The sequence below is a fragment of the Kocuria nitroreducens genome (assembly GCF_042879195.1).
GTDB classification, from domain to species: Bacteria; Actinomycetota; Actinomycetes; order Actinomycetales; family Micrococcaceae; genus Kocuria; species Kocuria nitroreducens.
The window spans coordinates 1-56,120 of record NZ_JBHZTC010000022.1; the positions used below are offsets into that span (position 1 = coordinate 1).

A 56,120-nucleotide genomic window follows, 5' to 3' on the forward strand; every position below is an offset into this window, starting at 1 on the left:
GCCCGACGCCTTTTCCGCCAACTCAACGCCGCCGCGGCGGAATTGGGGGTTGACGGGATATAGAAGCTTCATAGGAGCGTCCGGACGACCCCGGAGACGAACGAGAGCGGCCCCACCGGAACCGGTGGGGCCGCTCTCGTCTGCGAAGTCTGCGGGGCGGATGTTGCACGGTAGGGGGCCGTCAGCCGAGGGGGTGCAAGGTGATCCAGGCCTTGCGCGGCCGCATCCCGGTCCAGGGGGGACTTTCCCGGGGCGGCCCCCTACCGTGAGCAGGTCGGTGGACCATCCGGTCCGGGCCTCGGCCACATGGGGGGTTGGGCCGGGTGCCGTGGGGATGTCTCTCACTCATCCACCGACTTCTCTTCTCTGCTCGCACTACTGATTCTGCCGTGTTTGCCAATGCAGAAGAATACACTTTCGTCTACACGTGGGCTGGACTTCCGTCCGGACCTGACACCTCGGGAGCGGGTCCGGCTCAGAGATCGCGCAGCTGCGGGTCCACGAGTCCGTTCTGGTACGCCTTGATCAGCGCCTGCACCCGGTCGCGGACGCCGAACTTCTCACAGACCCGGCCCAGATAGGCCTTCACGCTGCCCTCGGAGACGTGCATCTGCTCGGCGATCTCCCGGTTGCTCAGCCCCTGCGCCAGGAGCGTCACCGTCTCCATCTCCCGATCGGTCAGCAAGGAGCGCAGTCCGTCGTCCGCCGAGCGCGCCGGCTGCTGCTGGTCGGGCACGGAGATGACGTTGTCCGCGAGCGCACGGGCGATGGCCGGGGAGAGGGCGATCTCGTTGTTGAGCACCTGGTTCACGGCGTCGATGATCTCGTCGGGCCGGGCGTCCTTGACCAGGTAGCCGGCCGCTCCGGCGCGCAGGGCCGGCACCACGAACTCCAGCGTGGAGAACGTGGTGAGGGCCAGCACCTTGGACCGGGGACTGCGCGAGGTGATCTCCCGCGTGGCCTCGATGCCGTCCATCACGGGCATCTTCATGTCCATCAGCACCACGTCCGGGTCGATCGCCAGACATCGGTCGACGGCCTCACGCCCGTTGGAGGCCGTCCCGATGACCTCGAACCCGGGCTCGGCCGAGAAGAAGGACTTCAGGGCCTCCAGCATCAACGGCTGGTCGTCCACGACAAGCACTCTGCAATCAGTCACCCGCACAGTCTATTTTTCGATGTCCCCCAAAGTGCAACACGTCATATTCGACAAAAGTCACAAATGGTCTGGACAAAGGTCGATAGGCTCGTTCGGTTAACGTTGGCAAAATGGAATGTACCAGGGCAGCACACCCCCCTCGCGACCGGGAGATCTCTCCCCCCACCCCGGTCGTACCCCCCGATCCGGTGCTGCTCTCGTGATCCAAGGAGCCCCCCATGTCCAAGAAGAAGCTTGCCACCACCGTTGCCTCTGCCGCCCTCGCCGCGTCCTTCATCGTCGGTCCGGTGGCCCCCGCGAACGCCGGCGCCATCGTCGTGACGCCCCAGTTCACCCGTGGCGTCGTCTGCTCATATTTCTCCTTCTTCTGCCGATGAGATAAGTCTCTGGGTGTGACTGATGTAATTGCACCCATGCGGCACTCACCACGGACGTTCAGCAGCGCGTCGATCCTCGACGCCGAGCCGGTGGCTCGCTGGCTGTCCGTGGTGATCGTGCTTGCGGCGGTCGTGTGGTTCGCCGCCGACTTGCAAGAGCTGTACTCGGACTTCCAGAAGGGCGAACCTCTGGAGGGGCTCGCCGCTCTCAACGGTTTCCTGTCCTACGGGGCCTTGGCGCTGACCGCCTGGCGGTCGACCTGGGCGTCGTTGTTCTCCGTCACCTGCCTCACCACGTCTCTGATCCTGGGCGACTACGGCTCACTGGTGACCGGGTTCGCCGCCGTGACCATCGCGGTGGTGGCGACAGCATCGGCGCCGTTCGTCAAGGCGCACATGATCGTGTACGGCGCGTGGTGCATCCCCGCCTATCTGCGTCGTCCGGAAGAGCCCAACATCCTCATCGGTCTGACGGGACTGCTCCTGGTCTCCTTCGTGATCGGCTCCACCATCCGGCACTTCTCGCAACAACGACGTCGCAACGAGCAGCAGGTGCGGGACCTGGAGATCCTCAACGAGCGGCTCCGGGAGGACGAGCGGCAGGCGCTGGCGCGCGACCTGCACGACGTCGTCGCCCACGAGCTCACCCTCATCACGATGCAGACCATGAGCCGGCGCCGCTCCGGGGACGTCGGCGAACTGCACCAGGTCCTCGAGACCGTGGAGGGCGCCGCCCGCTCGGCCCTGCACGAGCTGCGGGTACTGCTGCGGCTGCTGCGCAACGAGAACGAAGGGGCACACCCCCGGGACGTCACGGGTGCCGGCCTCGCCATCGGGAGCCTGGAGCACGTGGTCACGTCCCTCGCGGCGAGCCTGCGGGACCTGCGCTTCGAGCCGGAGGTCGTGGTCACGGGCGACCTCGAGGCCATGCCGACGACCGTGCGCGGCACAGCCGCCCGCATCCTGCAGGAGGCGGTCACCAACATCATCAAGTACGCGCCGAACGAGTCCCGCTGCCGGATCGAGGTCACGGCGGACGACCACGAGCTGTGCCTGCGCGTGGCGAATCCTCTGCCGCGCAGCGCCCAGCGCACTGGCGCCCACTCCTCGGAGCTGTCCTCGGGGCTCGGCCTGCGGGGCATCGCCGAGCGCGTCTCCCTGCTGGGCGGTCACGCCGAGAGCGGTTCCGCGGACGGCCAGTGGGTCCTCGACGTGTGCCTCCCGGTGGACGGCCGGGACGCCCTGTGATCCGCCGGACCGAGCCGGACCCCGGCCTGGCGCGGCGCGTGGCGGGCGTCGTGGCCGCCATTCCCCCGGGCCGGGTGCTGTCCTACCGGGACGTCGCGGAGCTGGCGGAGTGCCGCTCCCCGCGCGCGGTGGGCACGGTCATGGCGCGCAGCCCCACCGGCGAGGAGCTTCCGTGGTGGCGCGTGGTCACGGTGCAGGGCACCCTTGCCGACCACCTCCAGGCCGAGGCCCGGGAACGGTACCGCGAGGAGGGCACGCCCCTGCGCGAGGACGACCGGCACCTCGTGCGCGTGGACATGGACCGCGCCCTGTGGACGCCCGACTCCCCCGGCGGCTGAGGCCGCTCAGCGCACCCGCTCACCGCACCCGCTCAGTGCTCCGGCTCCCCGATCCGGCTTCGCACTCGCACCCGGGATCCGGGCCCGGTGCCCGGGCTCAGTAGTCGAGCGGGCCCGCCACCTCGAAGAAGTTGCCGTCCGGGTCGAAGGTCCGGCCGGTGAGCCGCTCGAACGCCTCGACGTAGCGTTCGCGGGTCCGCTCCACCACCTGCTCCGGCAGCGGGGGCACCGGGCCGGCCCCGTTCCAGGCGGACTCGTCCGAGCGCAGCCAGTCCCGCACGTACTGTTTGTCGAACGAGGGTTGTGCCTTGCCCGGCTCGTAGGTCTCGGCGTCCCAGAACCGGGAGGAGTCCGGGGTGAGCACCTCGTCCCCGAGGGTGATCGCCCCGCGGTAGGAGTCGAGGCCGAACTCCACCTTGGTGTCCGCCACGATGATCCCGCGCTCGCGGGCGATCCTCTCGGCGGCGGTGTAGATCTCCAGGGTCAGCTCGCGCAGCCGGTCCGCCACCGCGTGGCCGACCCCGTCGGCCATCTCCTGGAAGGTGATAGGCAGGTCGTGCTCGCCCACCTCCGCCTTGCCGGTCGGGGTGAAGATCGGCTCGGCGAGCCGGGCGCCGTCCACGAGCCCCGGGGGCAGCTCGATCCCGCAGACCTCGCCGGTCTCCCGGTAGTCCTTGAGCCCGGAGCCGGTCAGGTAGCCGCGGGCGATGCACTCGACGGGGAACATCGACAGGTTCTTGCAGACGACGGCCCGCCCCCGGACGGACTCGTGCACGTCGGTCGACAGGACGTGGTTGGGCACGCCCGCGAGCTGCTCGAACCACCACAGGGACAGCTGGGTCAGGATCTTGCCCTTGTCCGGGATCTCGGTGGGGAGGATCTCGTCGAAGGCGCTGATCCGGTCCGTGGCCAGCACCAGGACCGAGCCGGCCCGGTACTCCGCGTCGTCGTAGATGGCCACGCCCGTCGCGCGCAGCCGCGACTCGTCGGGGACGTAGAGCTCCCGGACCTTGCCGGAGTAGATGTGCCTCCACCCGGGGATCTCGGGAGGAGTGGTGACGGTGCCCTGCTCGCTCATGCCTGCTCCTGACGGGGACGGGGATCGGAGGCCCCGGGGACGGTGACCAGTCCCCGGGCGGCCTTCAGCGCGATGTCGGTGCGGTGCTGCGAGCCCTCGATCGCCACGAGCCCCACACCCCGGTAGGCGCGCTCGCGGGCGTCGTCGAGGTCCGCCCCGAGGGCGACGACGGCGAGCACCCGCCCGCCGGCGGAGACGATGCACCCGGTGTGCTGGCCCTCGCGCGCCACCGCGGTGCCGGCGTGGACCACGTGCACGCCCTCGAGCGCTTCGGCGTCCTCCAGCCCGCCGATCGGGTCGCCCTTCCGGGGGCTGTCCGGGTAGTCCTGCGCGGCGACGACCACCGCGACGGCCGCCTCGGGCCGCCAGCGCAGCCGCTCGGCCTCGTCGAGGCGCCCGGCCGCGGCGTCGTGCAGCAGCCGCCCGAGCGGGGTGGCGAGCCGGGCGAGCACGGCCTGGGTCTCGGGGTCCCCGAAGCGGGCGTTGAACTCGATGACCCGCAGACCGCGGGTCGTCACGGCCAACCCGCAGTACAGCACGCCCACGAACGGGGTGCCCCGGCGGCGCATCTCGTCGACCGTGGGGCGGGCCACGCGCTCCACGACTTCGTCCACGAAGCCCTGCGGCAGCCACGGCAGCGGCGTGTAGGCGCCCATCCCGCCGGTGTTGGGGCCCTCGTCGTCGTCGTGGATCCGCTTGAAGTCCTGGGCGGGGCTCAGCGGGATCACGCGGGAGCCGTCGGTGAGCACGAACAGGGACACCTCGGGCCCGTCGAGGAACTCCTCGACCACCACGCTCCCGCCCGCGGCGAAGCACACGGCGGCGTGCCGGAGCGCGGCAGCGCGGTCGGCGGTGACGACCACGCCCTTGCCGGCGGCGAGACCGTCGTCCTTGACCACGTAGGGGGCGCCGAAGGTGTCGAGGGCGTCGGCGGCCTCCTCCTCGGTGGTCGCGACCCGCGCCATGGCGGTGGGCACCCCGGCGGAGGCCATGACCTCCTTGGCGAACGCCTTGGAGCCCTCGAGCCGTGCCGCGGCCCGCGAGGGGCCGAAGACGGGGAAGCCCGCCTCGCGCAGGGCGTCGGCCACGCCGGCCACCAGCGGGGCCTCGGGTCCGACGACGACGAGGTCCACCGCGAGCTCGCGCGCCAGCGCGGTGGCCGCGGCGGGGTCGTCGGCGTCCACGGCGTGCACCGGGACGAGCTGCGCGATCCCGGCGTTGCCCGGTGCGCAGTGCACCTGCTCGACCTCGGGATCTGCCAGCAGTGCGCGGACGATGGCGTGTTCACGGCCTCCGGGGCCCAGTACCAGAACCTTCACGCCCTCAGGCTAGACGATATGTAGTGACCGCCCGGGCACTCGGGGGTTGCGGGCCGGGGCCTCACTCACACAGATTCGTGGGTTACCGAGCAGGGGCCGCCTGCTCGGCCTGTCCGACATGTGTGGGAGGCCCCGGTGTTTACAGAGCGTACGAGCGTAGGCCTGGATGTGCACGCCCGATCGGTCGCAGCAGCAGCGATCGACGGGGTGACCGGCGAACTCGTCCAGGCGAGACTGACCCCGGATCACGGCCACATCCGGTCCTGGATCCAGGACCTGCCCGGTCCGGTGGCGGTGACCTATGAGGCCGGCCCGACCGGCTTCGGCCTGTCCCGGGCCCTGGGAGCCGACGGGACCCGGTGCGTGGTCGCGGCCCCGTCGAAGCTGCAGCGACCCTCGGGCGACCGGGTGAAGACCGATGCCCGGGATGCGGTGCACCTGGCGCGGTTGCTGCGCCTGGACGAGGTCACAGCAGTCGTCATGCCGTCCGTGGAGCAAGAAGCGGCCGAAGGACCTGGTGCGGGCGAGGGAGGACTGTCGCGGGGACCTGATGCGGGCCCGGCACCGGGTCTGAAAAGCTGCTGCTGCGCCACGGCATCGTCTACGACGGCGGGGCGGCGTGGACCGGGGCCCACCATGCGTGGCTGGCCCGCCAACACCTGGAGTCCCCGGCCACGCGGATGGCCTTCGACGCCGAGCACGAGGCCGTGCTGGCCACCCTGGCCCGCCGCGACCGGCTCGATGAAGCGATCACGGCGATGGCCGCCGACTCCCAGTTCACCCCGGTCGTGCACCGGGTTTGCTGCCTGCGCGGGATATCCACCCTGACCGGGTTCGGTCTGGCCGTCGAGATCGGTGACTGGTGCTACTTCACCGGCAACACCATCGGGGCGTTCGTCGGGCTGGTGCCTTCCGAGCACTCCTGCGGGACCACCCGGTCGCAGGGGCCGATCACCAAGACCGGCAACACCCATGCCCGCCGGCTGCTGGTCGAGGCCGCCTGGCACCACCGGCCCTCCTACCGGCCCGGGGTCACCATGCGCGGCCGGTGGGAGAAGGCCCCGGCCGCGGCCCGGGCCCGCGGGGACGCCGGCAACCGTCGACTGCACGAGCGCTGGGTGCGGATGCTCGAGCGCAAGAAGCGGCCCACCGTCGCCAACGTGGCCATTGCGCGTGAGCTGGCCGGGTGGTGCTGGTCGTTGGCGGTGATGGAGGACTGAGCCGCCGGCCCCTTCAAGCTGGTCCCTCGACGCTGACCCGCAGGCAGCGCGTGGAGCGATCCGCGATACAACTATGAGCAGCCCCGCAGCGTACTTGCCTGCGGTGCGACGCTCGACTCCAGACACGCGGTCCGCTCCAGCCGAACACCGTCCTGCGGTACCCAACCCGCGCATATCTCTAATGGGAGGTGGCTGGTCCGGGACCGGCTGGCAGACTGGTGCCGCTCCACCCGAGCGTGACTCGGCGTATATCTGGCCCACCCCGTGCGGTGGTGTCTTGAGACTGACTCGTCCGCTGGGCGGGAGCGGCGCTGGCCCTGCCCACTCCGATGGCTTGATAGAAGGTTGTCCGCCCCGCCCAGAAGCGGGACGTGACTCGTTAGAGATCCGTCTCGGCGTGACCCAATCCCGGGCTGGTGCCTGTTATCGGCCCGCACCCAGGAGAGCGTCATGAGCATCGTCGCTGAGCAGTACACCCACGTCGTCGGGGTCGACACCCACGCCCGAACCCACACCTACGCGGTGCTGCTTCCCGTCACCGGCCAGCTGGCCGACACTGCCACGTTCCCGGCCAGCCCACCGGGCATCACCCGGGCCCTGTCCTGGATCGGACGCCGTTGCCCGACCGGAAGGACGCTGGTGTCGGTCGAAGGCGCCAGCTCCTACGGCGCCGGACTGACCCGGGCCCTGCAGGCCGCCGGTGTCGAGGTCTGCGATGTGAGGCCTCCGCGGCGGCCCTCACGGGCCGGGGTCGGCAAGTCGGATCAGGTCGACGCGGCCGCAGCCGCTCGGGCCGTGGCCGGGATCGACACGACCATGCTGTTGCGCCCGAGGGCCGGTGGGGACCGCAACGCTCTGCGGATCCTGCTCAACGCCCGGCGCAGCATGGATCGTCAGCGCACCGCCGACCGGCACGCCCTCACCGCCCTGGCCCGCACGATGCAACTAGGCATCGACGCCCGCAAGGCCCTGACCCCGGCCCAAATCCGGGTGATGAGCTGCTGGCGTGAGCGGCCCAGCGATGCCCTGGAGGTTGCGGTGGCCCGCGCCGAGGCCCGACGGCTGGCCCGGGCCGTCACGGCGACGACCACCGAACTCGAGGCCAATCGGGCCGCTCTGGCGCGCATCGTGGAGACCATGGCACCCGGGCTGCTGGACGTGCCCGGGGTCGGGCCCGTGACGGCCGCCGCGCTGTTGGTGGCCTACTCCCACCACGGCCGGGTTCGTTCCGAGGCGGCCTTCGCGGCCCTGGCCGGGGTCAGCCCGATCCCGGCTTCCTCGGGCAACACCGTCCGTCACCGCCTCAACCGCCACGGAGACCGGCAGCTGAACCAGGCCCTGGACACCATCGCGCGCAGCCGCATGGCCTTCGACCCCGCCACCCACGACTACGTCGCCCGCCGCACCCAGGAAGGCAAGAGCCGCCGGGAGATCCGTCGTTGCCTCAAGCGGGTCATCGCCCGACAGCTCTTCCGTAAGATCCGTGCCCTCATGCCTTGACCGAACCCATAGAAGGGTCAGTCTGACCGCGCGTCGCCACCGACACGCTTGCCCGACCAGCGCCGAGACGGACCACAAAGAGGCGCCGCCCGGAAACCATCCGGACGGCGCCTCGCCCTGCCCTCTTGACAAGAATCCACTACATATCAGTTGTCGGCACCGGGAAGTGGCACATCGTTCCCGGCATGCGAGCACGGCCCCCGCCGGTTCCGGACGCCGCCGGACATTCCCGGCGCCACTGACATACTGGGGCGATGCAGACCTTCACCTCGGACCGCGCCGTGGACCTCGCCGTGCTCGAGCGCAGCGGCTTCGTCGAGTCCCGCCACCGCGGATCCGCCGTGGTCCTGGGCCCGGACGGGGCCGTGGCCGTGGAGCTGGGCGACATCGGCACCCCGGTCTTCCCCCGCTCCACGCTCAAGCCGTTCCAGACCATCGCCGCGATGAAGACCGGCGTCCCGCTGCGCGGGGCCCAGGTGGCCATCGCCTCCGCGTCCCACATCGGCTCCTTCGAGCAGCTCGACGCCGTGAGCTCGATCCTCGGTGCCGCCGGCCTGACGGAGGACGCGCTGCAGTGCCCGCCGGCCTGGCCCGAGGACGAGGAGGTCCGCACGGAGCTCGTCCGGGCCGGGCGCGGCAAGGCCCGGATCTGCATGAACTGCTCCGGCAAGCACGCCGCGTTCCTGTGGGCCTGCACCGAGAACGACTGGCCCACGGACAGCTACCTGGACCCGGAGCACCCCCTGCAGCGGACCGTGCTGGAGACCGTCGAGGAGTTCTCCGGCGAGCGCGTGGCCCACGTGGGAGTGGACGGGTGCGGTGCCCCTCTCGCGGCGATCTCCCTGACCGGCCTCGCCCGGGCGTACTCGACGCTGGGCCGGGCCGCGGGCAACCTCGACGCCGACGCCCGCGCCGCCACGGTCTCCCAGTGCATGCTCGACTACCCCGAGCTCGTGCACGGGCCGGGCAAGTACAACACCGTGGTCATGGAGGAGCTGGACGTCGTGGCGAAGCTCGGGGCGGAGGGCGTGCTCGCGCTCGGCACCCGCGCCGGGTGGTCGGTGGCGCTCAAGGTCCTCGACGGCGGCTCCCGCGCCAACGCGCTCATCGGCCTCGGCCTGCTCGCCCACGCCGGGGCCGTGCCCGCCCCGGCGGCCGCAGCGGTGATCGGGCGGGTGGTGCGGCCGGTCATGGGCGGGTCCCGCCCCGTCGGCCGGCTCCGCCTGGCGGAGCCTCTCCTGGAGCTGCTCGGGCCGGAGCTGGTCCGGGCGCTCGGGCAGGACTAGGCCGTGGCCCGGCGCCGCGTCGACCCCGCGGACGGGACCCTGGCCCTGGGCGCCTGGCGTGCGGACCCGGACGGGACCCCGCGGCGGACCGTGGCCACCGCCGTGCGCTACGCCCTCGAGGAGCTCGCCGAGCGGGTGCCCGGCAACAGCGTGGAGGTGCGTGTACCGCCCTTCGGCGTGACCCAGTGCGTGGCCGGGCCCCGGCACACCCGAGGGACCCCGCCCAACGTCGTCGAGACCGACGCCCGCACGTGGCTCGGCCTCGTCACGGGAAGTCTGACCTGGCCGGAGGCCGTCGCCTCGGGCGCCGCTGTGGCCTCGGGCACAAGGACCGATCTCGCGGACGCCCTGCCCCTGTTTCCCCGGTAGCCTTGGAGACATGAGCTCCACTTCCTCCTCCCCCTCCGCGCGCCCGTCTCCGCGGAAGGTCCCGCGCCGGCGCCGCCGGGATCGGACGGCCGTGCCGCTGGCCGCCTCGGGCAGCCAGCAGATGACCCTGCGCCGTGCCCCGAACATCTGGGCGTTCGTCCTGCTCGGCGGCGTCCTGGGCGCCGTCGTGGGCGTGCTCGTGGGGCTGACGGGCGGGGGCAGCGCCGAGTTCACCCAGGGGGCCGTGACCCTGTTCATGGTCTCCGTCTGCACGGTCCTGGGCCTGGCCGCCGGTGCCGTGCTGGCCCTCGTGCTGGATCGGGTCTCCGTGGCCCGGGCGCGGGCCGTCACCACCGAGGTCGTGGACGGGGACGGCGACGCCTCCTCCGGCGCGCCGGCGGACGCCCCCCGGCCCACCGACCCCCGAAGCTCGAGAGAAGGCTGATCGACGTGGTTCGCCCTGATGGACAGCTCAGCCACGACCTGCTCCCCGGAGAGAAGGGCCCCCAGGACGCGTGCGGCGTGTTCGGCGTGTGGGCCCCCGGCGAGGAGGTCGCGAAACTGGCCTACTACGGCCTCTACGCCCTGCAGCACCGCGGCCAGGAGTCCGCCGGCATCGCCGCGAGCGACGGCCACCGCATCGCGGTGTACAAGGACATGGGTCTCGTCTCGCAGGTCTTCGACGAGGCGACCCTCACCACCCTGACCGGGCACCTGGCCGTGGGCCACTGCCGGTACTCGACCACGGGCGGGTCCCACTGGGCCAACGCCCAGCCCACGCTGGGCGCCACCCCGCACGGGACCGTGGCGCTCGCGCACAACGGCAACCTCACCAACTCGGCCGAGCTGTACGAGCTGCTGATCGACAAGTCCGGTTTCCCCTCCCAGGGCGAGATGGCGCAGGGAAACACCACGGACACCGCGCTGGTCACCGCACTGCTGGCCGAGCACCCACACGGCTCCCTCGAGAACGCCGCCATGCACCTGCTCCCCCAGCTCGTGGGCTCCTTCTGCCTGGCCTTCATGGACGAGAACGCCCTCTACGCCGCCCGCGATCCGCAGGGCATCCGCCCGCTGGTCCTCGGCCGGCTCGAGCGCGGCTGGGTGGTGGCCTCCGAGACCGCCGCGCTGGACATCGTGGGCGCGTCCCTGGTCCGCGAGATCGAGCCCGGGGAGTTCGTGGTGATCGACGAGCACGGCCTGCGCTCCCAGCGCTTCGCCGAGACCCGCCGCGCCGCGTGCGTGTTCGAGTACGTCTACCTGGCCCGCCCGGACACCACCATCAACGGCCGCTCCGTGTACGAGTCCCGCGTGGAGATGGGCCGCCGGCTCGCCCGGGAGCACGGCATCGACGCGGACCTCGTCATGCCCACACCCGAGTCCGGGACCCCGGCCGCCATCGGCTACGCCGAGGAGTCCGGCATCCCGTTCGGCAACGGCCTGGTCAAGAACGCCTATGTGGGACGAACGTTCATCCAGCCCTCCGACACCATCCGCCAGCTCGGCATCCGGCTCAAGCTCAATCCGCTGAAGTCCGTGGTGGCGGGCAAACGGCTGGTGGTCATCGACGACTCGATCGTGCGCGGCAACACCCAGCGCGCCCTCATCCGGATGCTCCGGGAGGCCGGGGCCGCCGAGATCCACGTGCGGATCTCCTCCCCGCCCATCAAGTGGCCGTGCTTCTACGGCATCGACTTCGCCTCCCGCGCGGAGCTGATCGCCAACGGGCTCGGGGTCGAGGACATCAGGGCCTCGCTGGGGGCGGACTCCCTCGGCTACATCTCCGAGGACGGCATGATCGCCGCCACCCTGCAGGAGCGCGCCGAGCTGTGCACCGCGTGCTTCTCCGGGACGTACCCCACCCGCCTGCCGGACGCGGACAAGCTGGGCAAGAACGTCTTCGAGTCCCGCACGCCCGTGGACACCTCGCCCCGCCGGGCCCCGGGCGGGCCGTCCGTGGCGCAGCGGCCGGAGCACGCCTCCGCCGTGTCCATCGACACCCACCCCTCGGCCGCCGCCGGCCTCCCCCGCCGGCCCGCCGAGCGCACCAGCATTTCCGACGAGGACCCCGGCGTCCAGGAGACCTCCACCGGGTGCGACCCCGGGCCCGACGCCGACCTCGAGGAGCTGCTCCTGCCCGAGGACCGGGTCCCCGCCGGACCCACCGCCCGGCCGGCCACCGAGCCCACCGCCGGGGCCGGATCCCAGCACGCCGCCCAGCATGAGACCACGAAGGACGCCTGACATGGCCCAGCCCCCCTCCTCCACGAACCGCACCGTCACCTACGCCAGCGCGGGCGTGGACGTCGAGGCGGGAGATCGGGCCGTCGAGCTCATGAAGAGCGCGGTCCGGGCCACGCACACCCCCAACGTGGTCGGCGGGGTGGGCGGGTTCGCGGGGCTGTTCGACGTCTCGGAGCTGCTCGCCTACCGCAAGCCCTACCTCGCCACCTCGACCGACGGCGTGGGGACCAAGGTCGCGATCGCCCAGACCCTCGACGCGCACGACACGATCGGCTTCGACCTCGTGGGCATGGTCGTCGACGACATCGTCGTGGTGGGCGCCAAGCCCTTGTTCATGACCGACTACATCGCCACGGGCCGGGTGGTCCCCGAGCGGATCGCGGACATCGTGCGCGGCATCGCCGCGGCCTGCGAGCAGGCCGGCACCGCCCTGGTCGGAGGGGAGACCGCCGAGCACCCGGGGCTGCTCCGCCCGGACGAGTACGACGTGGCGGGGGCCGCCACCGGCGTGGTCGAGGCCGACGAGCTGCTGGGCCCGGACCGCGTGCGCGCCGGCGACGTGGTCATCGGCATGGCCTCCTCCGGGCTGCACTCCAACGGCTACTCCCTGGTCCGCAAGGTCATCAACGTGGCGGGGTGGTCGCTGGACCGGCAGGTCTCCGAGCTGGGCCGCACCCTGGGCGAAGAACTGCTGGAGCCCACCCGCGTCTACGCCGCCGACGTCCTCGACCTCGCCGCCGCCTTCCCCGTCAACGGACCGGACCGCACCACGGGCCGGGGTGTCCGCGGCTTCAGCCACGTGACCGGAGGCGGCCTGGCCGCGAACCTCGCCCGGGTGCTGCCCGCCGGGCTCGAGGCCACGGTGGACCGCAGCACCTGGGAGCTGCCCGCGATCTTCCAGCTGATCAGCCAGCTCGGCAACGTCCCCCTGGCCGATCTCGAGCGGACCCTCAACCTCGGCGTGGGCATGGTCGCGATCGTCGACCCGTCCGTGGCCGACGACGCCGTCGCCCACCTCACGTCCCGCGGCCTGCCCTCGTGGGTCATGGGCAGCGTCGGCGAGATCGACCCGGACGCCGACCACTGCGGACCCGACTGGGTGCAGGGCGCGAAGGGCGTGGACGGCGGCGCGGTCCGCATGGTCAACGCCTACACGGGCTGATCCGGCCCGGAGAGACCACCGGGGAAACAGTGAACGCCCCGCCGCCCGGCGGGGCGTTCACTGTTTCCGGGCACGCGAAGAAGGTGCTCGTCCTGGACGGGCACCTTGTTGCGTCATGCGGTGGAGACGAGCGGAGCTCCCGGTGGTTACCGGCGGAAGTCCTCGTCGTAGTCGTCGGCGTACTTGTCGACGTAGGCCGAGTAGTCGTCCTCGTCCTCCTCGACGGTCTCCTCGACCGGCTCCCGCAGCGGAGGCATCTGCTCGCTGCCGCGCAGTTCCCGCTGGAGTGCCGTGAGGTCGGTCTGCGGGCTGAAGTACTTAATCTCCCGCGCCTGCCGTGTCGCCTTCGCCTTTTGACGGCCGCGCCCCATGGCGTGACCCCCTCTGTCTCTTGGTCCGGACGGCGGCACTCAGGCACAGAGTACGGCCCCGGAAATGTCGTATGAATGGTTCGTGAGACCAGGGTACATGGTTTGCCAGCCCGTTGCGCCCGGCCCGGGACCGGCGCGGTGGACTGTCGGCCACCTCACGGGAGACGGTCGGAACGCGGTCCGGAACCGGCGGTGGCGGACCGCCACCGGGTCTCCCCGACGGCGGCCCGGCCGGCGGACGGGCCGCCCCCGCCGCTGCTCGCGGCGGGCTCCGGTGCCCAGCCGGCCGGGCCGCCCCAGCCTCAGTGCGCGGCGTGCGGCTGCTCCGACACGGCGGTGACGGTGAGCCCGTCCGCCACGACGTCGGCGTCGACGTCCACCCCGACCGTGTCGCCGTCCACGACCGCCCCGGAGAGGATCGCCCTGGCGAGCTTGTCCCCGATCTCCCGCTGCACGAGCCGGCGCAGCGGCCGGGCCCCGTAGGCCGGGTCGTAGCCGGTGAGGCCCAGCCACTCGGTGGCCGCGGGGGTGACCACCAGGCTGAGACGGCGCTGCCCCAGGCGCTCCGCCAGCTGGGCGACCTGGATGTCCACGATCTTCGACAGGTCGGACGTGGACAGCGGGTCGAACAGGATCACGTCGTCGAGCCGGTTGAGGAACTCGGGCTTGAACGAGGCGTTGACCACGTTCATCACCGCCTGCTTCTTCGTCTCCGGCTCGATGGTCTGGTCCACCAGGAACTGGCTGCCCAGGTTGGAGGTGAGGATCAGGATGACGTTGCGGAAGTCGACCGTGCGTCCCTGCCCGTCGGTGAGCCGTCCGTCGTCGAGCACCTGCAGCAGGATGTCGAAGACGTCCGGGTGGGCCTTCTCGATCTCGTCGAGCAGGACTACCGAGTAGGGGCGGCGCCGCACGGACTCGGTGAGCTGGCCACCCTCCTCGTAGCCGACGTAGCCCGGAGGGGCTCCGACCAGCCGGGAGACCGTGTGCTTCTCCCCGTACTCGGACATGTCGATCCGGACCAGCGCGCGCTCGTCGTCGAACTGGAACTCCGCCAGGGACTTCGCGAGCTCGGTCTTGCCCACTCCGGTGGGACCCAGGAACAGGAACGAGCCGATCGGCCGGTTCGGGTCGGAGATGCCGGCGCGCGAGCGGCGCACGGCGTCCGCGACGGCCTGCACGGCCCGGCGCTGGCCGATGAGCCGCTTCCCGAGCACGTCCTCCATGTGCAGCAGCTTCTCGGTCTCGCCCTGGAGCATGCGCCCGGCGGGGATGCCGGTCCAGGCCGAGATCACCTCGGCGACGTCGTCGGCCGTGACCTCCTCGGAGACCATGGTGTCGTGCGGGGCGGAGGTGTCCTCCTGCTCCTGGGCGACGTCGAGCTCCTTCTGCAGCGCCGGGATCTCCCCGTAGAGCAGCCGGGAGGCCTCGGCGAGGTCGCCCTGGCGCTGGGCCATCTCCGCCTGCGAGCGCAGGTTGTCGATCCGCTCCTTGAGGTCGCCGACGCGGTTCAGGCCGGCCTTCTCGGCCTCCCACCGGGCGTTGAGGGCGTCCAGGTCCGCCTTCCGGTCGGCCAGCTCCTGGCGCAGCGCGGCGAGGCGCTCGACGGACGCGGGGTCGGTCTCGCGCTCCAGCGCGAGCTCCTCCATGGTCAGGCGGTCGACGGCGCGGCGCAGCTGGTCGATCTCCTCCGGCGCGGAGTCGATCTCCATGCGCAGCCTCGAGGCGGCCTCGTCGACCAGGTCGATGGCCTTGTCCGGAAGCTGCCGGCCCGGGATGTACCGGTTGGACAGCGTGGCCGCCGCGACGAGCGCGGCGTCGGCGATCTGCACCTTGTGGTGGGCCTCGTAGCGCTCCTTGAGGCCGCGCAGGATCGCCACGGTGTCCTCCACGGAGGGCTCGCCGACGTAGACCTGCTGGAAGCGGCGCTCCAGGGCGGCGTCCTTCTCGATGTTCTCGCGGTACTCGTCCAGGGTGGTCGCGCCGATCAGGCGCAGCTCGCCGCGGGCCAGCATGGGCTTGAGCATGTTCCCGGCGTCCATCGAGCCCTCGGCGGCGCCGGCGCCGACCACGGTGTGGATCTCGTCGATGAAGGTGACGATCTGCCCCTCGGACTGCTTGATCTCCTCGAGCACGGCCTTGAGCCGCTCCTCGAACTCGCCGCGGTACTTGGCGCCGGCCACCATGGACCCCAGGTCCAGGGAGATCAGCGCCTTGCCGCGCAGCGACTCGGGGACGTCCCCGGCGACCATGCGCTGGGCGAGTCCCTCGACGACGGCGGTCTTGCCGACGCCGGGCTCACCGATCAGGACCGGGTTGTTCTTGGTGCGGCGCGACAGCACCTGCACCACGCGCCGGATCTCGGAGTCCCGCCCGATGACGGGGTCCAGCTTGCCCTCGCGAGCCATGGCGGTCAGGTCGGCGCCGAACTTCTCGAGCGCCTGGAACGTGCCCTCGGGGTTGGCGGTGGTCACCCGGCGGTCTCCTCTCACGGACGGGATGGCGGTCCTGAGCTGGTCTGGGCCGGCCCCTGCGCCCCGCAGGACGTCCCCCGCCTTCCCCTCGTGCTGGGCGAGGCCGTACAGGAGGTGCTCGGTGGAGATGTACTCGTCGCCGAGGGACTGGGCGAACTGCTCCGCGGCCTGGATGACCTGCAGCGCTCCCCGGTTGAACTGGGCCTGGGCCGTGGAGGACCCGGACGCGGAGGGCAGGGCCTTGATGGCGACGCTGGCCTGCGCGGAGACGGCGTCGACGTCGGCCCCGGTGGCCTTCAGGACGGCGACGGCCACGCCCTCCCGCTGGTCCATGAGGGCCTTGAGGAGATGGGCGGGCTCGACCTGCGGATTGCCCGCGGTCGAGGCGTTGGTCGAGGCGGCGGAGAGCGCCTCCTGGGACTTGGTGGTGAACTTGGTCTCCACTGCGGCTCCTTTGCGGCTCCTTGACGAGGGACGGTCCGGGGACGAACCGACCTGGCGCTGCTCTTCAGCGAGTGCGGCCGGGCAGTTCAGCTAACCTGAGTCTATCTCACTCAACCCTGGGCCGACAGCGTCTATTCCTGCCCGCTTCAGCATCCACGGCCACGGGAACGGCGCGGACCCCCGCCTGACGAGTCCTCTGAGGTGCTCGTCCGGCAGGGGTCCGCGGGGTGCAGGTCGTGCGGGCCCCGCTCCGGTCTAGCCGGTGCTGCGCCCCGTCAGCTTGTCCCGGAGGCGGTCGACCATGCCGACGCCGGGCCCGATGGTCTTGTGGAACAGCTCCGAGTGCGGCGCGTGGGGATGCGGCCGGGTCGGCGCCACCTTCTTGGCCTTCTGCACCTTCTCACCCAGCTCCACGAGGTCTTCGGCCGGGATGTGCGCCCGTAGCTTGGGGAACTGGTCGGACTCCTCGTCCTCGATGTGGTGGCGCAGCTGCGCCTGCATCTCGCGGATCAGTTCCATGAACGCCGGCTCGGAGGCGTCGACGCCCTCCACCTGCTTCATGACCTGGACGAGCTCGTCGTGCTCCTTCTTGTCGTGCGCGACCTCCTCGGCACCGTCGGGCAGGTGCTTCTCCATCACGGGGTAGACGTGCATCTCCTCCGCGACGGCGTGGCGCATGACCTCCGCGATCACGGTGTCGGCCAGGTCCCGGCGCTGGGCGGCGTCCGGCGTGCGCTCGATCCGGCCGAGCAGGTCGAGCATCTCCCGATGGTCGGCGGTGAGGATGTCGATGACATCCGTGCCCGGTCCCGCAGCGTGGGTGTCGGTCATGAGACGCGCCTCCTTGAAGTCGTGGTTCCGGTCCCGGTGGCGGCGGCACGAGCTCCCGGCGCCTGAGCACCGGCCGCACCCGCGCCGCCCTTCAGCAGTGCGCTGATCACTGGTGACTCTAGGCCACACGGACATCGGCCGACCAGGCCCCGCCCGCCGATGACGTGCCCCCGGCTCGGCGGCAGCCGGACGTCCCGGACCGGCCGCGCCCACCGGGAGTCGGCGCGATCCATATCACACGCACCCCCGATTTGTCCAAGATCACAGGTCCGAATCGTTGGATGTCCTCGACTTCCTCCGTAGCATCGGTGTTTCACCCCGTTCGGCCCGACGACGCGCCTTCCACACCCCCCTTTGTTCCACACGGAAGGAACTGCCATGTCCGCACCTCGCACTGCCGTGCTCCAGGTGATCAACGCCCCGGACCGCACCGGCACCCGCCTCGCCCTCCTCGCCCTCGCCCTCGGCGGCTTCGGCGTGGGCACCACCGAGTTCGCCTCGATGGGGCTGCTGCCGTTCATCGCCGAGGACCTCGACGCCTCGATCCCCGCCTCCGGGCACAGCATCGCGCTCTACGCGCTGGGCGTGGTGGTCGGCGCACCGCTCATCACGTCCCTGACCTCCCGGGTGGAGCGCAAGACGCTCCTGCTGGGGCTCATGGGCGCGTTCACCGTGGGCAACGTCCTGTCGGCGGCCGCCCCGACCCTCGAATGGCTGTACGTGGCGCGGTTCCTCTCCGGCCTGCCCCACGGCGCCTACTTCGGGGTCGCCGCGGTGGTGGCATCCTCGCTGGTGCCGCGCGAGCGGCGCGGAACGGCCGTGGCACGGGTGGCCCTCGGCCTGACGGTCGCCAACATCGTGGGCGTCCCCCTCGCTGCCGTGCTCGGCGGAACACTGGGCTGGAGGTCGGGCTACGGGCTCGTGGTGGCCATCGGTCTGCTCACCGTCGCCGCCCTCGCCCTGTGGGTGCCGCGCACCCGCAACGGCGGCGGGGTCTCCGTGGCCCAGGAGGTCCGCGCCCTGGGCCGCCCGCAGGTGACCCTGACCCTGCTGGCCGGGGCGGTCGGCTTCGGCGGGATGTTCGCCGTGTACACCTACATCTCCCCGATCCTGACCGAGCTCAGCGGCCTCGGCCTCTCGGCGGTGCCGTGGGTGCTGGCCGTATACGGGGTGGGCATGACCGCGGGCTCCCTGCTGGCGGGCCCCCTGCTGGACCGTTCCATCGAGAAGACCGCCCTGGGCGCGGGGGCCGTCTCCGGCGTGGCGCTGGCCTTCTTCGGCCTGTTCGCCCACTCCGCGGTCGCGGCCGTGCTCGGGGTGCTGTGGATCGGCGCCATGGGCGCCCTCTTCAGCACGGCGCTGCAGATGCGCCTGCTCCGCGAGGCCAAGGACGCCCCGTCCCTGACCGCCGCCATGAACCACGCGGCGTTCAACCTGGCCAACGCCATGGGCGCCTTCCTCGGCGGCACCGTCATCTCCGCCGGCTGGGGCTACCGCTCCCCCGCCTGGGTGGGCGTCGGCCTGGCCGTCGCCGGCCTGCTCGTCCTGGGCTACGCGACCCGCCTGCACCGGACGGGGGACGCACCCGCCTCCTCGCCCGTCCGCACCGGGCCCTCCTGGGCCTACCAGGCCGCCTCCGACCTGACCGTTCTGCTACCGGATCCCGTCCATCCGGGACCGGCCCTGGCGAACGGCGCCCGGATGACCAGCTGGGCCGATCTCGGCCGGTGACCTGTGACCGATGACCGATGACCGGTGGCCGCCGGCGCTCCCTGCCTGCTGGGCCGGAGGCGCCGGCGGAGCCGCGCCGCCGCCACGGCCAGGACCGCCTCCACCGGCCGCACGTGCCCGTTCCGCAGCCCGGGGTCCACAGTGGGAGGGTCCTGAGCGGCCCCGGGAGGGGATGGCACACTCGGTCCCATGCGTGAGCTCGTCGTCCTCGGCACCGCCTCCCAGGTCCCCACGCGGACCCGCAACCACAATGGGTACCTGCTGCACTGGGACGGCGAAGGCCTGCTCTTCGACCCGGGCGAGGGAACGCAGCGGCAGATGACCCGTGCGGGCGTCCCGGCCTCCCGGATCACGCGCATCTGCCTCACCCACGTCCACGGCGACCACTGCTACGGACTGCCCGGCGTGCTCTCGCGCCTGGCCCTCGACGGGATGCCCCACCCGGTCCATCTGCACTACCCGGCCTCCGGCGAGGACGTGGTCCGTGCGCTCGTGTCCCTCGCGACGCCGGGCACCGACCTGCGGCTGCACCCGCACGGGAGCGGCGGGACGGTGGCACCGAACGTGGAGGTGCGGCCGCTGCACCACCGTGTGGAGACCTACGGCTACCGGCTGGTCGAGCCCGACGGGCGCACGATGCTGCGGGACCGGCTCGCCGCGGCCGGGATCGCCGGCCCGGACATCGGACGGCTGCAGCGGGAGGGGCGGCTGGGCGGGGTGCGCCTCGAGGACGTGAGCGCGCGGCGAACGGGCCAGCGCTTCGCCCTCGTCATGGACACGGCGCCGTGCCCGGGGGCCGAGGAGCTCGCCGACGGAGTCGACCTGCTCGTGACCGAGTCCACGTTCGCCGACGAGGACGCCGCCCTCGCCGCGCGGCACCGCCACCTCACTGCCGGCCAGGCTGGCGCGCTGACCGGCACCGGAGGCCTCGGCACGCTCGTCCTCACCCACTTCTCGTCCCGGTACACCGACGTCTCCCGTCTCGCCGAGCAGGCCCGCGACCGTGCCGGCGGAGCGACCGTGCTGGCTGCGGAGGACCTCGACCGGATCCCGTTCCCGCGCAGGCGGTGATCTGTCGCCACCTCTCCGGATCCCTCGCCGGAGGGGGCCGTTCCGCGTCCGCGCCGCCCCGCGGTCCCCCGGCACCCTGACCCGACGTTAGAGTTGTTCCAGACTTCTCGGGGCCATCCGGCCCCGCACGCGGCCCCGGCTCGACAGGAACCGTCCGCACCACCTTGCTCCACCCCACCACGCACCCACGATGAAAGCGGAATCCTTTGACCAATTCCTCCCGCAAGCTCAAGTCCCCGCCCCCGCTGCCCTCCGGGGGCCTGCGGGTCACCCCACTGGGGGGTCTGGGCGAGATCGGACGGAACATGACCGTCTTCGAGCACGCCGGCAAGCTCCTCGTCGTCGACTGCGGCGTGCTGTTCCCCGAGGAGCACCAGCCGGGCATCGACGTGATCCTGCCCGACTTCACGTCCCTGCGCGACCGGCTGGGCGACGTGGTGGGGATCGTGCTCACGCACGGCCACGAGGACCACATCGGGGGCGTGCCGTACCTGCTCAAGGAGCGCCCGGACATCCCGGTGATCGGCTCCGAGCTGACCCTGGCGTTCATCACCGCCAAGCTCAAGGAGCACCGGATCACCCCGAAGGCCGTCCACGTCGAGGCCGGCGACCGGCACCAGGCGGGCCCCTTCGAGTGCGAGTTCGTCGCCGTCAACCACTCGATCCCGGACGGGCTCGCCGTGGCGATCCGCACCGACGCCGGACTGGTGCTGCACACCGGTGACTTCAAGATGGACCAGTTCCCGCTGGACGACCGGATCACCGACCTGCGCCACTTCGCGCGGCTGGGGGAGGAGGGCGTGGACCTGTTCCTCACCGACTCCACCAACGCCGAGGTCCCCGGTTTCACCACCTCCGAGCGCGAGCTCACCCCGGCGATCGACCAGGTCTTCGCCACCGCCCCGAAGCGGATCATCGTCTCCAGCTTCGCCAGCCACGTCCACCGGATCCAGCAGGTCCTGGACGCGGCCCACGCGCACGGGCGCAAGGTCGCCTTCGTGGGCCGGTCCATGGTCAAGAACATGGGCATCGCCCGCGACCTGGGCTACCTGAAGATCCCGCGCGGGCTGGTGGTCGACTTCAAGAAGCTGCAGTCCATGCCCGACGACAAGGTGGCGCTGGTGTGCACCGGGTCCCAGGGCGAGCCCCTGGCCGCGCTCTCGCGCATGGCCGGGGAGACACACCAGATCCAGCTCAACCAGGGCGACACCGTGCTGCTGGCCAGCTCACTGATCCCCGGCAACGAGAACGCGATCTACGGGATCATCAACAAGCTCACGGACCTCGGGGTGAAGGTGGTGCACAAGGGCAACGCCAAGGTCCACGTCTCGGGCCACGCCTCGGCCGGGGAACTGGTCTACTGCTACAACATCGTCAAGCCGACCCACGTGATGCCCGTGCACGGGGAGTCCAAGCACCTGCACGCCAACGGCGAACTGGCCGCCCGCACCGGGGTGGATCCCGAGCGCATCCTCATCGCCCGTGACGGCACCACCGTGGACCTCGTCGACGGCCGGGCACGGATCTCCGGCCAGGTGGAGGCCGGGCTGGTCTACGTGGACGGCCACACCGTGGGCAAGGTCACCGAAGAGACCCTCGTCGAGCGCCGGCTGCTGCAGGAGGGCGGCGTGGTCACGGTCGTGGCCATCGTCGACGCCGACACCAACGCGCTCGCCGAGCCCCTGGAGTTCCTCGCGAAGGGCTTCGTGCACGACGAGCACATCTTCGACGGGGCCGCCGACAAGGTGAAGAACGCCCTGGCGCGCCCGGCCACGTCCAAGGTCGCCGACCTCGACAAGCTCGAGTCGATCATCGCCGACACCGTCAGCCGCCACCTGGAGCGCGCCTACCGGCGGGCCCCGCTGGTGACGGTCGTCGTCGTCGACGCCTGAGCCGCTCGATCCGCGCGGCCCCGGCCCCGGGGCCGCGCGGCGCACGGCGCCTGCCCCGAGGCCGGGATCCTGCGCTTGGTAGACTCGGGGTCCCCTGATCTCTGGAGGTCGTTCGATGCCGCAGCGCGTCCGTGGAGCCACCGTGCAGATCGGCGAGCTCGCCGAGCGGACCGAGCTGTCCCTGCGCACCATCCGCCACTACGACGAGGTGGGTCTGCTGCCGGCCTCGCGCACCGAGGGCGGGTTCCGCGTGTACACGGAGCGGGACGTGGAACGGCTCACCCACATCAAGCGGATGAAGCCGCTCGGCTTCTCCCTGGAGGAGATGGCCGAGCTGCTCGAGCTGCTCGGCTCCGGCGAGCCCGCCGAGGACCGGCTGGCCGACTTCCTCGCACGGGCCCACCCGGAGCGGGACCGGCTGGCCAGGAAGCTGGCCCAGGCGGACGAGTTCATCGCGATGCTGGAGCAACGGCTCCAGCGATGAGCGGTCGCTCCGCGGGCTGCGGCGCCGCGCGCGGAGCGGCCCGCTGCAGCCCGTCCACGCAGGAGACCTCCAGGCTGTCGTGATCGACTGCTGGGACATGCATCCGAGGGACGCCTCCTCCGGTGCCGCCCGGCCCCGGAGGGCGACGCGCCTGCTCCTCGCGGCAGCGACGTGCCCGTCGCCGAACCCCACCAGGCCGCCCGCCACCGACCCGTACAGGCACCGCATCCATGACGTTCCCCAGCCTGACCGCCCCGGTGCCTCCGGACACCGGACCGCACGCTTCCGTCCCGCGTGCCCGGCACCGTCCGGATCTGCAGGGGCTGCGCGGGGTGGCGGTGCTGCTGGTGGTGGTCTTCCACGTGTGGACCGACCGGGTCTCGGGCGGGGTGGACGTGTTCTTCGTGCTCTCGGCGTTCCTGCTCACCGGTTCCTTCGTGCGCCGGATCGAGCACGGGCGAGCCCTGGGGCTGCCGGCCTACTGGACCCGGACCTTCGCCCGGCTGCTGGGCCCGGTGGCGGTGATGCTGCTGGCCGTGCTCGCGGCGATGTTCGTCCTCTTCCCGCCCAGCCGGTGGGCGGAGCTGCTGGCCCAGGCCTGGGGGTCGCTGTTCTACACGGTGAACTGGGTGCTTGCCGGTCAGGCCGTGGACTACTACGCCGGCAACAGTGCCGCCACCACCCCGTTGCAGCACATGTGGTCGCTGTCGGTGCAGGGCCAGGTGTTCCTGGTCTGGCCGATGCTGCTGGCCGGTTGCGCGCTGGTGGCCCGGCGGACGGCCCTGCGGTTCCGCCCGGTGGCCTGGGCCGTGTTCGGCGCCGTGTTCGCCGGGTCCCTGGTCTGGTCGGTGGTCGCCACGTCCGCCGGACCCGAGGCCGCCTACTTCAGCACGCTGCCCCGCCTGTGGGAGTTCGCCCTCGGCTCGATGGCCGCCCTGGCTGACACCCCTGCCTCCCGCCCTCGGGCCGCCGCGACCCGAGCAGAAGCCCGGCGGCTGGGCGTGGAGCCGGGGGTGGTCCTGGGCTGGACGGGGCTGGCCGCGATCGTCGCCACCCCGTTCCTGATCGGGCCCGAGACCCGCTTCCCCGGCACCGCGGCCCTGGCACCGACGCTGGGGGCGGCCGCGATCCTGCTCGCCGGAGCGCTGGCCCCGGACGCACCCCTCGGGGTGGGCCGGGTGCTCGGACTCGGCCCGCTGCAGTGGTTCGGTGACCGGGCCTACGGGATCTATCTGTGGCACTGGCCGCTGCTGATCACCTATCTGCTGGTCGCGGCCCGCGACACCGTCCCGGTGTCGGCGGGGCTGGGGATCCTCGCCGCCTCGGTGGTGCTGACCCGGGGCAGCGCGCTGCTGCTGACGGGGTGGCGGGCGCTGCCCGGAGTTCGTGCGGGCAGCGGGATCCGGTTGGTCGCCACCGCCCTGCTGGTGGCGGTCCCGCTGACCGGGGCCCACCAGTACACGCTGCTGCGTGATCCCCCCGCCGGGGTGGAGCGCACCGCGCAGAACTATCCCGGGGCCGCGGTGCTGCGCGGCGAGGCGACCGAGGTCCCGGACGTGCCGATCATCCCCACGTACGACGAACGCGGACAGGAGTGGGGCGACACCGGAGAACCCTGCGCCCCCGAGCGGACACCGCCAGGCATCGAGGAGCTGGGCGGCCAGTGCTGGATCATCACCCCCGACACCGGCACGAGCGAAGACAGCGCTGCGGCCCCCGACACCGGTACGAGCGACGGCCCCTCCGGCGGCACGGGGCGGACCCTGGTGGTGCTCGGTGACTCCCACGCCCGGCAGCTGCTCACCCCGATCCACCGGGTCGCCGACGCCCAGGGCTGGACGGTGGTCTCCTATCTGCGGATGGCCTGCCGCTACACCGCCGAGTCGGAGAACTACCAGGCCGAGTGCAACGACTTCAACACCGCCGCCCGGAAGGCGACCCTGGAGGTCGACCCCGATGCGGTGCTGACCGTCGGCACCCTGAGCCTTTCCGAGGCCCCGCACGAGAAGCTCGTCGAAGGCTACGAGGCCGGCGTCGAGCCCTTCCTGGACGCCGGCATCCCGGTGGTGGCCTTCCGGGACAACCCGCGCTTCTCCTACGACATGTTCGAGTGCGTGGAGACCTACGGCCCCGACCGCGACCGCTGCAACGTGCCCCGCTCCGAGTCGCTGCTGCCGGTCAATCCGCTGGAGGAGCTGGCCGCCCGGCACGAGGACCTGCACAGCATCGATCTCACCGACCGGCTGTGCACCGAGACCACCTGTCCCGGCGTCATCGGCAACATCCAGGTCTACATGGACCTGGACCACGTGACCTCCACCTACGGCGAGACACTGGTCCCCGACGTCGAGGCGCGCCTGCTGGAGGCCTTGGGACCGGCATGAGATGCGTCTCCTTCGCGCCGTGACCGAGGACCCTACCCTGACGCCAGGGTAAAGTTGGGGCGCGGCCTCCACCGGCGCGCCTCCGCGCCCGGACACCGCACCTCTCGGGCGACGCCGCGCCCACCCGTACGCACGCCCTCGCCGGGGTGCCCCAGCTCGTCCGCGCGGCCCTCCTCACCCGTCCTCCTCCTCTGCGAACGGAGCCTCCTTGGCCACCACGACAGCCGGCCCCGCGGCCGACCTCACCCCCGAGCAGCGCCAGTCGGTGCGTCGGACCCTCCGGTCCCCCCGCCACCTCAAGACCGAGATCCTGGCCGGGCTCGTCGTGGCCCTGGCGCTCATCCCGGAGGCGATCGCCTTCTCGATCATCGCCGGGGTGGATCCCCGCCTGGGCCTGTTCGCGTCCTTCACCATGGCCGTGACCACGGCCGTGCTGGGCGGCCGGCCAGCGATGGTCTCCGCGGCCACCGGCGCGGTGGCCCTGGTGATCGCGCCGCTGGTGGCCTCCCACGGTCTGGACCACTTCATCGCCGCGGTGATCCTGGCCGGGGTGTTCCAGGTGGGCCTGGCCCTGATCGGCGCGGCACGGCTGATGCGCTTCATCCCGCGCTCCGTCATGGTGGGCTTCGTCAACGCTCTGGCCATCCTGATCTTCAGCTCTCAGATCCCCGAGCTGATCGGGGTGCCTTGGGCCGTCTACCCGCTCACGGTCCTGGGCCTGGCCATCGTCTTCCTGTTCCCCAGGCTCACCGGCGTGGTCCCGGCCCCTCTGGTGGCCATCGTCGTGATCACCGCGATCGTGGTCCCGATGGGCATGGACGTGCCCAGCGTCGGCGACAAGGGCGAGCTGCCCGACTCCCTGCCCTCGCTCTTCTTCCCCGACGTCCCGCTGGACCTGGAGACCTTCCGCATCATCGCCCCGTTCGCACTGACCATGGCGCTGGTCGGCCTGCTGGAGTCGCTGATGACGGCCAAGCTCGTCGACGACATCACCGACACGCACTCGAACAAGACCCGCGAGTCCTGGGCGCAGGGCGCGGCCAACATCGTGACGGGCTTCTTCGGCGGAATGGGCGGCTGCGCCATGATCGGCCAGACCATGATCAACGTGCGCGCCTCCGGGGCCCGCACCCGCATCTCCACCTTCCTGGCCGGCGTCTTCCTGTTGCTCCTCGTCGTCACCCTCGGCGAGGTCGTCGCGGTCATCCCGATGGCCGCGCTGGTGGCGATCATGATCTTCGTCTCCTGGGCGACCTTCGACTGGCACTCGGTCCGCCCCCCGACCCTGTCGCGGATGCCGGTCCCGGAGACCCTGGTGATGCTGTCCACCGTGGCCGTGACCGTGTGGACGCACAACCTCGCGCTCGGCGTCATCGTGGGGGTGCTCGTGGCGATGGTCGCCTTCGCCCGCCGGGTGGCCCACTTCGTCACCGTCGACCGTGCGCTGGAGCGGCGCGACGGCCGGGAGACGGCGGTCTACACCGTGCACGGGGAGCTGTTCTTCGCCTCCTCCAACGACCTCTACACCATGTTCGACTACGCCGGGGACCCGCAGCGGGTGGTCGTCGACTTCTCCGACTCGCATCTGTGGGACGCCTCCACCGTGGCGGCGCTGGACTCGGTGACCGACAAGTACGCCCACTACGGCAAGGACGTGGCGATCGTGGGGCTGAACCAGGCCAGCCGCCGGATGCGGGTGCGCCTGGGCGGGATGCTCAACTCCGAGCACTGACCTGGTGCACCGACCCGTCGGTTCGCAGGCCGGATCAGTGCATTTGCGATCACAATCCTTTGTTTCTGCATGTGAACTGAGTCACATGGGACGTCTTGCCGATCGCCGGGGAAGGGAGGATCCTTGCTTGTCACCAGGGGATTCTGTGGTCCGATAAGGATCATCCCCCGGCTCCCGCACCGTCGACCGACAGCGCGCAGCCTCCCGACTCCGGGGGCGTGCCGAGCACCCGGTCAGGGCGCGGGAGTAGTAGGGAGCGGGGCCGGCTGGGGGGCCGCCCCGCTCCCCTTCTGCGCGTCAGCATTGCCCGGCAACCCTGATCCCCGCCTCGGCGGACGAACGGCCCTGACCGCCGTGACGGCTGTGAGGGCTGCCACCTCTGAGACCGCTGAGCCCCTGCGACCACCGGGACCGCCGGCCCGTCAGGGCCCGGGCGTCCGGAGGAAGCACCGACGAGCCGGGAAACGCACGCGTCCGCGCGTCGGATGGTGACCCCGCGGTCGACCCGGGACCATGATGGGGGCGGCGGCGCCACCGCACCGCCACGGACGGCCCCGGAGCGCTGCGCAGCGTCGCGCCCGCTCCGGGACCGTCCCCGGACCGCAGCACCACAGTGGGGAGGACCGTGGACGACGACAGGATCGGAGCCGTGCAGGCGCGCCTCGCCCGGCACGCCGTCGAGCGCGCCGGCCTGGACCCGACCCGGCTGTGGTGGCACTACTTCCAGCTCGGCGGTGAGGCCGGGATCCTGGAGGTGGACGCGTACCTGCACGGGTGCCTGCGCCTGCCAGTCGCCCACCGAGACCTGCTCGCACGAGCGGTCAACGCACTCCACCTGGGCGCACCCGACGCTCGGGCCCCCTTCTCCTGGGAGATCGCGGGCTCCCCGGACGGAACCGGGCCACAGGACCGCGGCAGCAGGCCCAGTACCGGGCCGCGCGCCTGAGCCGGCGCTTCCACCGCAAGGAGTCCTCCGGAGCGCCTCCCCGACAGCGCCTTCTGAGCGGCGCCTCCGGTGCCGTGCCACGCGCCCAGCGCCGTTTCCACGGCTGCCGAGGACGCGATGGCAGAATGGTCCGGGGCGCCGGCCCCGACGACGGCCCGCACCCGGTCGGGGGCGTCGAGCCGGCCGCAGCGCGCCCGTCGTCGTCCCCGCGCTTCCCTCCTCGACCCTAGGATGTCGGATGGCCCACCCCTCGCCTCGCACCGTACCGCCCCCCGCGCCGACCGGCTGGTCGACCCTGCACCGGCACCACATGGGGGTGGACGTCGGCGGCACCCTGATCATGTACGCGGCCGTGGACATGGCCGACGGCGAGCTGACCACCCCGGTCCTCCAGCGCCCCACTCCCAGCCCCGCCACGCCCGAGGCCCTCGCGGAGCAGCTCGTGCTCGTCGTGCAGGAGCTCTCCGCGGGCCCGGAGGCCCCCCACCCGGAGGCGAGCGTCGGAGTGGCGCTCCCCGCGATCATCCGTCACGGCGTGGCGCGCTCCGCCGCGAACATCGACGACGCGTGGATCGGGCTGGACGTGCACCGGTTCCTCACCGAGCGGCTGGGACGCACCGTCCACGTCCTCAACGACGCCGACGCCGCGGGCCTCGCCGAGCTCCGCTACGGCGCCGGGCGCGGGAGCAGCGGCACCGTCCTGGTCATCACCCTGGGCACCGGCATCGGGTCAGCGCTCTTCGTGGACGGGAAGCTCGTGCCCAACCTCGAACTGGGTCACCTGGAGCTCGACGGGGTCGACGCCGAAGTGCGTGCCTCCGCAGCGGCCAGGGAGCGGGAGGGGCTGGACTGGCCGGACTACGCCGAGCGTCTCCAGCAGTACTTCACGCACCTGGAGTTCCTCTTCTCGCCGGACCTGATCGTGGTCGGCGGCGGGATCTCCGCCCGGCACGAGGACTTCCTGCCCCGTCTGCGCCTGGACACACGCCTCGTCCCGGCGGAGCTGCGCAACGCGGCGGGCATCATCGGCGCCGCCCGGCACACCTACCTCGCCGTGCCGCCGGCGGTGGCCTGACCCCGGAGGAGGGCCTGCCGGAAGTACTGCACGCCCGCCAGGACGTGCAGGACCGCCGCCGCCTGGACCATGACGCGGCCGACGTCCGTCACCTCGGAGCTGGACCAGGCGGGCCCCGCCAGGACGAGCACGGTCCCCACCATGAGCAGAGCCGTCTTCGCCTTGCCGACCGTCGTGACCCGCAGCGTGCCGAGGGACCGCCGGACCAGGGTGGCGATCCCCACCACGACATCGACGACCGCGATGACGATCAGCACCCACCAGGGGAACAGCCCGACGATGCTCGCGGCCACGGCGATCGCCACGGTCCCCAGCCGGTCGGCGAGGGGGTCCATGAGCTCGCCGACCCGGCTGCGCTGCTTCAGCGCCCGGGCCAGGAGGCCGTCGACCCAGTCCGTCAGGGAGAAGAGGGCGACGAGGACCAGCGCGCGCACCGGTCGCTCGTCGATGTCGAGGACGGCCAGCACGGCCGGGACGATGAGCGCGAAGCGCACCACCGAGACGACGTTGGGCACCGTGAGCACGCGGTCGTAGTACGGCGACTCCGCCGGCTCGAGCGCGTCCTGGCGCTGCTGTGCCATGTGCTCGTCACCTCCTCCGGCGCTCCGGGCGAGCGGCGCGCGCCCGCTCCTGTTGCCATCGAGACTATCCGGTCGGTGCCGACGCCCCGGCAGATGACGTCGCCCGGCACGTGGACCTGGACCTCGTGGACCGCACGGACCGGCTCCGCACGGCGGACCCGTGCCCCCCCTCGGAGGCCGGCGTGCTCGTCGTCCGCCGAAACCTCGACCACGTCACCCACCGGGAGCGCCACGCCGACCCCTGACGACGGGGAGCGGCGGACGTCTACGCTGGACCGGTGACGGCGGGACCGCCCCCGCCTCGGACCTCAGGAGGCCGCTGTGGACCCGCGCATGCACTTTCTCACCCTGTCCACCCCGGACCTCGACGCCGCCCGGGAGTTCTACGTGCGCGGTCTCGGCTGGGAGCCGCTGCTCGACGTCCCCGGCGAGATCCTCTTCTTCCGGATCGCCCCCGGGACGGTGCTGGGTCTGTTCGACGCCGGGAAGTTCGCCGAGGACCTCGGCCTCCCGGCGGCGTCCCCGGCGCAGGGCCTGACGCTCGCGCACAACGTGGACAGCGAGGCCGCGGTGCGCACGAGCGTCGACGCGATGAGAGCCGCGGGCGGCACCGTGCTCACGAGCCCGCGGCCGGGCGCCTTCGGAGGGATCTTCCACGCGCACGTCGCCGATCCCAACGGCGTGGTGTGGGAGATCGCGCACAACCCGGGATGGCGGGTCGACGACGACGGGACCGTGCACCTCGGCTGATCAGCCCGGCCCGTCCTGTCCGCGCCGGGAAACCGCCCTGCGGCCGGGTCAGGCGCGGACGTCAAAGCCCAGGTGGTGCTCGACGTCGTGCAGGAAGTACGCCGCGAAACCCGCCACGGTGAAGTCCTTGCCGTCCCCGCGCCGGCCGATCCGGGTCCACTGCTCCTCGGTCACGGTGTCGAAGGCGTCCGCGGTGGCGCGGACCTCCTGGGCGAGCTCCCCGGACACCTCGTAGGGGTCCTGCAGGTTGTACCGCTCCTCGACCGCGGCGGCGTCCTGGTCCCAGTCCGCGAAGATCGGGTCCTCCTCGTCGAGCATGAGCCGGAGGCGTTCGCGGAAGACCCGGCAGAGGTCCCGGACATGGCACGCGTACTCCAGCGGGGACCACGTCCCCGGGCGGGGCCGGTCCGTCATGCCGGGCCGGTCGAGGACCTCCGTCCAGCGCTCGACCGTGGCCCGCGCACGCTCCCCCGTGGTCGTGACGTCGTAGTCCGGGTCGAACCCGCAGTCGGGGCAGCCCTGCTCGAGCACGACGGTCCAGTCCTTGGTCTCCGGAGGGACCGGCGAGGTGTCGGGGGTGCCTGGGCGCTCGGTGGTCATGCGGTCAATGTACCCGGGCCCACCGGGCGCGGCGAGGCCCGGCGACGGACCCGGTCGCCTGCCGGGCGGTTCACAGCCCCTGCCCGTCGAGGATCTCGTCCTCGCCGACCGGCTCCCCACGCCGGATCCGGCGCAGGTCTGTCGCGGTGGGCACCGTCGGCGAGGACCGCAGGGACGCCCCGGCCGGGACGTGGGCGCGGGCGCCCCGGTAGGCTGGAGCGCATGCCCTCCCCCGGATTTCCGCACGCCGTCCTCTTCGACCACGACGGGACCCTCGTCGACACCGAGCCGCTGTGGGACCGGGCCAAGCAGAACCTCGCCGCCGAGCACGGACTGCTCTGGACCGCCGAGGACTCGCTCGCGACCCTGGGCCGGCCGGTCGCCGCGACGATCGACCGCATGCAGCAGGTCGGCGTGCCCCTCGGCGAGGACGCGCTGTTCCGGGTCGTCTTCGAGCACAGCGTCCGCGTCCTGGAGGACACGGAGCTGACGTTCATCGACGGGATCGAGGAGCTGCTCCAGGAGCTCTCGGCAGCGGGGATCCCCGCTGCGATCGTCACCAACGCGAGCTCGGCGATGGGCCGCCACACCGCAACCACGGCACCGGAGGACCTGTTCCGGGTCATCATCGGCACGGACGAGTACGCGCAGGGAGTCCGCCCCAAGCCGGACCCGGACGCCTACCTCACGGCGGCGCGCCGCCTCGGGGTGGACCCCGCCCGCTGTGTCGTGGTCGAGGACTCCCCCGCCGGGGCCGCCGCGGGCGTCGCGGCCGGCATCCCCACGGTGGTCGTCCCCGGCGAGGTAGAGGTCGAGCGCGGCCCCGGGCTGCTGCACGTGGGGTCCCACCGGGACCTGAGCCTGGAGCTGCTGCGCTCGCTGGACCCGCAGTCCCCGTCGTCGCCCTTCCACCCCGTCCAGGAGACCTGCCCGTGAACTCGCCCGACTTCCCCGCCGCCGTCCTGTTCGACCACGACGGCACCCTGGTGAACTCCGAACCGCAGTGGGCTGTGGCCAAGCGGGCGGTGGCCGGCCGGTACGGCATCGGCTGGAGCACCGAGGACGACCTCGCCACGCTGGGGAGGACGGTGCCCACGTCGGCGCGGCTGATGGTCGAGCGCGGCGCCGAGGGGACCGTCGAGGCCATCACGGCCGAGCTCGGGCGGGAGGTCGCGGCCTCGCTCGCGGGGGAGGTCCCGTTCCTGCCCGGCATGCGCGCTCTGCTGACCGAGCTCGAACGGGCCGGCATCCCCGGCGCCGTTGTGACGAACGCCCTGACCGTGGTCGCGGAGGGCACCGCGTCCGGGGCGCCCGAGGTGCTGCGGGTGGTCGTCTCCCAGGAGGACGTGGAGCACGCCAAGCCGCATCCGGAGCCCTACCTGCTCGCGGCGCGGCGGCTGGGCGTGGACCCGGCACGGTGCGTGGCGGTCGAGGACTCGCAGACCGGGGCGTCGAGCGCGGCGGCCGCCGGGATGCCGGTGGTGGTGGTCCCCGGTGAGCTGCCGGTGGATCCTGCGCCCGGCTTCGTGCTCGTCGACGCCCACACGGACGTCACCCTGGAGTTCCTGCGCGGGCTGGCCCCGTCCGCCTGACGACCACGAGGGCCCGTTCGCTGCCGGTCCGCGGGAAGCGGGACGGCAGGGAACGGGCCCTCGTGGCAGGTGCCGGAGCTCAGCGGGTCGCGGTGCCCTGGGGGGACGACGCGCGGCGCGGGCTCCGGGTGCGGCGACGGGCCGCGGCCTGCGTGGCGCGGTCCGGTGCGGACTCGGTCGAGTACGCGGGTGCCGCGGAGCGGGTGGGCGCCGCGGAGCGCGCCGGTGCCGCCGAGCGGGAGGCCGAGCCGTTGCCGGGGCGGGAACCGCCGCGGTTGCCGGTCTCGGTGCGCTGGTCGCGGGAGGCGTTGCGCGGCTGCTCGGAACGGTTCTGTCCACCGCGGCCGCGGTTGCCGCCGGAGCCCCCACGGCCGCCGGAACGGCCGGCGCCGGAGCGCTGACCGCTGGCCGGGCGGCCCTGGACCTGAACGGGCTGGGGCACGTAGGCGACCTTCTCGGCGAGCTCGCCCACGAGCTGCGCGACGGCCGGGGAGCCGACGGTCACGGTGTCGAAGTTCGCGGTGACGCCTGCGGCCTTCATGAGCTGCGTGACCTCGCGGCGCTCCTCCTTGGTGGCCACCGTGACCACGGAGCCGGAGGCGCCGGCGCGGGCCGTGCGCCCGGAGCGGTGCAGGTAGGACTTGTGCTCGGTGGGCGGGTCGATGTGCACGACCAGCTCGACCTCGTCCACGTGCACGCCGCGGGCGGCGACGTCGGTGGCCACGAGCACGCGCACGTCACCGGCGGAGAACTGGGCCAGGTTGCGGTCGCGGGCGTTCTGGGACAGGTTGCCGTGCAGGTCCACGGCGGGGATGCCCATCTGGCTGAGCTTGCGCGCCATCTTCTTGGCGCGGTGCTTGGTGCGCGTGAACATCACGCGACGCCCCGTGCCGGAGGCCAGGGCCTCGATGAGCTCCTGTTTCTCGTCCGCGTCCACGACGAGCACGTGGTGGTCCATGGTGGACACGGACGCCTGCGGGGCGTCCACGGAGTGCTTGACGGGGTTTGACAGGAACTGCTTGACGAGCTTGTCCACGCCGCCGTCGAGCGTCGCGGAGAACAGCAGCCGCTGGCCGCCCTGGGGGGTGCGCTTGAGGATGCGGGTCACGACGGGCAGGAAGCCCATGTCGGCCATGTGGTCGGCCTCGTCGATGACCGTCACGCGGACGTCGTCGAGCGTGAGGACGTTCTGCTTCAGCAGGTCCTCGAGCCGGCCGGGGCAGGCGATGACGATGTCGGCGCCCTTGGCGAGCGCCTTTTCCTGGTTGCGCTGGGAGACCCCGCCGAAGATGACGGTGGTCGTCTGCCCGGCGGCCTCGGCCAGCGGGGCGATCGCGCGGTCGATCTGGGTGGCCAGCTCACGGGTGGGGGCCAGCACCAGCCCGGTGGGCCGGTTGGCCCGCCGCGCGGCGCGGGCGCCGTTGCCGGTCAGCCCTGCGAGCCGGGACACGAGCGGCAGCGCGAACGCCACGGTCTTGCCCGAGCCGGTCTTGCCGCGGCCGAGCACGTCGCGGCCGGCCAGCGAGTCGGGGAGAGTTTTCTCCTGGATGGGGAACGCCTGCTCGATGCCCTGCTGGGCGAGGACGGCGGAAAGGGCCTTGGGCACGCCAAGGTCGGTGAAAGTAGCCAAAACTGGGGATACGTCTTTCGATCGGATGTCCCGGCAAGGGGGTAGCGCGCCGGGTTGCGCCGAATGACTCCTGGAGCCCCTGCGAGCGGGCTGAAACCGTCTGGAACGGTGCCACGCTGGAAGAAGAACGGGGTGCTCGACGCCTGCCTGCTCACCCGGAAGGGGAGCAGTGCCATGTGCAATACCGTTCACCCTACAGCACACGGGGCCCGGCGGCGCCGGGATGTGGTGCAGAGCACGGCTGCGCCCGCCCGCATCCCACCGCACCCGCCGCGCCGAACGCACCGCGCTGCGCCGAACCCGGCGAGTCGGGGCTGGACCCGGCGACCAATGCCCTCATCCCGCACCGGTGCGGTGGGTCCGCGGACGCGGCCGCGCCGAGATGGCTACAGCGCGGTGTATCCGCCGTCGACCAGGTAGTACCCGCCCGTCATGAACGAGGCCCTGTCCGAGAGCAGGAACGTGGTCAGGGCGGCCACCTCCTCGGCGCGGCCCAGCCTGCCGAGCGGGTGCTGGGCGGCGAGTCCCTCGAGGATGGCCGCCGGCGCGGTCCTGAGGAACGGGGTGTCGATGTAGGCGGGGCCGACGGCGTTGATCCGCACCCCGCGCTGCCCGTACTCCACCCCGGCCTGCTTGGTGAGCCCGACGACACCGTGCTTGGCGGCGGTGTAGGCGCTGTTGCCCGCAGCAGTGGCCACGGTGCCGTGGACCGAGGCCATGTTGACGATCGCGCCGCCGCCGGCCTGCTCGATGGCGGGCAGCTGGTAGCGCATGCCGAACATGACGGAGTGCAGGTCGATCTGCACGGTGCGCACCCACGCGTCGGGGTCCGACTCGCCCACGGCGTCCGCGGCACCACCGATCCCGGCGTTGTTCACCGCCAGATGCAGGGCGCCGTAGGTCTGCTGGGCGAACTCGACCGCGGCCTCGCAGTCCTCCGGCTTCGCCACGTCCTGCCGGAACCCGGCGGCGTCGCCCCCGGCGGCCATGATCGCCTGGACGACGTCGTCGATCCGCCGGGTGGCGATGTCCGTGACGACGACCTTGGCGCCCTGCGCCGCGAGGTCCTTGGCGCAGGCCTCGCCGATGCCGGAGGCGGCGCCGGTGACGAGCGCGACCTTGTCCTTGAGGTCAGCCATGTGGTTCTCCTGCCGTGGGTCCGCTGGGCCGGACCGGGCGGCCCGACGCTCCCAGTCTGTCCGGAAACGCCGGGGCCCGCGAGGAGCGCGCGGGTGTGTCCGTCCGCGCGCTCCTCGCGCCCCGGCCGGGGCTCAGTCCTCGTCGTCCTCGGCCTTCTCGGCGTCGTGCGCCCGGCGCAGCGCGGCGGAGTCCGCCTCCTGGGCAGCCTTCTGCTCGCGCACCACCTCGGTCAGGAGCTTGGTCATCTCCTTGGCCACGCCGGCGGCGGACTGCGGGTTCTGCCCGGTGACGAGACGGTCGTCCACGACGACGTTCTCGGTCCAGTTCGGCGCCGTCCGCACGTCCGCGCCCTGCTCGACGAGCTTGTCCTCGAGCAGGAACGGGACGACGTCCGACTTGCCGACCTCGTCCTCCTCGGCGTTGGTGAACGCGGCCACCCTGCGTCCCTCGACGATGCGCAGTCCGGTGGAGAGCTCGACGTCGACGAGCCCGGCCGGTCCGTGGCAGACGGCGCCGACGACTCCCCCGGCGTCGTGCACGGAGGCCACGAGCGACTTCAGGTCGGCGTTGCCGGCGAAGTCCCACATGGTGCCGTGCCCGCCCACGAGGTAGACGGCGTCGTACTGGGCCGGGTCGACCACGCTGATCCGCGGGGTGTTGTACAGGGAGGCCCGCACGGTCTCGTCCTCGAGGTACTGCCGCTGGACCGCGTCCTCCTCGTCCTTGCCGTCCTGCGGGGGCTGCCCGCCGGCGATCGAGGCGAAGTCGACGAAGTACCCGGCGTCCCGGAAGACCTTCCACGGGTGGGCCGCCTCGCCGACGAAGTAGCCGGTGGGTTCCCCGGTGTCGCCGAGGGTGTCGTGGCTGGTGAGAACGAGCAGAACCTTCTTCATGGTCTCGATGTCCATGTCTGTCCTTCCGTCGGGTGGCGGGACGCGGAGGGCGTCCCGGGGGCCGGTGGCCAGCCTAGGCGCCGCGAGCCGCCCCCGGAGCGGGTGTTCGCTCCCGGCCCCTCCCGCGCGGAGGGCGGGAGATCTCCCCCTGATAGGGTCGTTGACGACTCAATGACCCTGTTCCCTCTCCTGAAAGGACCGACCATGAGCCTCTCCAACGCGATCCTGCGCGGCGTCTCCGGCGCCTACCTGCTGCAGTCCGGCTACGGCAAGAAGGATCTCCCCACGGAGGCCGCCGCGGGTCTCCAGCAGTTCGCCGCCACGGGCGTCCCCCAGTTCGAGGAATGGGACGCCGACGCCTTCGGCAAGTTCGTGGCGTACTCGGAGATGGGCATCGGCGCCGCCCTGCTGACCCCGTTCGTCAACAAGCGCCTCGCGGGCCTGGCCCTCGGCGCGTTCTCCGCCGGGCTGCTCGCGATGTACTTCCGCAACCCGGCAATGACCCAGGAGGACGGCGTCCGCCCGTCCGAGGCCGGCACGGGCCTCTCGAAGGACGCCTTCCTGGCCGCGATCGCCGCGGCCCTGGTGGTCTCCAAGTAGGCACGACCCCTGAAGGGCCCCACGGGTGCCGCTCGTCCGCACGGACGGGCGGCACCCGTTCGTCGTCCTGCCTGTCCGCACACGCACCCGCCCGGGGGGCCGGAGCCCTTAGGACGTCCGAGGCGGCCGGGAGAATGAGCCCATGACGACGACGGCGCACCGCCGGGCCCGTCCTGCTGCGGGTCCGCACCGAGCTGCTCCCGCCGGGGAGCGGGTGCTGGACGCCGGCGTTCGGGCCGAGGTGCGGACGGTCGTCGGGGAGCTCGTGGACTCGGCCGCCGCGCAGGCGCGGGAGGCAGGGCGCCAGCTGCGCTGCATCCACAGGCTGTGGTTGCTGGCCTGGGAGGACCGCGAGATCGACTGGGTCTCCTCGGCGGAACAGATGCCGTACGAGGCCGACGAGCTCGTGTGCTCCCTGCTGGAGACCGAGGACCAGATGGTGCGCGACATCGCCGACGAGATCGGCCCGGCGCTCCACCTGCCGGCGAGCACGGCCCTCGAGCGCGTCCGCGAGGCCCTGGTGCTCGGATTCCACCTGCCCGAGACCCTCGAGGCGCTGGAGGCGGGCCGTTTCAGCGCCCGCCACGCCTCGGTGATCGCCGACCAGTGGCGCGAGCTGGTCGAGGACTCCCCGGCGGGCCACGAGGCGCCCCGCGCCGTCGTGCATCGGCTCGCCGCCGAGCTGGTGGAGCGGGCTCCGCACTGCACGGTGGCGCAGCTGCGCGCGTGGGCCCGGCGCCGGCGCGCTGCCCTGCTGGCCGAGACGCAGGAGTCGAGGCACCGGGCGGCTCGTGCCGGGCGCTGTGTCTGGATCGAGCACGGCGAGGACGGCATGGCGTGGTTGCACGCCCTGCTGGACGCGCCCACCGCGCTCGCGGTCCAGGACCGGCTCGACGCGCTCGTGGCGCTCCTCGGGCCCGCGGAGGCGGCGGCCGTCGCGGGGGCGGACCGTGTCCCGGAGGAGTCCGAGACGGCGGGGGCACCGGGGTCCGTGGCCGTCCGGACTGAGGCGCAGCGGCGGGCCGACGTCCTCGCCGACCTGCTGCTGGCCGGGGAGGTCGCCGACGATCCCACGTTCCCGCGCGGTGTGCGGGGCCAGGTCTGCGTGACGGTTCCCGTGCTCACGCTGCTGGGGTGCCACCCCGGTGGCCTGGCCGCCGGCGTGCCCGCGGATGCCCCGGTGCTCGCGGGACACGGCCCGATCAGCGTGGAGGCCGCGCGGGAGCTGGCCGCGGGTGCGGCCTCGTGGCAGCGGGTGCTGACGCATCCCGTCACCGGAGCCGTTCTCGACCACGACCGCACCACTTATGCCGTGCCCGCCGCTCTGCGCCGCCGGTTGCGAGTCCGCGACGGGACCTGTCGTTTCCCGGGGTGCCGCCGACGGGCCGAGCGCTGCGACCTCGACCACACGGTGGCATGGCAGGACGGAGGTCGGACCGCCGCGGACAATCTGGCCCACCTGTGCCGCCACCACCACCTCGTCAAGCACCGCAACGGGGCACTCGGCCGCTGGTCGGTGCGGCAGCTCGGTCCGGCGCCCTCCGGCGGAGTGCTTGAGTGGACGTCACCGGCCGGCCGGACGTACCGGACCGTGCCGGACCCCTCGGCCGGGACCACGTCCGGCGGACCGATCTGGAACACCTGGGTCCTGGACCACGGGGTGCCGGGCCGAGGCGTGCCGGACCACGGGGTGCCCGGCCAAGCCGTGCCGGACCACGGGGTGCCCGGCCAAGCCGTGCCGGACCACGGGGTGCCCGGCCCAACCGTGCCGGACGGGCCCACCACGGAGGATGCCGACCCTCCCCCGTTCTGACCGCCGGACGGCGCATGCGGGCGAGGCGGGGTGTACGACATCGAGGTCAGTGCTGCGGAGCGCGTGCGCCGGCCCAGCCCTCCGACGGTGCTGACCGTCGCCCGGTCCTGACCGTCGCCCGGTCCTGACCGTCGCCCGGTCCTGACCGTCGCCCGGTCCTGACCGTCGCCCGGTCCTGACCGTCGCCCGGTCCTGACCGTCGCCCGGTCCTGACCGTCGCCCGGTCCTGACCGTCGCCCGGTGCTGACCGTCGCCCGGTCCTGAGCGTCAGGCGGGAGGCCGGCCCGGGTCCTCCGCCGTGGTCTCCACGGACAGCCGGTAGCCCATGCTGTGCGTCTCCCCCGGCTCCAGGTGCACGGCGTCGGCGTGGGTGTTGGCCCCCTCCACGCACACGAAGTCCGTCCAGCCGTCCGCTCCCACGTCGGACATGGCGGCGGCCAGCTCCGCCCACGGGTTCCACACCACGGTGGTGCCGGAGTTCTTCTTCCGGATCCGCAGCACCCGCCCCAGCACGGGGTCCACGACGGCCACGTCCCCGGTCGAGCGGTACACCCGGTCGGTCTCGCCGTCGAACCGGAGGTCCCCCTCCTGCACGCAGTCCTCCCGGTCCAGGACCTTGTCGCGGTAGGAGGCGCCGGCCAGGCCCTCGACCCGGATCTTCCGCACGTCCCCCACCACCAGGTATGCGTGCAGGGCCTCCTCGAAGTCGAACGGGTGCTCCCCGGTGTTCGTGACGCTCAGCTCGAGGGACAGCTCGGCGCCGAAGCGCACCACGCAGTACGCCTCGAACCGGTACGGGAACTGTTCCCGGTGCGCGGGATCGGTGACGTCCACGTCCGAGAGCCGGTAGACGACCACTGCCTCGTGGTCCGAGGACTCGCGCGACTCGACGTGCCATCGGAGCGTGCGGGCGAAACCGTGCTTGGGCTCGCGCCCGCCCTCCGCCCCGTCCGCGAACCACGGGAAGCAGATCGGGACACCCCCGCGCACGGGTCTGCCCGTCTCGAGGGCGGTGCTCGGGGACAGCCACAGCACCGGGGCGTGGCCCGTGGGGATCCATTCGGTCACGTGCGCGCCCTGGTCGTAGACGGCACCGGTGGCGTCCGCGCAGGAGAAGGGGCGGGGCTCGGGGAGTTGGCTCATGCCCCTCAGGCTAGACGGAGGACCCGGTCACCGTCAGGAGGCCGGGCCCTCGTGCGCCGACGGCTGTCAGACGCCGGTGCGCTCGTACGAGTCGATCGCTCCGGGGTGGCCCTCCATGAACTCCTCGACCTGCCGGCGGTCCGCCCGCAGCCTGGGGTCGTGGTGCAGGTAGTGCTTCGTCTCGCGGACGATCAGCCCGGAGAGGAGCAGCAGCCCGAGGAGGTTGGGCAGCGCCATGAGGCCGTTCATCACGTCGGCGAAGTTCCACACCACGGCCAGCGGCACGGTGCAGCCCACGAACACGATCAGGGAGAACACGACCCGGTAGGGCATCACGGCCGGCCTGCCGAAGAGCCGCTCCATGCAGCGCTCGCCGTAGTAGGCCCACCCGAGGATCGTCGAGTAGGCGAACATCACGAGCCCGATCGTGACCACGTAGTGGCCCCACTGCCCCGGCAGGCCCCGGCTGAAGGCATCGCCGGTCATGGTCGCGGCGAAGTCCGCTCCCTGCTCCCAGACCCCGGTGGTGATGAGCACGAGTCCCGTGCAGGTCACCACGATGATGGTGTCGATAAAGGTCTGGGTCATGGAGACCAGGCCCTGGCGGACCGGGTGCGTGGTCTGGGCCGCGGCCGCGGCGATCGCGGCCGAACCCATGCCGGACTCGTTGGAGAAGATGCCGCGGGCCACGCCCATCTGCACGGCGAGCATGATGGCCGATCCGGCGAACCCGCCGACCGCCGCGGAGCCGGAGAAGGCGTCGGTGAAGATGAGGACGATGGCCTGCGGGATGGCTGCGACGTTGACGATGAGGATGAACAGGGCGCCCAGGACGTAGCAGAGGATCATGACGGGGACGAAGCTCGCCGTGACCTTCCCGATGGACTTGATGCCGCCCACGAGCACGGCGAGCGTCAGCACGGCGAGCACGACGCCGGTGATCCAGGTGGGGACGCTGAAGGAGTTCTCCAGGTTGGAGGCGATGGAGTTGCCCTGGGTCATGTTGCCGATGCCGAACGCGGCCAGCGCCGCGGCAATGGCGAAGAAGATCGCCAGGAACTTCCCGAACCCGTTGCGGATGCCGCGCTCGAGGTAGTACTGCGGGCCGCCGGAGATCTCGCCCTTGGCGTCCGTGGTGCGGAACCGCACGGCCAGGAACGCCTCGGAGTACTTGGAGGCCATGCCCAGCAGACCGGTGACCCACATCCAGAACAGGGCGCCGGGCCCGCCGATGGAGACCGCCGTGGCCACGCCGACGATGTTGCCGGTGCCCACGGTGGCCGCGAGTGCCGTGGTCAGCGCCTGGAACTGGGAGACGTCACCGCCGCGGGCGTCAGCGTCCTTGCGGTCGAACAGGGCCAGTCGCAGGGCGGGGCCCAGCTTCTGGACCTGCAGGCCGCCCAGCCGGATGGTCAGGTAGAGGCCGGTGAGCAGCAGCAGCGGGATGAGGACGTACGGCCCCCAGATGATGCCGCCCAGCTCGCCGAGGGCAGTCTCGATGATTTGGAGCATGTGTTCTCCCGTGGGTGTCGGGTGGATCGGGAATCGCGCCGGAACGGGACTGTGACCTCGGCCTCGGCAGAAGGCATCTAATCACAGGTCCGCCGGTCCTTCCGTCAGGGACGGACGACTCGGCCACGGTGTGGCCCCGGCCCGTTCCCGTCCGATCACGGCCCGAGCCGGGCGGCGGGGTCCTCCGGCGCCCGCCGCGAGAGCCGGCGCGCGAGCAGCACCGCGCCCGTGGCGAGCAGTGAGCACACCGCCATGGACATGGCCATCGGCACCGCGGTGTGCTGACCGGCCAGCCCGGTCAGCGGGCTCACGAGCCCTCCCAGGAGGAACTGGACGAGCCCCAGCACCGCCGACCCGGCTCCGGCCCGGCCCGGGACCCGGCCCTGGGCAAGGGCCACGGCGTTGCCCATGACGAAGCCGATGCAGGTCTGGCTCACGAAGAGGTGCGCCAGGGTGGTCCACCCGGTGACCCCGGCCAGCACCAGGCCCAGGCCCACCGCGTTGACGGTGGCCATGACCACGATCGCGGTCCGGAGGATCGTGCCGGGCTCGACCCGGTCGACGAGGCGGGTGTTGACGACCGCGCCCAGGATCGAGCCGCCCGCGTTGACGGCGAAGACCACGGAGTAGCCGAGCGCCGAGTAGCCGAGCACGTTCTGGACCACGAAGGAGGAGGCGGAGATGTACGAGAACAGGGCGCCGAACGCGAGGCCGAACGCCAGCGCGTAGGCCATGAAGGACGGGGTGCGCAGCACCCGCCAGGAGCCGGTGACGACCGCGCCGACCCCGCCGCGGTGCCGCCGGTGCGAGGGCAGCGTCTCGGGGACCACGAGCACGGAGCACGCCAGCATCAGCAGCCCGAACGCCGCGAGCGCCCAGAACACCGTCTGCCACGGGGCCACGGTGGCGATCACCCCGCCCAGCAGCGGGGCCACCACCGGGGCGAGGGAGGTGATGGTCGCGAGGATCGAGAACAGCTTGGCGGCCCCGCGGCCGGAGGCGATGTCCGAGACCACGGCGCGGGCGATCACCACGCCCGCCGCCCCGGCGAGGCCCTGGACCGCCCGCAGGACCAGCACCGTCCCGATGGTCGGGGCCAGGACCACGGCGACGGAGGTGAGCAGGAACAGCGCGTTGCCGGCCACCATGAGCCGGTGTCGGCCCAGCACGTCGGAGACCGGCCCGAGCAGGAACTGCCCCACCGCCATGCCGATCATGTACGTGGTCAGCGTCAGCTGCACCGCGGAGGCTGACGCGCCGAAGTGCCCGGCCATGGCCGGCATCGAGGCCAGGTACATGTCCGTGGCCATCGGGCTCACCGCGCTGAGGATCCCCAGGGCCGCCACGAGCACCACCCGGTCCTTGCCGCCGGAGAGACGCAGGCGGGAGCGCACGGGGTCGTCGGGCGGCGGTGGGCTCACGGGAGGTCCTTCGGCAGGGGTCTGCGGGGCGGGCGCGGGGCGCGTCTCATGCTATCGACGCCGCGGCAGTGGCCACGACGGCGACAGCCACCACCACAGCCACCGCCACGACCACCACGACAACGACGCGGACGGTGACCGTGACGAGGACGGCGACGACCATGGCCGCGACCACGACGGCGACAATGGTCCCATGAGACTCGCCGTGTACACCGGGGCCTCCCTCGGCTCCGACCCCCTGTTCGCCGAGGCTGCCCGGGCCTTCGCCACCACCCTCGCCCGCCGCGGCGTGGGCATCGTCTACGGCGGCGGCCACGTGGGACTGATGGGCGTCGTCGCCGACGCCGCCCTGGCCGCCGGGGGCGAGGTGGTCGGAGTCATGCCGCAGTCCCTCGTCGACGACGAGACGGCCCACACGGGGCTGACCGAGCTGCGCATCGTCCGGACGATGCACGAGCGCAAGGCGGAGATGGCCGCGCTCGCCGACGGCTTCGTGGCCCTGCCTGGCGGCCTGGGCACCCTCGAGGAGATCTTCGAGGCCTGGACCTGGCTGCAGGTGGGGGTGCACGCCAAGCCGGTCGGCTTCCTCGACGTGGCCGGCTGCTGGAGGCCCATGCTGGACGCGGTGGCCTCCATGTCTGCCGCCGGTCTCGTGCGCCCCGAGTACCGGGACGCCGCCGTGGTCGCCCAGGACGCCGACGAGCTGCTCGCCCGGTTCGCGGCGTGGGAGGCGCCGCGCCGGCGCTGGTCCCGGCCGACCGGTCCCGGGGCCGAGGCGCCTGTGGCCCGCCCTGCCCCTAGGATGTGAGGCGATGAGCGAGCACACCCCTTCCCCCGCCGAGGGCTCCGCGCAGGGCCCCGTCCCCGAGGCGTTCCACCGCCGGCCGTACTCCTTCGTGCGCCGCGGCGACCGCCTCACCGCCCGCCGCCAGAAGGCCTGGGACGACTGGGCGCCGACCCGGGTGCTCGACGTCCCGCGCGTGCGCACGGACACCTCCGTCCACCCGGACCACGAGTTCGACGCGGCCGAGGCCTTCGGGCGCGAGGCGCCCCTGGTCGTGGAGGTCGGCTCCGGGCTCGGGGAGGCGGTCGTGCACGCCGCCGCCCAGGACCCCGCGCGGAACTTCCTCGCCGTCGAGGTGTACAAGCCCGGGATCGCTGATCTGCTGCTCAAGGCGGGCCAGGCCGGCGTGCACAACGTCCGCGTGGTGCAGGCCAACGCTCCCGAGGTCCTGGAGCACATGCTCGCCCCGGCCTCGGTCGACGAGCTGTGGGTGTTCTTCCCGGACCCCTGGCACAAGACCCGTCACCACAAGCGGCGCCTGGTCTCCCCCGCGTTCGCCGAGCTCGCCGCCCGGGTGCTCGTGCCGGGCGGGCTGTGGCGGCTCGCCACGGACTGGCAGGAGTACGCCCTGGTGATGCGTGAGGTCCTCGACGCGTCCCCGCACTTCGAGAACGTCCACCCGGGCCCGCTCGCCGACGACGAGCACCCGGACACGGGCTGGGCCCCCCGCTGGGAGGGTCGGGTCCTCACGAGCTTCGAGCGCAAGGCGCAGGAGGCCGGCCGCGTCCCGCGCGACCTCGTCTACCGCCGGACGGCGTGAGCGCAGTCCCCGGTCCGGAGCGGGACGGCTTCGTCGTCGTGCTCCCGGGCGATCCCCGCACGCACCCGCTGCTCGAGGGGCTGCACCTCGAGTACGTGGAGCGCTACGGGCCCGCGATCGGGGCGGAGGAGATGACGCACCACCCCGTCGCCGACTTCACCGCCTCCGCCGGGGGGCTCCTGCTCCTCCTCGAGGGCGGCGCGACGGTGGGCGGCGGGGCGTTCCGCCGGCACGACGACGCCACGGCCGAGCTCAAGCGGGTGTGGACCGCACCGGCGCACCACCGGCGCGGGATCTCGCGCCGCGTCCTGGCCGAGCTCGAGCGGCTCGCCGCCGCGGGGGGCTACCGCCGCATCCACCTCACCACGGGCAACCGCCAGCCCAAGGCGTTCGCCCTGTACCGCAGCAGCGGCTACGTCCCGCTGCCAGGCGCCGCCCGGGTCTACCCGGGCGGCGTCCACGACGTGGGCTTCGAGAAGGTCCTGCGCTGAGGTCGCACCGGTCCGGGGACCGGTGCGGCCTCAGCGCTCCTGCTGGCGCGGGGGCCGGTACAGCACCACGGCCTGCGAGATCTTGCGGGCCCGGGGGCGGGCGCCGCGGGCCATGCGCACCACGTCCCCGCCGACACCGGCGGCGAAGATCCGCGAGGACTCCTCGACCCGGTCCCGGGCCTCTTCGAGCTCCTGGGACAGCTCCGCCACCCTCGACCGCAGGAGCGCGACCTGGTTCTCCAGCTGGAGGATGCGCCGGATGCCCTCGAGGGACACGCCCTGCTGGGACAGCACCTGGATCTGCTGCAGCTTCTCGATGTCGCGCTGGGAGTAGCGGCGGGCCCGGCCGGGGGCGCGGGACGGCTTGACGAGGCCGAGCCGGTCGTACTGGCGCAGTGTCTGCGGATGCATCTCCGCGATCTCCGCGGCCACGGAGATCACGAACAGCGGCTGATCGGCGTCCAGCGCCATCTCAGACCCGTGCCTTCTCGGCGAGCCCGAGGCGGGGATCCTCGCCCCCGGTCGCCTCGGCGAACGCGCGAACGGCCGCCTGCGCCTGCTCGTCGAGCTGGGCCGGCACGTGCACCTCGACCGTCACGATGAGGTTGCCCGCGCCCTTGGCCGTGCTGAACCCGCGCCCCTTGACGCGGAAGCGCCGGCCCGAGGACGTCCCGGCGGGCACCTTCACGCGCACGGTGCCGCCGTCCAGCACGGGCACCTCGATCGTGGCGCCCAGGGCCGCCTCGGGGAACGTGATCGGCACGGTGACCTCGACGTCGTCCGTGCCCTCCCCACGCGTGAAGAAGGGGTGCGGTGTCACGTGGACGGTGACGTAGAGGTCACCGGCGCCGCCCGGACCCGAGTGGCCCTTGCCGGCGAGCTTGAGCCTCTGCCCGTCGCGCACGCCGCTCGGGATCCGCACCGTGGTCTCCTGGCCGTTGCCGCGGCGCAGCTTGATCGTGGTGCCGTGCACCGAGGAGCGGAACGGGATGGTCGTCTCCGTCCGGATGTCCTCCCCGCGGGCCGGCGGGGCCTGGTAGCCGCCGTATCCGCCCGGCGCCCCGTACCCGGTCTGGCCGCCGAACTGCGCGAACAGGTCCTCGAACCCGCCCGGGCCACCCGACCCGCCCGTGGAGTAGGTCGTGCGGCGTCGGCGACCGCCGCCGCCTCCGCCGAAGATGTCGCCGAAGAGGTCCTCGAAGTTCGCCGAGCCGCCGGCGCCGCCCGGTCCGCCGGCGGTGAAGCGCGCACCGGAGCCCATGGCGCGGATCGCGTCGTACTGCTTGCGCTCCTCGGGGTCGGAGAGCACGGAGTTCGCCTCCGTGATGTCCTTGAACCGCTGCTCGGCCTCCGCGTCGCCCGGGTTCTGGTCCGGGTGGTACTGGCGGGCGAGCTTGCGGTAGGCCTTCTTGACGTCGGCTTCGGACGCGTCCTTGGAGACGCCGAGAATGCTGTAGAAGTCCTTGTCGATCCAGTCCTGGCTGGCCATGACGCCTCCTTTCTGTGGGGCCGGTCGGGGGCCTGCGGAGCAGGGCCCGGTGGTGGTCCTGGGGTCGTCCCCGGCGCCGCGGCGCCGGGGACCGGTGGACGGGTCAGGGGAGGCCCGCGGGACGGACCTCCCCTGCCGTCGCCGGGATCAGGCCGGGACCGGCCTCACTCGGCGACCGCGACGGCGACCTGGGCCGGCCGCACCACGCGCTCGCCGATCCGGAAGCCGGAGCGCAGAACCATCGAGACCTGGTCCGGCTCGACCTCGTTCGTGGGCTGCTGCAGCACCGCCTCGTGGACGTTCGGGTCGAACCTCTCGCCGACCGCCCCGATCCGGGTCAGCCCCTGGCGGACGAGGGTCTCCTCGAGCTTGTTCGCGATCGCCGCGAACGGGCCGTCGGTGAGGTCCCCGGCCTGGCGGGCCGCGTCGATGTCGTCGAACACCGGCAGCAGCGTCTGGAGGAGGTCTCCCGTCACGAAGGTCCGGAGCTGCTCCTTCTCGCGCGCAGTGCGGTGCTTGAAGTTCACGAACTCCGCCTGCAGCCGGCGCAGCTCCTCGAGCCGCTCCTCGGCGAGGGCCGCCGCCGGGGAGTCCTCCCCCGCGGTCGCCGGCGCGGCGTCCCCGGCCTCCGCGTCGGTCGACTGGGGCGTCGAGAGGATGTCGTCCACCGTCAGGCCCTCCGGCGCGGCCTCCTCGCGGGGGCTGTCACCGGAGTCCTGCGCGCCCTGCTCGCCGTGGTGGGCGGCGGGCCCGCCGGGAGCGTCCCCGGCGCCGTGGCCGTCCGCGTTCTCGTCGGGTCCTGGTGTCGGGTCGGGCATGCTCACTTCTTCTCGTCCTCGTCGTCGACGACCTCGGCGTCGACGATGTCCTCGTCACCGGTGGCACCGGTGGCGCCCGCACCCGGGCCGCCCTCGGCGCCCTCGGTCTGCGACTGCGCATAGAGGGCCTCGCCGAGCTTGGTCTGGGACTGCTGCAGCTTGTCGTAGGCCGTCTTCACGGCGTCGTCGTCCTCGCCCTCGAGCGCCTGCTTCAGGGCGTCGACGTCCGCCTGCACCTCGGACTTGACGTCCGCGGGCAGCTTCTCGTCGTTGTCCTTCAGGAGCTTGTCGACGGAGTACGCCTGCTGCTCCGCATTGTTGCGCAGGTCGGCCGCCTCGCGGCGCACCCGATCCGCCTCGGCGTTGGCCTCGGCGTCCTTGACCATGCGGTCGATGTCCTCCTTGGAGAGGGAGGACCCACCGGTGATGGTCATCGACTGCTCGGTGCCGGTGCCCTTGTCCTTCGCGGAGACGTGCACGATGCCGTTGGCGTCGATGTCGAAGGTGACCTCGATCTGCGGCATGCCGCGCGGCGCGGGGGCGATGCCGGTCAGCTCGAAGGTGCCCAGGTTCTTGTTGTCGCGCGTGAACTGGCGCTCGCCCTGGAAGACCTGGATGGACACGGAGGGCTGGTTGTCCTCGGCTGTGGTGAAGGTCTCGGACCGCTTGGTGGGGATCGCCGTGTTGCGCTCGATGAGCTTGGTCATCACGCCGCCCTTGGTCTCGATGCCCAGCGACAGCGGGGTCACGTCGATCAGCAGCACGTCCTTGCGGTCGCCCTTGAGCACGCCGGCCTGGATCGCGGCGCCGACGGCCACGACCTCGTCCGGGTTCACGCCCTTGTTGGGCTCCTTGCCGGCCAGGCGCTGGACGGTCTCCGCGACGGCGGGCATGCGGGTCGAGCCGCCGACGAGGATCACGTGGTCGATGTCGGACACGGAGATGCCGGCCTCGGCGATGACGTCCTTGAACGGCTTCTCGGTGCGCTCGAGCAGGTCCCGGGTGAGCTCCTCGAACTTGGCGCGGGTGAGGCGCTCGTCCAGGTGCACGGGACCCTCCGGGGTCACGGACAGGTACTGCAGGGAGATGTTGGAGCTGGTGGCGGAGGACAGCTCCTTCTTGGCCTGCTCCGCGGTCTCCTTGAGGCGCTGCAGGGCGATCTTGTCCTTGGACAGGTCGGCGCCGGTCTTCGACTTCACCTGCGCCAGCAGCCAGTCGACGATCCGCTGGTCCCAGTCGTCGCCGCCGAGCCGGTTGTCGCCGGCGGTCGACCGGACCTGGATGGTGGAGAAGTCGTCCTCGTCCTTGCCGACCTCCAGCAGGGAGACGTCGAAGGTGCCGCCGCCGAGGTCGAAGACCAGGATGAGCTCGTCCTCCTTGCCCTTCTCCAGGCCGTAGGCGAGCGCCGCGGCGGTGGGCTCGTTGACGATGCGCAGCACGTTCATGCCGGCGATCTCACCGGCCTCCTTGGTGGCCTGGCGCTCGGCGTCGTTGAAGTACGCCGGGACGGTGATCACGGCGTCGGTGACCTTGTCGCCGAGGTAGGACTCGGCGTCGGTCTTGAGCTTCATCAGGATGCGCGCCGAGATCTCCTGCGGCGTGTACTTCTTGCCGTCGATGTCCGTGGACCACCCGGTGCCCATGTGGCGCTTCACCGAGGCGATCGTGCGGTCCACGTTGGTGACGGCCTGCCGCTTGGCGATGTCGCCGACCAGGGTCTCGCCGTCCTTCGAGAAGGCCACGACGGACGGGGTGGTCCGGTTGCCCTCGGCGTTGGCAATGACGGTGGGCTCGCCGCCCTCCAGCACGGACACCACGGAGTTGGTGGTGCCGAGGTCGATTCCTACTGCACGAGACATGGGCGTGTTCTCCTTCGGGTCGAGCTGAACCGGGTGGGCCGCAACGGCCCGGTTGGGGTCCCGGAGGTCTCAAGTTCTTGAGTTTTCCTGGCTCAAGTCTGCCACGTGAGCCGCCGATGTCAACTTAACTTGAGCCATGTTGACTCAACTCAGGAGCGACGGCGGGTGTGAGAAGCCCCGCACTCCCTGCCCCAGCGACAGGGCGTCGGCTACGCTGGGCTGTTTGTGCCCGGTCTCGCGGGCCACCGACGACACTTCCGGGTCCGCCCCGCACGCCACCGCACGCACCGACACGCCACCGCACGCACCCGACACCTCAGGAGCCTTCGTGAGCAGCACGCCACCCCATTCGCCGCAGCCGCCCAGCGCGGCCGAGTCCTCCCGCCGGCCGAAGCCCCGGGAGGTGCTGCGTGAGATCAACTACCCGCACGGCATCCATCCCGCCCTGGTCCCCGGCATCGCCGTCGAGGACCAGAAGCTGCGCTACGGCACGGACAAGGTCGTCTTCCTCGTCACGGCCGCGCTGATCGTGGCGTTCATCGCCTGGGGCGTGCTTTCCACCGAGTCCCTGACGGCCGCCTCCACCGCGGCCCTGGGCTGGGTCACCGGCAACGCCGGGTGGTTCTTCACCGCCCTGTCCACGGCCGCGGTGCTGTTCATGCTCGTGGTCGGCTTCAGCCGGACCGGCCGCATCCCGCTGGGCATGGACGACGAGAAGCCGGAGTACTCCTTCTTCTCGTGGCTCGCCATGCTCTTCGCCGCCGGGATGGGCATCGGCCTGATGTTCTACGGCGCCTCCGAGCCCCTGAGCCACTTCGGCGCCGGCGTTCCCGGCTTCGGGGCGGAGTCCGGCTCCGAGGAGATGACCGTCTACGCCCTCGTCCAGACGGCCTTCCACTGGGGCCTCAACCCCTGGGCCATGTACGCGGTGGTCGGCGCGGCCGTCGCCTACGGCGCGTACCGCCGCGGGCGCCCCCCGCTCATCAGCCGGATCTTCGTGCCGCTGATCGGCCAGCGGCGCGCCGAGGGCGGCCTGGGCCGGCTCATCGACGTGTTCGCCATCTTCGCGACCCTCTTCGGCACCGCGGCCTCCCTGGGCATCGGCGCGCTGCAGATCTCCCGGGGCCTCGAGATCGTCGCCGGCTGGGGGCCGCTCGGCAACGGCGGCCTCATCGCCATCATCGCCGTCCTCACGGCCGCCTTCGTGGTCTCGGCCGTCTCCGGTGTGGCCCGCGGCATCCGCTACCTCTCCAACACCAACCTTCTGCTGGCCTTCCTGCTGGCCCTGTTCGTGTTCGTGGCCGGGCCCACCGTCCTGATCCTGGACCTGGTCCCCGCGGTGTTCAGCACCTACCTGCAGGAGTACCTCTGGATGACCGGGCAGACCGGCGGCTGGGGCGAGGACGTCACCGCCTTCGCGGGCGGCTGGACCGTCTTCTACTGGGCCTGGTGGCTGTCCTGGTCCCCGTTCGTCGGGATGTTCATCGCCAAGATCTCCCGCGGCCGCACGCTGCGCCAGTTCGTGACCGTGGTGCTCGTGGTCCCGTCCTCGATGTGCGTGCTCTGGTTCGTCGTCATCGGCGGCACGTCCATGTACCTGCAGCGCACCGGCACCGACCTGGCCGCCGCGGGCGGCCAGGAGGCCGCACTGTTCGGCATGCTCGACGCGCTGCCCCTGGGCGCGGTCACCTCGGTGCTGGCCATGGTCATCATCGCCATCTTCTTCGTGACCAGCGCGGACTCCGCGTCCATCGTCATGGGCACGCTCTCCCAGCGGGGCCGGCCCGAGCCCAGCCGGACGATCGTCGTGTTCTGGGGCCTGTGCCTCGGCGGCATCGCGGCCGTCATGATGCTCGTGGGCGGTGACGACGCCCTGACCGGCATGCAGAACCTCGTGACCGTCTCGGCCCTGCCCTTCGCCGTGATCGTCGCCTTCCTGATGGTCTCCTTCTACAAGGACCTGCGCAGCGACCCGGCCACGATCCGCCACGCGTTCGCCCTCACGGCCGTGCGCAAGGCAGTGATCCACGGCATCGAGGAGCACGGCGACGACTTCGCCCTCCAGGTGGAGCACGCCCCCGGCGCCCGCGCCGCCGGTGAGACGTTCGACTCCCACGACCCGGCCGTCACCGACTGGTACCGGCGGGTCGACGAGAACGGCGAGGAGATCGACCTCTCCGCCGGTTCCACCCCGGCCCGGGGCCCTGAGCAGGACCCCGAGCAGGAGCCCGAGCGCGCGCTCGACCGGGCCGGTGACCGGGCCTGACGTCCCGGAGCCGAGTGCGGCCGTCGCCCCGGGCGGCGGCCGCACTTCTCGTGCCGGGACCGGACGGCCTAGACTTCCCGCTATGTATTCGATCGTGACCGTGTGCACCGGCAACATCTGCCGCTCGCCCATGGCGGAGTTCGTCCTGCGCCGCGCCTTCGAGGCCGCAGGACTGGCGGAGCGCGTGCGGATCGACTCGGCGGGCGTCAGCGACGAGGAGCTCGGCAACCCCGTGGACCCCCGCGCGGACGACCTTCTGCGCCGCGAGGGGCTCGACGCCTCCCGGCACGCGGCCCAGGTCTTCGACCCCATCCGCTTCGACGACCGGGACCTCGTGCTCGCCCTGGACGTCGTGCACTGGCGCCGCCTGCGGGAGCTCGCCCCGGACGGGTCCGCAGCCGCCAAGGTGCGGCTGCTGCGGGAGTTCGACCCCGCCATCGAGGACCTCGAGCACGACGACCTGGGGATCTACGACCCCTGGTACGGCGGCCCGGAGGACTTCGAGACGACCTTCGGCATGATCACCGCCGCCGTCCCGGGCGTCGTCCGCGCCGTCGCCCGGGAGCTCGGTGCCGACCGGGACTCCGCGCGCGTCCCCGCGCAGGACGCCGGACGCGCGTGATCGACATCGAGCTCGAGCTGGACCCGTCGCTCGCCGCGGCCCACCCCGCCGGCACCAACCTGGCGCGGCTGCTCCCCTCGCCCACCCGCCGCCCGTACCTCATCGGCATCGACGGGCGCTCCGGCGCCGGCAAGACCAGCCTCGCCGAGCAGCTCGCCGCGGTGCTGCGCCCGGTGCGGGACGTGACGCTCTTCCACCTCGAGGACCTCTACCCGGGCTGGGACGGGCTCGGACCCGGCCGGCGGACCTACGTGCAGCAGGTCCTCGCACCTCTCGACCAGGGCAGGGACGCGGAGTGGAGCGCCTGGGACTGGGTCACCGGCTCCCCGGGCACACCGCGGCTGACCCGCGTGGCGGAGGTCGTGATCCTGGAGGGCGTCGGAGCGTGCAGCGCCGAGGCCCGGGCACTGCTGGACGTCTCCGTGTGGGTCGAGCTGCCCACCGCCCTGCGCTACGACCGCGCACTGAGCCGTGACGGCTCGTACTACGCCGAGCACTGGGACCGCTGGGCGGCCCAGGAGGACGCCTACCTGGCGGAGGACCACGTCTGGGAGCAGGTGGACATCCTGCATCCCGGCCCCGTCTGCTGAACGCTCCGGCCGCACCGACAGGAGGATCCGTGACCAGCACCGTCGTCGTCCTCGACGCCGCCCACCCGGCGGGCGTCCTCGCCGATCCGTCCGTCCCGCTCGTGCGGATCGACGACCAGGGGCTCACCCGCGGGGACGGCGTCTTCGAGACCATGCGCGCCGTGGACGGGTTCGTGCAGAAGTTCGAGGCCCACCACCAGCGGCTGTCGGCCTCCGCGCGGCTGGCGCAGCTGCCCGTGCCGTCGGCGCGGGACCTGCGCGGTGCGGTGGAGCTGGCGCTGGCCCATGCCGCGCCCGGCGGGAACGGCGGCCTGGGCCCCGAGCACGCCGTCAAGGTCGTGGTCAGCCGCGGCACCCCGGCGGACGGCCCGTGGTCCTGGATCGCGGTGAGCCCCGTGCCGGAGACCACGTTCCGTCAGCGGCGGGAAGGCGTGACCGCGGTGCTGCTGCCGCGCGGCCACGACCCCGCCCAGGACGCCGGCTACCCGTGGCTGCTCCCGGGGGCCAAGACGCTCTCCTACGCGATCAACATGGCCGCCCTGCGCCACGCCCGCTCCCTCGGCGCGGACGAGGCGGTCTTCACCACGGAGGGCCGCAGGGTCCTCGAGGGTGCGACGTCCTCCGTGGTCTGCGCCCGCGTGCGCGCCGGCCGCGGCACCCTGCTGACGCCGGAGCCCTCGCACGGGATCCTGCCGGGCACCACGCAGGCCAAAATCTTCGCCGCCGCCCGCCGGGACGGCTGGGAGCTCGGCTACGGGCCGCTGTACCCGGCGGACCTCATGGCGGCCGACGCCGTGTGGCTGGTCTCCAGCGTCCGGCTCGCGGTGCCGGTGCGCCGGCTCGACCACCAGCCGCTGCCGGTCGACCCGGATCTGACGCGCCTCGTCACGGGCTGGGTCTCGCAGGCCTGATCCGGGCTCAGGCCCAGATGAAGCGGTGCGTCCCGAGCAGGACGGACACCGCCGGACCCGCCGCGGCGGCCGCCGCGCAGCCCGCGAGCACCGCGGCGTCCCGCCAGGAGTACCCCGGGACGCGGGCCCACGTGCGCGGACCCGCGCCGAAGCCGCGGGCCTCCATGGTGACCGACAGCCGGGTGGCCCGGCGCAGGGACTGCACCAGCAGCGTGAACGCCTGGCCGCCGAACTCCCGCAGCGCGCCCGCCGGCCCGTGCCCGGACCCCGTGCCGCGCGCCCGCCGAGCCATCGCGAGGGTGGCCCACTCGGAGGCCATCACGCCCACCAGCCGCAGCGCGGCCAGGGACGCGAGCACGAAACGGGCCGGGAGGCGCAGCGTCTGGGCGAGGCCGTCGGCGAGGTCCGTGGGGTCCGTGGTCAGCACCAGCATCAGCCCGGGCAGCGCCAGCGCCAGTCCGCGCAGGGCGATCGCCGCGCCCGCGGCCACCGAACCGGCCGAGATCACGGTGACCCCCAGGTCGAGCAGCACCGGCCCCGAGTCCTCGGCGAGCAGCGCCGTGCCCCACCCGCTCACGAGGGCCGCCACGACCACCGGCCATGCCCGGCGCAGCAGTGCGAGCGGGCGCTGACCGGCCAGCGCCAGGAGCAGCACCTCGCCCAGCAGCACGGTCCCCGACGTCACGGGGTCCGCGCTGAGCAGCAGCACCACGGTGAGCAGCAGCGCCCCGGACAGCTTGACCACGGCGTTCGTCCGTCCCAGCAGGGAGGTCCGCGCCGACGGCGCGATCGCGGGAGCGCTCATCGGACGGGCTCCCGCCGGGCCGGGACGGCCCGCGCGGGGGCAGCGGCCGGAGCCGCTGGAGCGGCCGGAGTGGCTGACGCAGGGGCGGCGGCCGGAGCTGCGGCTGCCACCGGTGGTGCCGGTGCGGTGGCGGCCGCAGGTGCTGCCGGGGCCTGCCGCCCGGCCCGTGCCGCGTGAGTGGCTCGGTCCCCTTCGGGAGGCGCACCCAGTGCCAGCACCTCGGCGCCGAGCGCCCGCACGAAGTCCTCGTCGTGGGTCACGGCCAGGACCGACGTGCCGGCGTCGACGAGCTCCACCAGCAGGTCCACGAGCTCCGCCCACGTCAGGGCGTCCTGGCCGAACGTGGGTTCGTCGAGCACCAGCACGTCCGGGTCCGTGGCGAGCACCGTGGCCACGGACAGCCGCCGCTTCTCGCCGCCGGAGAGGGTGAACGGGTTCGCGTCCGCCAGGTGGGAGAGCCGCAGCCGGCGGAGCAGCTCGTCCGTGCGACGCTCCCGCTCGGCCCCCGGCGTGCCCGCCAGCCGGGGGCCGAGCTCGAGCTCCGCGCGCACGGTGGCGCGCAGGAACTGGTGCTCGGGCTCCTGGAAGACCGTCCCCACACGGGCCACGAGCTCCCGTCCGCTCCACTCCAGCGGGTCGGGGCCCGCGCCGCGGTCGAGGCGCGGGTGGGCCCGCACGGTGCCGCGCACGGGGGCCAGCAGACCCGCCAGCGTCAGGGCGAGCGTGGACTTGCCGGCGCCGTTGGGCCCGGTGAGCGCGAGCGCGCGGCCCCGGCGCAGGCCCAGCTCCACGTCGTCCACCGCCGTGGGGAGGTCGCGGCCCGTGACGGTGTCGTCCACCGGGCGGCCGCGGCGCCGGGCCCGCCGCCGGGCGCGCAGCTGCCGTGCCGAGGGCTGGGTGCGCGAGACGCCCAGACCGGTGGCGCTGAGCAGCGGTTCGCCGTCCGCCCCGGGGCCGTCGGCCACGGACGGGCTCACGGCAGGACCTCCGGCAGAGTCCGCGGACGGGCGCGTGGCCGGCACCCGTCCGGGAACCCACACCCCCGCCCCGCTGAGCTCGTCGGCCGCCGCGCCGAGCACCTGCCCCGGGGCCCCGTCGTGGGTGATCCCCCCGTCGCGGCCGAGCACGACGACGCGGTCCACGACCTCGGCCCACACGGCGACGCGGTGCTCCACGACCACGAGCGTGGCCCCGCTGCCGTCGAGGCAGGACACCACGGCGTCGCGGACCTGACGCACGCCGGAGGGGTCCAGGTTGGCGGTCGGCTCGTCGAGCAGCAGCAGGCCCGGGCTCATCGCCACGGCGCCCGCGAGCGCCAGGCGCTGCTTCTGTCCGCCGGACAGGGCCGCGGTGGAGTGGTCGAGCGGGAGGTCCAGGCCCACGTCGTCGAGGGCCGCGCGCACCCGCGGCCAGATCTGCTCGCGGGGCACCGCGAGGTTCTCCAGGCCGAACGCGGTGTCGTCGCCGATCCGGGACAGCACCACCTGGGACTCGGGGTCCTGCTGCACGAGCCCGGCGCGGCCGCGCGCCTGCTCCGGGAGCGCGCCGTCGATGAGCAGCTCGCCGGAGACGGACTGCCCGTCCTCGTCGTGGAGGACTCCTGCCAGAGCGTGCAGGAGCGTGGACTTGCCGGCCCCGCTGGGACCCAGCAGGAGCACCCGCTCCCCCGGTTCCACCACGAGGTCGAGACCGCGCAGCGCCGCCGTCTCCCGCCCGGGGTGGTGCCAGCCGAAGCCGCGGGCCTCGACGCGCGCCCCGCGGGCCGTGGGAGCCGTCATCGCCGCACGGCCCGCCCCGAGGCGAGGCCCTGCAGGACACCGGTGGCCGCGAGGGCCCGCACCACGGCCTGCATGAGCAGGCCGGCGAGCACCGCCCCCGAGACGGCGGCCAGGACCACGTAGACCACCTGGTGGCCCAGCACCCACTCGTAGTTGTAGACGATGTTCTCGTGGACGCCGAGGAAGATCCCGCTCACGGCGCCCGCGACGGCCGCCGTGAGGGCATCGAACCGGCGGTAGCGGAAGGCGGCGAAGGCCAGTTCCGCGCCGATGCCCTGGACGAGGCCGGAGAGGATGACCAGCAGGCCGAAGTGGGTGCCCAGGAAGCTCTCGATCACGGCGGCGAGCAGCTCGCAGAACAGGGCGGCACCGGGCTTGCGGATGATCAGCCCGCCGAGCACGCCGGCCACGAGCCAGCCGCCGGCGATCAGGCCCACGGCGGGCGGATAGGCGACCGCGGCCGTGCCGACCACGGGG

General features: G+C 72.6%; 51 protein-coding genes and 1 pseudogene (1 of these 52 running past the window's edge). 31 read left to right on the top strand and 21 right to left on the bottom strand.

The window, feature by feature from the left end; genetic code table 11:
- Positions 1 to 475: 475 nt before the first annotated feature.
- The gene (locus ACFYE1_RS14415; RefSeq protein WP_387744201.1) at positions 476 to 1,159 is read right to left on the bottom strand and encodes a response regulator; all 684 of its coding nucleotides are present in this window, start codon (positions 1,157 to 1,159) and stop codon (positions 476 to 478) included.
- 218 nt (positions 1,160 to 1,377) lie between these two features.
- On the opposite strand from ACFYE1_RS14415, the gene ACFYE1_RS14420 reads away from it, so the two are divergent.
- From ACFYE1_RS14420 to ACFYE1_RS14430, 3 genes are read left to right on the top strand one after another with little or no spacing between them, the layout of a single operon-like run.
- On the top strand, positions 1,378 to 1,536 hold the full coding sequence (locus tag ACFYE1_RS14420) for a hypothetical protein (protein ID WP_387744204.1): 159 nt from the start codon (positions 1,378 to 1,380) through the stop codon (positions 1,534 to 1,536).
- Between the two features lie 36 nt (positions 1,537 to 1,572).
- Positions 1,573 to 2,784 carry a sensor histidine kinase gene (locus tag ACFYE1_RS14425; protein ID WP_387744207.1) on the top strand — a complete coding sequence of 404 codons (1,212 nt, stop codon included), beginning with the start codon at positions 1,573 to 1,575 and terminating at the stop codon, positions 2,782 to 2,784.
- Positions 2,781 to 3,122, top strand: a complete 342-nt coding sequence (locus tag ACFYE1_RS14430; protein ID WP_387744210.1) for an MGMT family protein — start codon at positions 2,781 to 2,783, stop codon at positions 3,120 to 3,122. Before ACFYE1_RS14425 ends, ACFYE1_RS14430 begins: the two co-directional genes overlap by 4 nt.
- A 97-nt stretch (positions 3,123 to 3,219) precedes the next feature.
- Here the strand turns inward: ACFYE1_RS14430 and ACFYE1_RS14435 are convergent, their stop codons facing one another.
- Positions 3,220 to 4,200, bottom strand: a complete 981-nt coding sequence (locus ACFYE1_RS14435) for a phosphoribosylaminoimidazolesuccinocarboxamide synthase (RefSeq protein ID WP_387744213.1) — start codon at positions 4,198 to 4,200, stop codon at positions 3,220 to 3,222.
- Positions 4,197 to 5,519 (bottom strand): phosphoribosylamine--glycine ligase, encoded by a 1,323-nt coding sequence (gene purD, locus ACFYE1_RS14440; RefSeq protein ID WP_387744216.1) that lies wholly within the window; start codon positions 5,517 to 5,519, stop codon positions 4,197 to 4,199. Before purD ends, ACFYE1_RS14435 begins: the two co-directional genes overlap by 4 nt.
- A gap of 135 nt (positions 5,520 to 5,654) precedes the next feature.
- Here purD and ACFYE1_RS17530 point away from each other — a divergent pair.
- From ACFYE1_RS17530 to purM, 7 genes and pseudogenes are all read left to right on the top strand, one after another.
- Positions 5,655 to 6,739: pseudogene (locus tag ACFYE1_RS17530) on the top strand (IS110 family transposase).
- Between the two features lie 450 nt (positions 6,740 to 7,189).
- Positions 7,190 to 8,239: an IS110 family transposase gene (locus ACFYE1_RS14455; RefSeq protein WP_387744222.1), complete on the top strand. Its 1,050-nt coding sequence runs from the start codon at positions 7,190 to 7,192 to the stop codon at positions 8,237 to 8,239.
- A 254-nt stretch (positions 8,240 to 8,493) separates the two neighbouring features.
- Positions 8,494 to 9,525 (top strand): asparaginase, encoded by a 1,032-nt coding sequence (locus ACFYE1_RS14460; RefSeq protein ID WP_387744225.1) that lies wholly within the window; start codon positions 8,494 to 8,496, stop codon positions 9,523 to 9,525.
- A gap of 3 nt (positions 9,526 to 9,528) precedes the next feature.
- Positions 9,529 to 9,894 carry a sterol carrier family protein gene (locus ACFYE1_RS14465; protein ID WP_387744227.1) on the top strand — a complete coding sequence of 122 codons (366 nt, stop codon included), beginning with the start codon at positions 9,529 to 9,531 and terminating at the stop codon, positions 9,892 to 9,894.
- Positions 9,895 to 9,904: 10 nt separating this feature from the next.
- Positions 9,905 to 10,339: a hypothetical protein gene (locus tag ACFYE1_RS14470; RefSeq protein WP_387744230.1), complete on the top strand. Its 435-nt coding sequence runs from the start codon at positions 9,905 to 9,907 to the stop codon at positions 10,337 to 10,339.
- A 5-nt stretch (positions 10,340 to 10,344) separates the two neighbouring features.
- The gene (gene purF, locus ACFYE1_RS14475) at positions 10,345 to 12,138 is read left to right on the top strand and encodes an amidophosphoribosyltransferase (protein ID WP_387744233.1); all 1,794 of its coding nucleotides are present in this window, start codon (positions 10,345 to 10,347) and stop codon (positions 12,136 to 12,138) included.
- A gap of 1 nt (position 12,139) precedes the next feature.
- Positions 12,140 to 13,300 carry a phosphoribosylformylglycinamidine cyclo-ligase gene (gene purM, locus ACFYE1_RS14480; protein ID WP_387744235.1) on the top strand — a complete coding sequence of 387 codons (1,161 nt, stop codon included), beginning with the start codon at positions 12,140 to 12,142 and terminating at the stop codon, positions 13,298 to 13,300.
- A 146-nt stretch (positions 13,301 to 13,446) separates the two neighbouring features.
- Here the strand turns inward: purM and ACFYE1_RS14485 are convergent, their stop codons facing one another.
- The 3 genes from ACFYE1_RS14485 to ACFYE1_RS14495 form a co-directional block, all read right to left on the bottom strand.
- Positions 13,447 to 13,671 carry a DUF3073 domain-containing protein gene (locus ACFYE1_RS14485; protein ID WP_387744238.1) on the bottom strand — a complete coding sequence of 75 codons (225 nt, stop codon included), beginning with the start codon at positions 13,669 to 13,671 and terminating at the stop codon, positions 13,447 to 13,449.
- Between the two features lie 302 nt (positions 13,672 to 13,973).
- Positions 13,974 to 16,589, bottom strand: coding sequence for an ATP-dependent chaperone ClpB (clpB, locus tag ACFYE1_RS14490; RefSeq protein WP_387744241.1), 2,616 nt, complete (start codon positions 16,587 to 16,589; stop codon positions 13,974 to 13,976).
- A gap of 255 nt (positions 16,590 to 16,844) precedes the next feature.
- Complete coding sequence (locus ACFYE1_RS14495) at positions 16,845 to 17,420, bottom strand: hemerythrin domain-containing protein (RefSeq protein WP_387744244.1); 576 nt, start codon at positions 17,418 to 17,420, stop codon at positions 16,845 to 16,847.
- Positions 17,421 to 17,798: 378 nt separating this feature from the next.
- Here ACFYE1_RS14495 and ACFYE1_RS14500 point away from each other — a divergent pair, with 378 nt between their 5' ends.
- The 8 genes from ACFYE1_RS14500 to ppgK all read left to right on the top strand — a co-directional run bounded on the left by ACFYE1_RS14500 (position 17,799) and on the right by ppgK (position 28,735).
- A complete protein-coding gene (locus ACFYE1_RS14500; protein ID WP_387744247.1) occupies positions 17,799 to 19,151 on the top strand; it encodes an MFS transporter in 1,353 nt (450 codons plus the stop codon).
- A gap of 189 nt (positions 19,152 to 19,340) precedes the next feature.
- A complete protein-coding gene (locus tag ACFYE1_RS14505) occupies positions 19,341 to 20,222 on the top strand; it encodes a ribonuclease Z (RefSeq protein ID WP_387744249.1) in 882 nt (293 codons plus the stop codon).
- 206 nt (positions 20,223 to 20,428) lie between these two features.
- Positions 20,429 to 22,114, top strand: coding sequence for a ribonuclease J (locus tag ACFYE1_RS14510; RefSeq protein WP_387744252.1), 1,686 nt, complete (start codon positions 20,429 to 20,431; stop codon positions 22,112 to 22,114).
- 115 nt (positions 22,115 to 22,229) lie between these two features.
- Entirely contained in the window at positions 22,230 to 22,598 is a 369-nt protein-coding gene (locus tag ACFYE1_RS14515) for a MerR family transcriptional regulator (RefSeq protein ID WP_387744254.1), read from the top strand.
- 230 nt (positions 22,599 to 22,828) lie between these two features.
- The gene (locus ACFYE1_RS14520) at positions 22,829 to 24,982 is read left to right on the top strand and encodes an acyltransferase family protein (RefSeq protein ID WP_387744257.1); all 2,154 of its coding nucleotides are present in this window, start codon (positions 22,829 to 22,831) and stop codon (positions 24,980 to 24,982) included.
- Positions 24,983 to 25,190: 208 nt separating this feature from the next.
- Positions 25,191 to 26,714, top strand: a complete 1,524-nt coding sequence (locus tag ACFYE1_RS14525; RefSeq protein ID WP_387744259.1) for a SulP family inorganic anion transporter — start codon at positions 25,191 to 25,193, stop codon at positions 26,712 to 26,714.
- 625 nt (positions 26,715 to 27,339) lie between these two features.
- A complete protein-coding gene (locus ACFYE1_RS14530) occupies positions 27,340 to 27,660 on the top strand; it encodes a hypothetical protein (RefSeq protein WP_387744262.1) in 321 nt (106 codons plus the stop codon).
- A 310-nt stretch (positions 27,661 to 27,970) separates the two neighbouring features.
- The gene (gene ppgK / locus ACFYE1_RS14535; protein WP_387744358.1) at positions 27,971 to 28,735 is read left to right on the top strand and encodes a polyphosphate--glucose phosphotransferase; all 765 of its coding nucleotides are present in this window, start codon (positions 27,971 to 27,973) and stop codon (positions 28,733 to 28,735) included.
- Here ppgK and ACFYE1_RS14540 read toward each other — a convergent pair.
- Positions 28,705 to 29,316 (bottom strand): CDP-alcohol phosphatidyltransferase family protein, encoded by a 612-nt coding sequence (locus ACFYE1_RS14540; protein WP_387744265.1) that lies wholly within the window; start codon positions 29,314 to 29,316, stop codon positions 28,705 to 28,707. The two genes, ppgK and ACFYE1_RS14540, sit on opposite strands and share 31 nt — an antisense overlap.
- 110 nt (positions 29,317 to 29,426) lie before the next feature.
- Here ACFYE1_RS14540 and ACFYE1_RS14545 point away from each other — a divergent pair, with 110 nt between their 5' ends.
- Both ACFYE1_RS14545 and ACFYE1_RS14550 read left to right on the top strand, forming a co-directional pair.
- Positions 29,427 to 29,561, top strand: coding sequence for a hypothetical protein (locus ACFYE1_RS14545; RefSeq protein ID WP_387744267.1), 135 nt, complete (start codon positions 29,427 to 29,429; stop codon positions 29,559 to 29,561).
- Between the two features lie 88 nt (positions 29,562 to 29,649).
- On the top strand, positions 29,650 to 30,066 hold the full coding sequence (locus ACFYE1_RS14550; protein WP_387744270.1) for a VOC family protein: 417 nt from the start codon (positions 29,650 to 29,652) through the stop codon (positions 30,064 to 30,066).
- 48 nt (positions 30,067 to 30,114) lie between these two features.
- Here the strand turns inward: ACFYE1_RS14550 and ACFYE1_RS14555 are convergent, their stop codons facing one another.
- Positions 30,115 to 30,666 carry a DinB family protein gene (locus ACFYE1_RS14555; protein ID WP_387744273.1) on the bottom strand — a complete coding sequence of 184 codons (552 nt, stop codon included), beginning with the start codon at positions 30,664 to 30,666 and terminating at the stop codon, positions 30,115 to 30,117.
- Between the two features lie 222 nt (positions 30,667 to 30,888).
- Here ACFYE1_RS14555 and ACFYE1_RS14560 point away from each other — a divergent pair, with 222 nt between their 5' ends.
- The gene (locus ACFYE1_RS14560) at positions 30,889 to 31,602 is read left to right on the top strand and encodes an HAD family hydrolase (protein ID WP_387744275.1); all 714 of its coding nucleotides are present in this window, start codon (positions 30,889 to 30,891) and stop codon (positions 31,600 to 31,602) included.
- A complete protein-coding gene (locus tag ACFYE1_RS14565; protein ID WP_387744278.1) occupies positions 31,599 to 32,258 on the top strand; it encodes an HAD family hydrolase in 660 nt (219 codons plus the stop codon). The genes ACFYE1_RS14560 and ACFYE1_RS14565 overlap by 4 nt, the downstream gene beginning before the upstream one ends.
- Positions 32,259 to 32,337: 79 nt before the next feature.
- Here the strand turns inward: ACFYE1_RS14565 and ACFYE1_RS14570 are convergent, their stop codons facing one another.
- The 3 genes from ACFYE1_RS14570 to ACFYE1_RS14580 all read right to left on the bottom strand — a co-directional run bounded on the left by ACFYE1_RS14570 (position 32,338) and on the right by ACFYE1_RS14580 (position 35,936).
- Positions 32,338 to 33,888, bottom strand: coding sequence for a DEAD/DEAH box helicase (locus ACFYE1_RS14570; RefSeq protein ID WP_387744281.1), 1,551 nt, complete (start codon positions 33,886 to 33,888; stop codon positions 32,338 to 32,340).
- 386 nt (positions 33,889 to 34,274) lie between these two features.
- Positions 34,275 to 35,027: an SDR family NAD(P)-dependent oxidoreductase gene (locus ACFYE1_RS14575; protein ID WP_387744284.1), complete on the bottom strand. Its 753-nt coding sequence runs from the start codon at positions 35,025 to 35,027 to the stop codon at positions 34,275 to 34,277.
- Between the two features lie 132 nt (positions 35,028 to 35,159).
- Entirely contained in the window at positions 35,160 to 35,936 is a 777-nt protein-coding gene (locus ACFYE1_RS14580) for a type 1 glutamine amidotransferase domain-containing protein (RefSeq protein ID WP_387744286.1), read from the bottom strand.
- 189 nt (positions 35,937 to 36,125) lie between these two features.
- Here ACFYE1_RS14580 and ACFYE1_RS14585 point away from each other — a divergent pair, with 189 nt between their 5' ends.
- The gene (locus ACFYE1_RS14585) at positions 36,126 to 36,521 is read left to right on the top strand and encodes a hypothetical protein (protein ID WP_387744289.1); all 396 of its coding nucleotides are present in this window, start codon (positions 36,126 to 36,128) and stop codon (positions 36,519 to 36,521) included.
- 142 nt (positions 36,522 to 36,663) lie between these two features.
- The gene (locus tag ACFYE1_RS14590; protein WP_387744292.1) at positions 36,664 to 38,334 is read left to right on the top strand and encodes an HNH endonuclease signature motif containing protein; all 1,671 of its coding nucleotides are present in this window, start codon (positions 36,664 to 36,666) and stop codon (positions 38,332 to 38,334) included.
- A 267-nt stretch (positions 38,335 to 38,601) separates the two neighbouring features.
- On the opposite strand, the gene ACFYE1_RS14595 is transcribed toward ACFYE1_RS14590, so the two are convergent.
- From ACFYE1_RS14595 to ACFYE1_RS14605, 3 genes are all read right to left on the bottom strand, one after another.
- Positions 38,602 to 39,477, bottom strand: a complete 876-nt coding sequence (locus ACFYE1_RS14595) for a D-hexose-6-phosphate mutarotase (protein WP_387744295.1) — start codon at positions 39,475 to 39,477, stop codon at positions 38,602 to 38,604.
- 66 nt (positions 39,478 to 39,543) lie between these two features.
- Positions 39,544 to 40,989, bottom strand: a complete 1,446-nt coding sequence (locus ACFYE1_RS14600) for an alanine/glycine:cation symporter family protein (protein ID WP_387744297.1) — start codon at positions 40,987 to 40,989, stop codon at positions 39,544 to 39,546.
- Positions 40,990 to 41,144: 155 nt separating this feature from the next.
- Entirely contained in the window at positions 41,145 to 42,410 is a 1,266-nt protein-coding gene (locus ACFYE1_RS14605; protein ID WP_387744300.1) for a multidrug effflux MFS transporter, read from the bottom strand.
- Between the two features lie 193 nt (positions 42,411 to 42,603).
- On the opposite strand from ACFYE1_RS14605, the gene ACFYE1_RS14610 reads away from it, so the two are divergent.
- The 3 genes from ACFYE1_RS14610 to ACFYE1_RS14620 are packed head-to-tail and all read left to right on the top strand — an operon-like array spanning position 42,604 to position 44,505.
- Positions 42,604 to 43,218: an LOG family protein gene (locus ACFYE1_RS14610; protein WP_387744302.1), complete on the top strand. Its 615-nt coding sequence runs from the start codon at positions 42,604 to 42,606 to the stop codon at positions 43,216 to 43,218.
- Between the two features lie 4 nt (positions 43,219 to 43,222).
- On the top strand, positions 43,223 to 44,014 hold the full coding sequence (gene trmB, locus ACFYE1_RS14615; RefSeq protein WP_387744304.1) for a tRNA (guanosine(46)-N7)-methyltransferase TrmB: 792 nt from the start codon (positions 43,223 to 43,225) through the stop codon (positions 44,012 to 44,014).
- Complete coding sequence (locus ACFYE1_RS14620) at positions 44,011 to 44,505, top strand: GNAT family N-acetyltransferase (protein ID WP_387744306.1); 495 nt, start codon at positions 44,011 to 44,013, stop codon at positions 44,503 to 44,505. The genes trmB and ACFYE1_RS14620 overlap by 4 nt, the downstream gene beginning before the upstream one ends.
- Before the next feature lie 30 nt (positions 44,506 to 44,535).
- Here the strand turns inward: ACFYE1_RS14620 and ACFYE1_RS14625 are convergent, their stop codons facing one another.
- The 4 genes from ACFYE1_RS14625 to dnaK all read right to left on the bottom strand — a co-directional run bounded on the left by ACFYE1_RS14625 (position 44,536) and on the right by dnaK (position 48,671).
- Positions 44,536 to 44,976, bottom strand: a complete 441-nt coding sequence (locus ACFYE1_RS14625; protein ID WP_387744309.1) for a heat shock protein transcriptional repressor HspR — start codon at positions 44,974 to 44,976, stop codon at positions 44,536 to 44,538.
- 1 nt (position 44,977) lies between these two features.
- Positions 44,978 to 45,994 (bottom strand): DnaJ C-terminal domain-containing protein, encoded by a 1,017-nt coding sequence (locus tag ACFYE1_RS14630; RefSeq protein WP_387744311.1) that lies wholly within the window; start codon positions 45,992 to 45,994, stop codon positions 44,978 to 44,980.
- Positions 45,995 to 46,158: 164 nt separating this feature from the next.
- Complete coding sequence (locus tag ACFYE1_RS14635; RefSeq protein ID WP_387744314.1) at positions 46,159 to 46,818, bottom strand: nucleotide exchange factor GrpE; 660 nt, start codon at positions 46,816 to 46,818, stop codon at positions 46,159 to 46,161.
- On the bottom strand, positions 46,815 to 48,671 hold the full coding sequence (gene dnaK / locus ACFYE1_RS14640; protein ID WP_387744317.1) for a molecular chaperone DnaK: 1,857 nt from the start codon (positions 48,669 to 48,671) through the stop codon (positions 46,815 to 46,817). Before dnaK ends, ACFYE1_RS14635 begins: the two co-directional genes overlap by 4 nt.
- 328 nt (positions 48,672 to 48,999) lie before the next feature.
- On the opposite strand from dnaK, the gene ACFYE1_RS14645 reads away from it, so the two are divergent.
- The 4 genes from ACFYE1_RS14645 to ACFYE1_RS14660 all read left to right on the top strand — a co-directional run bounded on the left by ACFYE1_RS14645 (position 49,000) and on the right by ACFYE1_RS14660 (position 53,060).
- Complete coding sequence (locus tag ACFYE1_RS14645) at positions 49,000 to 50,937, top strand: BCCT family transporter (RefSeq protein ID WP_387744320.1); 1,938 nt, start codon at positions 49,000 to 49,002, stop codon at positions 50,935 to 50,937.
- 94 nt (positions 50,938 to 51,031) lie between these two features.
- On the top strand, positions 51,032 to 51,559 hold the full coding sequence (locus ACFYE1_RS14650; RefSeq protein WP_387744322.1) for a low molecular weight protein-tyrosine-phosphatase: 528 nt from the start codon (positions 51,032 to 51,034) through the stop codon (positions 51,557 to 51,559).
- A complete protein-coding gene (locus ACFYE1_RS14655; RefSeq protein ID WP_387744325.1) occupies positions 51,556 to 52,149 on the top strand; it encodes a uridine kinase family protein in 594 nt (197 codons plus the stop codon). The genes ACFYE1_RS14650 and ACFYE1_RS14655 overlap by 4 nt, the downstream gene beginning before the upstream one ends.
- Before the next feature lie 29 nt (positions 52,150 to 52,178).
- Positions 52,179 to 53,060 carry an aminotransferase class IV gene (locus ACFYE1_RS14660; RefSeq protein WP_387744328.1) on the top strand — a complete coding sequence of 294 codons (882 nt, stop codon included), beginning with the start codon at positions 52,179 to 52,181 and terminating at the stop codon, positions 53,058 to 53,060.
- Between the two features lie 7 nt (positions 53,061 to 53,067).
- Here the strand turns inward: ACFYE1_RS14660 and ACFYE1_RS14665 are convergent, their stop codons facing one another.
- The 3 genes in view from ACFYE1_RS14665 to ACFYE1_RS14675 are tightly spaced (each overlapping or abutting the next) and all read right to left on the bottom strand, a layout consistent with a single transcriptional unit that may run on beyond the window.
- Positions 53,068 to 53,865: an energy-coupling factor transporter transmembrane component T family protein gene (locus ACFYE1_RS14665; RefSeq protein ID WP_387744331.1), complete on the bottom strand. Its 798-nt coding sequence runs from the start codon at positions 53,863 to 53,865 to the stop codon at positions 53,068 to 53,070.
- Positions 53,862 to 55,643, bottom strand: a complete 1,782-nt coding sequence (locus ACFYE1_RS14670; RefSeq protein ID WP_387744333.1) for an ABC transporter ATP-binding protein — start codon at positions 55,641 to 55,643, stop codon at positions 53,862 to 53,864. The genes ACFYE1_RS14665 and ACFYE1_RS14670 overlap by 4 nt, the downstream gene beginning before the upstream one ends.
- Positions 55,640 to 56,120, bottom strand: the 3' portion of a protein-coding gene (locus tag ACFYE1_RS14675; RefSeq protein ID WP_387744336.1) for an ECF transporter S component. The gene runs 140 nt beyond the window's last position; 481 of the gene's 621 nt are visible here — the last part of the coding sequence; its start codon lies off the right edge, out of view; the stop codon is at positions 55,640 to 55,642. The genes ACFYE1_RS14670 and ACFYE1_RS14675 overlap by 4 nt, the downstream gene beginning before the upstream one ends.

Coding starts and splice junctions, on each gene's coding strand:
- ACFYE1_RS14625 (WP_387744309.1), bottom strand. CDS start 44,976: ATGGCGCTGGACGCCGATCAGCCGCTGTTCGTGATCTCCGTGGCCGCG.
- ACFYE1_RS14520 (WP_387744257.1), top strand. CDS start 22,829: ATGACGTTCCCCAGCCTGACCGCCCCGGTGCCTCCGGACACCGGACCG.
- ACFYE1_RS14595 (WP_387744295.1), bottom strand. CDS start 39,477: ATGAGCCAACTCCCCGAGCCCCGCCCCTTCTCCTGCGCGGACGCCACC.
- ACFYE1_RS14610 (WP_387744302.1), top strand. CDS start 42,604: ATGAGACTCGCCGTGTACACCGGGGCCTCCCTCGGCTCCGACCCCCTG.
- ACFYE1_RS14435 (WP_387744213.1), bottom strand. CDS start 4,200: ATGAGCGAGCAGGGCACCGTCACCACTCCTCCCGAGATCCCCGGGTGG.
- ACFYE1_RS14420 (WP_387744204.1), top strand. CDS start 1,378: ATGTCCAAGAAGAAGCTTGCCACCACCGTTGCCTCTGCCGCCCTCGCC.
- ACFYE1_RS14555 (WP_387744273.1), bottom strand. CDS start 30,666: ATGACCACCGAGCGCCCAGGCACCCCCGACACCTCGCCGGTCCCTCCG.
- ACFYE1_RS14580 (WP_387744286.1), bottom strand. CDS start 35,936: ATGGACATCGAGACCATGAAGAAGGTTCTGCTCGTTCTCACCAGCCAC.
- ACFYE1_RS14575 (WP_387744284.1), bottom strand. CDS start 35,027: ATGGCTGACCTCAAGGACAAGGTCGCGCTCGTCACCGGCGCCGCCTCC.
- trmB (WP_387744304.1), top strand. CDS start 43,223: ATGAGCGAGCACACCCCTTCCCCCGCCGAGGGCTCCGCGCAGGGCCCC.
- ACFYE1_RS14425 (WP_387744207.1), top strand. CDS start 1,573: ATGCGGCACTCACCACGGACGTTCAGCAGCGCGTCGATCCTCGACGCC.
- purM (WP_387744235.1), top strand. CDS start 12,140: ATGGCCCAGCCCCCCTCCTCCACGAACCGCACCGTCACCTACGCCAGC.
- ACFYE1_RS14560 (WP_387744275.1), top strand. CDS start 30,889: ATGCCCTCCCCCGGATTTCCGCACGCCGTCCTCTTCGACCACGACGGG.
- ACFYE1_RS14585 (WP_387744289.1), top strand. CDS start 36,126: ATGAGCCTCTCCAACGCGATCCTGCGCGGCGTCTCCGGCGCCTACCTG.
- ACFYE1_RS14505 (WP_387744249.1), top strand. CDS start 19,341: ATGCGTGAGCTCGTCGTCCTCGGCACCGCCTCCCAGGTCCCCACGCGG.
- ACFYE1_RS14590 (WP_387744292.1), top strand. CDS start 36,664: ATGACGACGACGGCGCACCGCCGGGCCCGTCCTGCTGCGGGTCCGCAC.
- ACFYE1_RS14665 (WP_387744331.1), bottom strand. CDS start 53,865: ATGAGCGCTCCCGCGATCGCGCCGTCGGCGCGGACCTCCCTGCTGGGA.
- dnaK (WP_387744317.1), bottom strand. CDS start 48,671: ATGTCTCGTGCAGTAGGAATCGACCTCGGCACCACCAACTCCGTGGTG.
- ACFYE1_RS14460 (WP_387744225.1), top strand. CDS start 8,494: ATGCAGACCTTCACCTCGGACCGCGCCGTGGACCTCGCCGTGCTCGAG.
- ACFYE1_RS14630 (WP_387744311.1), bottom strand. CDS start 45,994: ATGGCCAGCCAGGACTGGATCGACAAGGACTTCTACAGCATTCTCGGC.
- ACFYE1_RS14515 (WP_387744254.1), top strand. CDS start 22,230: ATGCCGCAGCGCGTCCGTGGAGCCACCGTGCAGATCGGCGAGCTCGCC.
- ACFYE1_RS14470 (WP_387744230.1), top strand. CDS start 9,905: ATGAGCTCCACTTCCTCCTCCCCCTCCGCGCGCCCGTCTCCGCGGAAG.
- ACFYE1_RS14500 (WP_387744247.1), top strand. CDS start 17,799: ATGTCCGCACCTCGCACTGCCGTGCTCCAGGTGATCAACGCCCCGGAC.
- ACFYE1_RS14485 (WP_387744238.1), bottom strand. CDS start 13,671: ATGGGGCGCGGCCGTCAAAAGGCGAAGGCGACACGGCAGGCGCGGGAG.
- ACFYE1_RS14540 (WP_387744265.1), bottom strand. CDS start 29,316: ATGGCACAGCAGCGCCAGGACGCGCTCGAGCCGGCGGAGTCGCCGTAC.
- ACFYE1_RS14600 (WP_387744297.1), bottom strand. CDS start 40,989: ATGCTCCAAATCATCGAGACTGCCCTCGGCGAGCTGGGCGGCATCATC.
- ACFYE1_RS14495 (WP_387744244.1), bottom strand. CDS start 17,420: ATGACCGACACCCACGCTGCGGGACCGGGCACGGATGTCATCGACATC.
- ACFYE1_RS14550 (WP_387744270.1), top strand. CDS start 29,650: ATGCACTTTCTCACCCTGTCCACCCCGGACCTCGACGCCGCCCGGGAG.
- ACFYE1_RS14455 (WP_387744222.1), top strand. CDS start 7,190: ATGAGCATCGTCGCTGAGCAGTACACCCACGTCGTCGGGGTCGACACC.
- ppgK (WP_387744358.1), top strand. CDS start 27,971: ATGGGGGTGGACGTCGGCGGCACCCTGATCATGTACGCGGCCGTGGAC.
- ACFYE1_RS14670 (WP_387744333.1), bottom strand. CDS start 55,643: ATGACGGCTCCCACGGCCCGCGGGGCGCGCGTCGAGGCCCGCGGCTTC.